This window comes from Arthrobacter sp. LAR12-1-1.1 (assembly GCF_040676555.1).
Taxonomy (GTDB): Bacteria; Actinomycetota; Actinomycetes; order Actinomycetales; family Micrococcaceae; genus Arthrobacter.
The window spans coordinates 169,638-226,896 of sequence record NZ_JBEGIG010000045.1 but is presented as its reverse complement, the minus strand read 5'-3'; the positions used below and the strand labels follow the sequence as shown (position 1 = coordinate 226,896).

At 64.7% G+C, this 57,259-nt stretch carries 49 protein-coding genes (1 of these 49 running past the window's edge); 29 read left to right on the top strand and 20 right to left on the bottom strand.

What is annotated here, in order from left to right:
* From MRBLAR12_RS19620 to MRBLAR12_RS19600, 5 genes are all read left to right on the top strand, one after another.
* Positions 1–66: the 3' portion of a sigma-70 family RNA polymerase sigma factor gene (locus tag MRBLAR12_RS19620; protein WP_364747795.1), read on the top strand. 2,469 nt of this gene lie to the left of the window's left edge; only the last 66 of its 2,535 coding nucleotides appear in the window; the start codon falls outside the window, past its left edge; it ends in the stop codon at positions 64–66.
* Between the two features lie 234 nt (positions 67–300).
* Entirely contained in the window at positions 301–1,302 is a 1,002-nt protein-coding gene (locus tag MRBLAR12_RS19615; protein WP_364747793.1) for a sigma factor-like helix-turn-helix DNA-binding protein, read from the top strand.
* Positions 1,303–1,320: 18 nt separating this feature from the next.
* The gene (locus tag MRBLAR12_RS19610; RefSeq protein WP_364747792.1) at positions 1,321–2,862 is read left to right on the top strand and encodes a TY-Chap domain-containing protein; all 1,542 of its coding nucleotides are present in this window, start codon (positions 1,321–1,323) and stop codon (positions 2,860–2,862) included.
* A 66-nt stretch (positions 2,863–2,928) separates the two neighbouring features.
* The gene (locus MRBLAR12_RS19605; RefSeq protein WP_364747790.1) at positions 2,929–4,458 is read left to right on the top strand and encodes a TY-Chap domain-containing protein; all 1,530 of its coding nucleotides are present in this window, start codon (positions 2,929–2,931) and stop codon (positions 4,456–4,458) included.
* Between the two features lie 26 nt (positions 4,459–4,484).
* Entirely contained in the window at positions 4,485–6,164 is a 1,680-nt protein-coding gene (locus MRBLAR12_RS19600) for a nuclease-related domain-containing DEAD/DEAH box helicase (protein ID WP_364747788.1), read from the top strand.
* A 135-nt stretch (positions 6,165–6,299) separates the two neighbouring features.
* Here MRBLAR12_RS19600 and MRBLAR12_RS19595 read toward each other — a convergent pair whose 3' ends face one another.
* Positions 6,300–7,466, bottom strand: a complete 1,167-nt coding sequence (locus MRBLAR12_RS19595; RefSeq protein ID WP_364747786.1) for a hypothetical protein — start codon at positions 7,464–7,466, stop codon at positions 6,300–6,302.
* A gap of 393 nt (positions 7,467–7,859) precedes the next feature.
* On the opposite strand from MRBLAR12_RS19595, the gene MRBLAR12_RS19590 reads away from it, so the two are divergent.
* Both MRBLAR12_RS19590 and MRBLAR12_RS19585 read left to right on the top strand, forming a co-directional pair.
* On the top strand, positions 7,860–10,526 hold the full coding sequence (locus MRBLAR12_RS19590) for a PD-(D/E)XK nuclease family protein (protein ID WP_364747784.1): 2,667 nt from the start codon (positions 7,860–7,862) through the stop codon (positions 10,524–10,526).
* Positions 10,523–13,678, top strand: coding sequence for a UvrD-helicase domain-containing protein (locus tag MRBLAR12_RS19585; protein WP_364747782.1), 3,156 nt, complete (start codon positions 10,523–10,525; stop codon positions 13,676–13,678). The genes MRBLAR12_RS19590 and MRBLAR12_RS19585 overlap by 4 nt, the downstream gene beginning before the upstream one ends.
* Before the next feature lie 3 nt (positions 13,679–13,681).
* Here MRBLAR12_RS19585 and MRBLAR12_RS19580 read toward each other — a convergent pair whose 3' ends face one another.
* Complete coding sequence (locus tag MRBLAR12_RS19580; RefSeq protein WP_364747780.1) at positions 13,682–13,945, bottom strand: hypothetical protein; 264 nt, start codon at positions 13,943–13,945, stop codon at positions 13,682–13,684.
* A gap of 377 nt (positions 13,946–14,322) precedes the next feature.
* On the opposite strand from MRBLAR12_RS19580, the gene MRBLAR12_RS19575 reads away from it, so the two are divergent.
* Positions 14,323–14,970: a hypothetical protein gene (locus MRBLAR12_RS19575; protein ID WP_364747779.1), complete on the top strand. Its 648-nt coding sequence runs from the start codon at positions 14,323–14,325 to the stop codon at positions 14,968–14,970.
* A gap of 191 nt (positions 14,971–15,161) precedes the next feature.
* On the opposite strand, the gene MRBLAR12_RS19570 is transcribed toward MRBLAR12_RS19575, so the two are convergent.
* On the bottom strand, positions 15,162–16,574 hold the full coding sequence (locus MRBLAR12_RS19570) for an amino acid permease (protein WP_364747777.1): 1,413 nt from the start codon (positions 16,572–16,574) through the stop codon (positions 15,162–15,164).
* Between the two features lie 52 nt (positions 16,575–16,626).
* A complete protein-coding gene (gene hisC, locus MRBLAR12_RS19565; protein ID WP_364747775.1) occupies positions 16,627–17,724 on the bottom strand; it encodes a histidinol-phosphate transaminase in 1,098 nt (365 codons plus the stop codon).
* 93 nt (positions 17,725–17,817) lie between these two features.
* Here hisC and MRBLAR12_RS19560 point away from each other — a divergent pair, with 93 nt between their 5' ends.
* The 4 genes from MRBLAR12_RS19560 to MRBLAR12_RS19545 all read left to right on the top strand — a co-directional run bounded on the left by MRBLAR12_RS19560 (position 17,818) and on the right by MRBLAR12_RS19545 (position 22,624).
* Entirely contained in the window at positions 17,818–18,321 is a 504-nt protein-coding gene (locus tag MRBLAR12_RS19560; RefSeq protein WP_364747773.1) for an Lrp/AsnC family transcriptional regulator, read from the top strand.
* A 120-nt stretch (positions 18,322–18,441) separates the two neighbouring features.
* Positions 18,442–20,115, top strand: coding sequence for a thiamine pyrophosphate-binding protein (locus MRBLAR12_RS19555; RefSeq protein WP_364747772.1), 1,674 nt, complete (start codon positions 18,442–18,444; stop codon positions 20,113–20,115).
* A gap of 136 nt (positions 20,116–20,251) precedes the next feature.
* Positions 20,252–21,007 (top strand): hypothetical protein, encoded by a 756-nt coding sequence (locus tag MRBLAR12_RS19550; RefSeq protein WP_364747770.1) that lies wholly within the window; start codon positions 20,252–20,254, stop codon positions 21,005–21,007.
* A 54-nt stretch (positions 21,008–21,061) separates the two neighbouring features.
* Entirely contained in the window at positions 21,062–22,624 is a 1,563-nt protein-coding gene (locus tag MRBLAR12_RS19545) for an HD domain-containing phosphohydrolase (RefSeq protein ID WP_364747768.1), read from the top strand.
* Positions 22,625–22,669: 45 nt separating this feature from the next.
* On the opposite strand, the gene MRBLAR12_RS19540 is transcribed toward MRBLAR12_RS19545, so the two are convergent.
* The gene (locus MRBLAR12_RS19540) at positions 22,670–23,746 is read right to left on the bottom strand and encodes a methyltransferase (RefSeq protein WP_414645547.1); all 1,077 of its coding nucleotides are present in this window, start codon (positions 23,744–23,746) and stop codon (positions 22,670–22,672) included.
* A 524-nt stretch (positions 23,747–24,270) separates the two neighbouring features.
* On the opposite strand from MRBLAR12_RS19540, the gene MRBLAR12_RS19535 reads away from it, so the two are divergent.
* The 6 genes from MRBLAR12_RS19535 (at position 24,271) to MRBLAR12_RS19510 (ending at position 31,641) form a co-directional block, all read left to right on the top strand.
* Positions 24,271–25,218, top strand: coding sequence for a lipid kinase (locus MRBLAR12_RS19535; protein ID WP_414645541.1), 948 nt, complete (start codon positions 24,271–24,273; stop codon positions 25,216–25,218).
* Between the two features lie 138 nt (positions 25,219–25,356).
* Positions 25,357–26,391, top strand: coding sequence for a LacI family DNA-binding transcriptional regulator (locus tag MRBLAR12_RS19530; protein WP_364747762.1), 1,035 nt, complete (start codon positions 25,357–25,359; stop codon positions 26,389–26,391).
* 140 nt (positions 26,392–26,531) lie between these two features.
* Positions 26,532–27,851 carry an ABC transporter substrate-binding protein gene (locus tag MRBLAR12_RS19525; protein WP_364747760.1) on the top strand — a complete coding sequence of 440 codons (1,320 nt, stop codon included), beginning with the start codon at positions 26,532–26,534 and terminating at the stop codon, positions 27,849–27,851.
* Positions 27,852–27,932: 81 nt separating this feature from the next.
* Positions 27,933–29,015 (top strand): carbohydrate ABC transporter permease, encoded by a 1,083-nt coding sequence (locus tag MRBLAR12_RS19520; RefSeq protein ID WP_364747758.1) that lies wholly within the window; start codon positions 27,933–27,935, stop codon positions 29,013–29,015.
* Positions 29,012–29,947: a carbohydrate ABC transporter permease gene (locus tag MRBLAR12_RS19515; protein ID WP_364747756.1), complete on the top strand. Its 936-nt coding sequence runs from the start codon at positions 29,012–29,014 to the stop codon at positions 29,945–29,947. Before MRBLAR12_RS19520 ends, MRBLAR12_RS19515 begins: the two co-directional genes overlap by 4 nt.
* On the top strand, positions 29,944–31,641 hold the full coding sequence (locus MRBLAR12_RS19510; protein WP_364747754.1) for an alpha-amylase family glycosyl hydrolase: 1,698 nt from the start codon (positions 29,944–29,946) through the stop codon (positions 31,639–31,641). The genes MRBLAR12_RS19515 and MRBLAR12_RS19510 overlap by 4 nt, the downstream gene beginning before the upstream one ends.
* Before the next feature lie 230 nt (positions 31,642–31,871).
* Here the strand turns inward: MRBLAR12_RS19510 and MRBLAR12_RS19505 are convergent, their stop codons facing one another.
* Entirely contained in the window at positions 31,872–32,771 is a 900-nt protein-coding gene (locus MRBLAR12_RS19505) for a hypothetical protein (RefSeq protein ID WP_364747752.1), read from the bottom strand.
* A gap of 550 nt (positions 32,772–33,321) precedes the next feature.
* Between MRBLAR12_RS19505 and MRBLAR12_RS19500 the strand changes: the two genes are divergently transcribed.
* On the top strand, positions 33,322–33,945 hold the full coding sequence (locus tag MRBLAR12_RS19500) for an alpha-amylase family glycosyl hydrolase (protein WP_364747751.1): 624 nt from the start codon (positions 33,322–33,324) through the stop codon (positions 33,943–33,945).
* 137 nt (positions 33,946–34,082) lie between these two features.
* Entirely contained in the window at positions 34,083–34,823 is a 741-nt protein-coding gene (locus MRBLAR12_RS19495) for an alpha/beta fold hydrolase (RefSeq protein ID WP_229993908.1), read from the top strand.
* Positions 34,824–34,844: 21 nt separating this feature from the next.
* Here the strand turns inward: MRBLAR12_RS19495 and MRBLAR12_RS19490 are convergent, their stop codons facing one another.
* The 5 genes from MRBLAR12_RS19490 to MRBLAR12_RS19470 all read right to left on the bottom strand — a co-directional run bounded on the left by MRBLAR12_RS19490 (position 34,845) and on the right by MRBLAR12_RS19470 (position 38,462).
* Positions 34,845–35,135 carry a hypothetical protein gene (locus MRBLAR12_RS19490; RefSeq protein ID WP_229993907.1) on the bottom strand — a complete coding sequence of 97 codons (291 nt, stop codon included), beginning with the start codon at positions 35,133–35,135 and terminating at the stop codon, positions 34,845–34,847.
* Positions 35,136–35,298: 163 nt separating this feature from the next.
* Positions 35,299–35,562 carry a hypothetical protein gene (locus MRBLAR12_RS19485; protein ID WP_229993906.1) on the bottom strand — a complete coding sequence of 88 codons (264 nt, stop codon included), beginning with the start codon at positions 35,560–35,562 and terminating at the stop codon, positions 35,299–35,301.
* Positions 35,563–35,817: 255 nt separating this feature from the next.
* Complete coding sequence (locus MRBLAR12_RS19480) at positions 35,818–36,744, bottom strand: endonuclease NucS domain-containing protein (RefSeq protein WP_364747748.1); 927 nt, start codon at positions 36,742–36,744, stop codon at positions 35,818–35,820.
* A 367-nt stretch (positions 36,745–37,111) separates the two neighbouring features.
* The gene (locus tag MRBLAR12_RS19475; RefSeq protein ID WP_229993916.1) at positions 37,112–37,492 is read right to left on the bottom strand and encodes a VOC family protein; all 381 of its coding nucleotides are present in this window, start codon (positions 37,490–37,492) and stop codon (positions 37,112–37,114) included.
* Between the two features lie 553 nt (positions 37,493–38,045).
* Entirely contained in the window at positions 38,046–38,462 is a 417-nt protein-coding gene (locus MRBLAR12_RS19470) for a hypothetical protein (protein ID WP_229993904.1), read from the bottom strand.
* A gap of 347 nt (positions 38,463–38,809) precedes the next feature.
* Here MRBLAR12_RS19470 and MRBLAR12_RS19465 point away from each other — a divergent pair, with 347 nt between their 5' ends.
* The 3 genes from MRBLAR12_RS19465 (at position 38,810) to MRBLAR12_RS19455 (ending at position 42,088) form a co-directional block, all read left to right on the top strand.
* Positions 38,810–40,498, top strand: coding sequence for a helix-turn-helix transcriptional regulator (locus tag MRBLAR12_RS19465; protein WP_364747746.1), 1,689 nt, complete (start codon positions 38,810–38,812; stop codon positions 40,496–40,498).
* Between the two features lie 91 nt (positions 40,499–40,589).
* On the top strand, positions 40,590–40,889 hold the full coding sequence (locus MRBLAR12_RS19460; protein ID WP_229993902.1) for a hypothetical protein: 300 nt from the start codon (positions 40,590–40,592) through the stop codon (positions 40,887–40,889).
* Positions 40,890–40,927: 38 nt separating this feature from the next.
* Entirely contained in the window at positions 40,928–42,088 is a 1,161-nt protein-coding gene (locus tag MRBLAR12_RS19455) for a flavin-containing monooxygenase (protein WP_364747745.1), read from the top strand.
* 55 nt (positions 42,089–42,143) lie between these two features.
* Here MRBLAR12_RS19455 and MRBLAR12_RS19450 read toward each other — a convergent pair whose 3' ends face one another.
* The 4 genes from MRBLAR12_RS19450 to MRBLAR12_RS19435 form a co-directional block, all read right to left on the bottom strand.
* The gene (locus tag MRBLAR12_RS19450; RefSeq protein ID WP_364747743.1) at positions 42,144–42,767 is read right to left on the bottom strand and encodes a cupin domain-containing protein; all 624 of its coding nucleotides are present in this window, start codon (positions 42,765–42,767) and stop codon (positions 42,144–42,146) included.
* A 95-nt stretch (positions 42,768–42,862) separates the two neighbouring features.
* A complete protein-coding gene (locus tag MRBLAR12_RS19445; protein WP_364747742.1) occupies positions 42,863–43,228 on the bottom strand; it encodes a hypothetical protein in 366 nt (121 codons plus the stop codon).
* A 294-nt stretch (positions 43,229–43,522) separates the two neighbouring features.
* Positions 43,523–43,729, bottom strand: coding sequence for a helix-turn-helix domain-containing protein (locus MRBLAR12_RS19440; RefSeq protein ID WP_090955828.1), 207 nt, complete (start codon positions 43,727–43,729; stop codon positions 43,523–43,525).
* Positions 43,729–44,208 (bottom strand): DUF2975 domain-containing protein, encoded by a 480-nt coding sequence (locus MRBLAR12_RS19435; RefSeq protein ID WP_364747740.1) that lies wholly within the window; start codon positions 44,206–44,208, stop codon positions 43,729–43,731. The genes MRBLAR12_RS19440 and MRBLAR12_RS19435 overlap by 1 nt, the downstream gene beginning before the upstream one ends.
* Before the next feature lie 131 nt (positions 44,209–44,339).
* On the opposite strand from MRBLAR12_RS19435, the gene MRBLAR12_RS19430 reads away from it, so the two are divergent.
* Positions 44,340–44,822, top strand: coding sequence for an SRPBCC family protein (locus tag MRBLAR12_RS19430; protein ID WP_364747738.1), 483 nt, complete (start codon positions 44,340–44,342; stop codon positions 44,820–44,822).
* Positions 44,823–44,876: 54 nt separating this feature from the next.
* Here the strand turns inward: MRBLAR12_RS19430 and MRBLAR12_RS19425 are convergent, their stop codons facing one another.
* A complete protein-coding gene (locus tag MRBLAR12_RS19425) occupies positions 44,877–46,373 on the bottom strand; it encodes an APC family permease (protein WP_364747736.1) in 1,497 nt (498 codons plus the stop codon).
* 254 nt (positions 46,374–46,627) lie between these two features.
* Here MRBLAR12_RS19425 and MRBLAR12_RS19420 point away from each other — a divergent pair, with 254 nt between their 5' ends.
* Positions 46,628–47,707, top strand: coding sequence for a glycerophosphodiester phosphodiesterase family protein (locus MRBLAR12_RS19420; protein ID WP_364747734.1), 1,080 nt, complete (start codon positions 46,628–46,630; stop codon positions 47,705–47,707).
* 183 nt (positions 47,708–47,890) lie between these two features.
* Here MRBLAR12_RS19420 and MRBLAR12_RS19415 read toward each other — a convergent pair whose 3' ends face one another.
* The 3 genes from MRBLAR12_RS19415 to MRBLAR12_RS19405 all read right to left on the bottom strand — a co-directional run bounded on the left by MRBLAR12_RS19415 (position 47,891) and on the right by MRBLAR12_RS19405 (position 50,504).
* Positions 47,891–48,310, bottom strand: coding sequence for an ester cyclase (locus MRBLAR12_RS19415; RefSeq protein ID WP_364747732.1), 420 nt, complete (start codon positions 48,308–48,310; stop codon positions 47,891–47,893).
* Between the two features lie 306 nt (positions 48,311–48,616).
* Entirely contained in the window at positions 48,617–49,030 is a 414-nt protein-coding gene (locus tag MRBLAR12_RS19410; protein ID WP_364747730.1) for an ester cyclase, read from the bottom strand.
* A 112-nt stretch (positions 49,031–49,142) separates the two neighbouring features.
* Positions 49,143–50,504 carry an MFS transporter gene (locus tag MRBLAR12_RS19405; RefSeq protein ID WP_364747728.1) on the bottom strand — a complete coding sequence of 454 codons (1,362 nt, stop codon included), beginning with the start codon at positions 50,502–50,504 and terminating at the stop codon, positions 49,143–49,145.
* 490 nt (positions 50,505–50,994) lie between these two features.
* On the opposite strand from MRBLAR12_RS19405, the gene MRBLAR12_RS19400 reads away from it, so the two are divergent.
* The 4 genes from MRBLAR12_RS19400 to MRBLAR12_RS19385 all read left to right on the top strand — a co-directional run bounded on the left by MRBLAR12_RS19400 (position 50,995) and on the right by MRBLAR12_RS19385 (position 56,051).
* Complete coding sequence (locus MRBLAR12_RS19400; RefSeq protein WP_229993891.1) at positions 50,995–52,023, top strand: UDP-glucuronic acid decarboxylase family protein; 1,029 nt, start codon at positions 50,995–50,997, stop codon at positions 52,021–52,023.
* Positions 52,024–52,091: 68 nt separating this feature from the next.
* The gene (locus MRBLAR12_RS19395) at positions 52,092–53,411 is read left to right on the top strand and encodes a UDP-glucose dehydrogenase family protein (protein ID WP_364747726.1); all 1,320 of its coding nucleotides are present in this window, start codon (positions 52,092–52,094) and stop codon (positions 53,409–53,411) included.
* A gap of 55 nt (positions 53,412–53,466) precedes the next feature.
* Complete coding sequence (locus MRBLAR12_RS19390; protein WP_364747725.1) at positions 53,467–54,582, top strand: NAD-dependent epimerase/dehydratase family protein; 1,116 nt, start codon at positions 53,467–53,469, stop codon at positions 54,580–54,582.
* An 11-nt stretch (positions 54,583–54,593) separates the two neighbouring features.
* Positions 54,594–56,051 carry a glycosyltransferase family 2 protein gene (locus MRBLAR12_RS19385; protein WP_364747921.1) on the top strand — a complete coding sequence of 486 codons (1,458 nt, stop codon included), beginning with the start codon at positions 54,594–54,596 and terminating at the stop codon, positions 56,049–56,051.
* On the opposite strand, the gene MRBLAR12_RS19380 is transcribed toward MRBLAR12_RS19385, so the two are convergent.
* Positions 55,973–57,103 carry a hypothetical protein gene (locus tag MRBLAR12_RS19380; RefSeq protein ID WP_364747723.1) on the bottom strand — a complete coding sequence of 377 codons (1,131 nt, stop codon included), beginning with the start codon at positions 57,101–57,103 and terminating at the stop codon, positions 55,973–55,975. The genes MRBLAR12_RS19385 and MRBLAR12_RS19380 overlap by 79 nt on opposite strands.
* Positions 57,104–57,259: the final 156 nt, after the last annotated feature.

Here is a 57,259-nt window from a genome sequence, read left to right as displayed (position 1 = left end):
GGCCACGACCCCCATTTTCAGCCAGCGCCGTTCGGTCCAGACGCAACAGCCGAAGAAAGTAGCTAAGTCAACGCTGGTACCGCGACAAACAGTCGTGGTTAACCGTAGGTTGCCGTTCGGACGGCAAAGGTCTGCCGCAGCTCAGGGTTCTCCTCTACCGACAAACTCACTTGAGTGCGCACTCCGACCGGGCTTTCCCCCGCGCTATTCAAGGCCAGACAGCGCCCGTCGAAGCGGTGGCCGCTGGGCCCCGGTGTTACCTACCCATCTATGTCGGATGCTGCTGGTATGAATGTGAACATGACTACAACTCCTGAACTCAGTCGGGACCAGCGCGACGCCGCCATGGTGGAGCGCTACTCGGACGGCGAGACCCTTGATGCCATCGGCCAGAGCTTTGGCATCACCCGCGAGCGGGTCCGTCAGATCATCGTGAAGGTCGGCGGCACGAACGCCGAGGAATCCCGAATGAGCCGTATGTTGGCTCGGGAAGCGGCCCGCAAGGCCGCCCACGACGCGTTGCTCGCCGACTTCGGCGCTCTTGCCCGGGAGATGGCAAAGCGTGGCGTGAGCCGTCCTGATGTCGTTCGCAAGCTGCAGGCACTATACCCAGCGATCGACGTCGATCTTGCCGAGGACGCTTTGAGGGAGTCGGATATCGTCTTCGACAAGCGCCAGATCGACGACATCTTCTCCAGGGAAGCTGTCGCCGCGGGCGTCTGGTATCTCTTGGGTTCCGATCTGGGCTTAGCCCCGAATCCAGGGTGGGCCGCAGTGAATCTTGAGTTGTCGTTGATGAGCGAACTGCGGGCAGTTCTTGAGGAGGCCACCGCCACGCCGGCCGACGTTGCCACCATTCTCGGTGTGATCGCCGCCGCTCAGAAACACGTTTTGGAGAACCCTGCTGCAAGCATCACCACAAAGCGCTACCACCAACTGCGGGACGAGCTCATCAAAGCACTCGGGCTGGTTTCAAGGCAGGGCTCCTCGCTTTGGCCGCCCACCGGTCAGACGCTGATGAAGAGATTTGGCGGCTGGAACGAGTGTCTCGATGCCATGGGAATCGGTACTGCATCCAGAGGGCGTCCGAAAGGCCTCGTGAAGTTTACTCGTAATGACTACGACGACGCCGTGCGGGACTACTACGCTTACGCAACGGCAGCAAAAACGAAGGCAACCAACTCCGGCTACGATTCCTGGGCAAGAGCAGAGCGTGCCGGCGGCCGCGAGAGGCCCTCTATTGCGTCGGTGAGGGGAATCTACGGCACTTGGTCGGACGCAGTCCGTTCAGTGCAGGAGTAGAAGGGAAAGTTGGGGGAAATGGACAGCGGACAGGTCAGCCAAGGCACGCCCCTCCCGTTCGAACTGCTGGCCGGTCCGATCACTCGTGCATACCGCAGCGGTGATCCACTCCGGGTGATCGCGGCCAAGCATGGAGCGGAGGTGGGAACCCTTCGCTCGCGGCTATCCAATGCACTCAACGGCGATGAAGACGAACTGGCCAGGATGCGCAGCATCCGCGCGAGGACTGCGGCAACGATGTCAGTTCTCGATGAACAGGCGCACCTTATCTGGGGACTGGCCGAGTCCGGCTTTGCCTTGGTGGACATTCCGAAGGTGCTCTCCGTCATAGGAGCAGGGGCTGAAATCGATTCGGAAATTATGGTCGAGTTGCTTCAGTATCCAGGGCCTAAGGATCCACGCGTTTGCGTAAACATGCCGGCGCCCGAGAGACCCTCCCTGAGTGACAAGCTGAGCCTGCTGTACGTCGTCGGAAAGCACCACAGGATCGAACCCGATTATCAGCTGACGTTGGGTCAGATGCCAACGGCAGAAGTCGCCGAACTGCGGCAGCTGAGTAAGGCGAACTTTCCTCCAAGGCGTTTCGCTGAGGTCCTGGCAGTCGCTGAGACCACCAAGTTGGCCATCCGTGCGCGGGTTACCACGTCGTTCTCCGTTGCGGAATACGCGGCCACGGCGGAACCTCTTGCAAGGCTATTCAGAGGTTATCTCTTCGATGATGCCGCCCCGTGGCCCGTCCCTGTCTCAGCACTAGTGCTGCGTCTCGGTGATGGGTGCTGGGAGCAGGCGCTGCGCACAGTGGGATTGAAGCTGTGCAGGGCGGCCGACCGCTTTGGTGAAGACGACTTTATCCGAGCGCCCTGCGACTACGTCGAAGAATGTGCCAGGTTTGGTTTCCCGTTGAGTCTCGAGACTTATGACCGCTGGGTAACGGCAGAGGTGGCACAGGGAGTTGACAGACCCTCAGCCATGGAGCTGATGGGCCACTACGGCGGCTGGCAGGAAGCTCTCGGCGTTCCACCGAATTCAGACGCGAACAAACAGCTCCGCGCTTTTGATTCTGATTCTTACGACAGCTCCCTGTTTGACTGGACCGATTCCGCTCTGGAGGCTGCATGGGTGCGCGCAGGAGAGTTCATCTCCGAACTTCTGGCGAACATGCCCCGGAATCGATCCCTCCAGATTCAGTACGGTGACGCCGTAGATGGTTCCATCCAGCCATATGCGCAGGGCACGCGCGGTGCTGACGGAGTTTGGTGCGAAATAGTCTCCGAGCGCGTCTTGCCGGGCGAGCAGTGGCCGATCGACACCGAGTATCTGGAAGCCCGAGCCTGGCTAGTCCCTGACGACGAGGTTCCGCAATGGTGCAAGGAAAAGGTGGCCTTCCACGACGCCGGACATCAGCTTCTCAAAGGACTGAGATTTGGCCGGCAGTGCCCAGATCCCTGGCAACTGCGCTGGAGTACCAAACAGCCGATAAGCGGACCGGTTCCGGATCACGGTGTGACGTTGGAGCAAGCTCTAGCCGGCGAAGTCCAGACTCTGCGAAATGCGGGCTGACGGCGCTTGCAGAAGGCGCGCGAATACTTCACTCGAAAACACACCACACTCTATGGGGATTACATCATGACGACACCAATCGAAGATTCGCTGCCTGAGGCTAACCCGCGGCACGCGATTGGGCCAGCAATGGCATCATTTCTCGCGGGCGATCCCCTGCGTTCAATCGCGGCTGCCGCGAACATGAGTAGCTACGGGATGCTGCGTCTTCTCGGTTCCCGCGTAGCCGATCGGGCCGAGAAGACGCGGTCCAAGGCTATCCGGGATCGATGCATTGCGACGGGCGCCGCTCTCTATCAGGAGCGCGAGCGCTTCGAGCAGCTTATGAGAGCCGGCATTGATCTCCCAGACATACCGAGGGTTCTGACCGCCCTCGGCGCTCCCGTCGACGTCGACATCGCCGTGGAGATGCTCCGGAGTACGCGCATGTTCAAGGAAATTCTGCATCGCGTTCTACAACAAAACGGGGTCATCGAAGTGGCGCGGAGCGAGCCGACCGTCGACTTGCTCAGTCTGCTGTACGTCACGGGCCTTCACCGAGGCGTGGATCCAGATTATGAACTGGCTTTGGGGATGATGCCTGTCTCCTCCTTCTCTTCGCTGAGGGAGCTTCTGGGAACCCGTCGTCCGTACCAAGAAACAGCCGAAATCCTGGCGGTAATTGAAGCAACATCACAGGCCATCCGCGCCGGAGACGTCGCGGGAATTTCAATTTCCGAGTACGACGAGATAGCCGAGGCAATCTCGCGTGAACTTAAAATCGCGGAGATCCATCCCGGAGTTAGCTGGCCGGCTCCGGGAGATGAGCTCCGGCGACACATGGGCCAAGGATCCTGGGATGCTGCGCTGGACGCCGCAGGGCTGAACCTCTTTTCTGGCAGAGGTCGTTTTAGCAATGTTGATTTCGTTGAGGCGGCCAGAGGATTCAGGAACGATTACGACGATTTCGGCTCTCCGAAGGAAGTATCGAGCTACGACAGCTGGGTGATTGCAGAAACAGCTGCCGGGCGGGAGCGTCCCTCCGCTATCGCTATTCGCCGGCACTTCGGCACCTGGGAATCTGTGATTGGCGCGGTCATGCCCGCTGAAATCGAGGATGAGTACGACGGCATTGTCAATCACATTAGAGCCGAGAACGACGTCCAAACAGCTTGGGCGAAAGCAGGCGAACTGATCAGCGAAGTCCTCGCCAACATGCCGTGGAACTCGTTCCTCAGCATTCAGTACGCTGACGTCGACGCCGAAGAACTGACGCCCTACGCCCAGGCAGTTCCCAGCGCCGACGGGGTCTGGTTCGAAATTGTGTCCGCGCAGTTTCTCCCCGCCGAGAATTGGCCTATAAGTGCCAGCTATCTAACCGGGCATGGCTGGTCTGCTCCCGATAACGATTTTCCGAACTGGTACAAGGACCGTATTCCGCACATCGAAGCGGGGCACCAGATACTCGAAGGTTTGAGATATGGCCGGGGTTGCCACGACGCCAACCAGCTTCGATGGCATACCGGCGAATTTCCGACCGGACCCGGTCCAGACGGCGGCGTCACACTTGATGACGCGCTGAACGGTATTGTGCAGACACTTAGTAACGCTGCCTAGCCAAAGTCCGAGTTGATGGAGCACCGATGAAATGCATTCCGGAAGAACCCGAATTCGGCGATGGCCTGGTGGCGGAGAAGGCAGTCTGGGACGCGTTGAAAACCAGCCTCCCCGACGACGTTGTACTAGCCCACTCAGTCCAGTTGCGGGACGGCAGGGCAGAACACGAGATCGACATCCTCGTCCTGTGGCCCGGCGTCGGCATGGCTGCCATTGAGGTGAAGAGCGGGCGCGTCTCTGTCGAAAACGGACAGTGGCTGCAGTCCGACAGGTCCGGAGCGCACAAGATTCAGAGTCCCGTTGCGCAGTCGCAAGGTTCGCTCCACGCTTTCAAGAACTGGATCGGCCGCCAACTGGGCACGCCACTGACGAGCCGCTTCGCCTACATGGTCAGCGTCCCCTACACCGATGTGCCCCGTAATTGGGAGATGGCTGGCTGCCCGCGATCGCTGGTCCTCGACAAGGAAGACACCGCGTCTGCGGCCGAACTAATCCGGACCGCCATCGAGCGGGAAGGCGGCGGAGCTTCGTCGCTGGCGGCGCCGTTCATGGAACGCATCGTCCGCGTGCTCAACGGAACACTGGGACACGATGCCACCAAGCCACTGGACCCGAAAGAGCTGGAAGATGTCCAGGACCATCTCACCGAGCGGCAGTCGGTGCTCTTGAAGGCCACGCGGTCTCTCCCAAAGATCCGGTTCATCGGCGGCGCGGGAAGCGGAAAGACGTGGCTGGCCGTGGAGAAAGCCCGGCTGCTCTGCAAACAGGGCAAACGGGTCGGCTTGTTTAGCTACAACAAGGGCCTCAGCCAGTACCTCCAGGACCGCGTTTCGATCTGGCGTCACGCCCAGCCGGTATTCACCGGAGAGTTCCATGACTATGCCCGGCGCCTCGGGGTGCCGGACGGCACGGGACCCGCCTATTTCGAAGAGGAATTGCCACAGCTACTCAAGGATCTCGCGGTCAGTCTCCAGCCCGAGCAGCGGCTGGATGCCATCATTGTTGATGAGGCTCAGGACTTCGCCCCGCTGTGGTGGGAAGCGTTGCTTGCCACCACCACGGATAACGCCGAGATCTACGCCTTCCTGGACGATCACCAGGACGTCTACCGGCGTTGGAGCAATCCCTCGACGGATGGCGAAAGCCCGCTGGAAGACCTGGTGACCATCCACATCGACGAGAACCTGCGAAACACGAGGAAGATCGCCGAAACATTCAGATCCTTTGCGGGCGATCACTTCACTCCCCGCGGCAGCACGGGACTGCCCGTCCGGCGGGTTCAGTGCGCCACCGGGGACGCCCTCGACGTCGCTGGTGACTGCATCGATGCGCTGATCGAGGAGGGATGGGTGAACAACCAGATCGCCATGCTGACGACGAAGGAACGCCACCCAATCCATAAGGAATTCTTCGAGAACGGCACCACGGCTGACTACTGGCGCGAGTTCCACGCAAACGAAACCGAGTTCTACGGTCACGTTCTGGGCTTCAAAGGCCTGGAACGGTCAGTGATAGTCCTGTGTGTCAACGGCTTCAAAGACCTGAGCCGAGCTGCTGAACAGCTCTACGTTGGCCTGTCCCGGGCGCGCAGTCTCCTCGTGGTTGTCGGCGACTCTGATTTGCTGGAGAAGGCCGGCGGCCGGGATCTCCAAACGGCTCTGTCGCGCGCCCAGGTTTGGGCGCCAGCAACACCCGTCGATCGCTGAAGTTGAGGGCGTGGTCTCCTTAACCCGCCGACCACCGCGCCAATTGATCGCCAAAAAACTGCCCCGGATGTAGTTGTTGGTGGGGCAGGTCGGCTTCTTGACTTGGAGACTCTTTATGGCTGACGTCAGTTGCTCCTACTTCTCGGCCGGCGCGATGACGGCCAATCCTTCTGCTGTAGGAGCGAGCTCGAGGACAGTCTGATCAGACTCTGTCAGAAGGGGCAAGCTGTCCGGAGCCGCGTGAAGTGCTCGCGCGAGGCGGCCGAAGCTGGTCCGAGCCCCGATAGTGCCCTTACCTGCGAACGCAATTGGCACCTTGCTCGAATCGATCTGCAGAACATTGAGGTCATCCAGGAGACCCACAAGCTGGGACTGTCGGTCCGCGAGTACTGAAAGCTCGTTACGAAGGACGTTCTCGACATGAGGAAGCGAGCGATCCCCATTCGAGAACTCAGCTGCGATTTTCTCAAGTACGACCACTCGTGCCCTGAGCGCAAGTGCTTGATAAGTCTTGGCCACCATCTGCTCAAATTCCTGTGCCGGGTTGTCCCGTTTGTCGACGAGCGCCTTCATAAGATCCGGTGCGTACACGCGGTCCGAGCCCTTGTGTTTTTCGGCGATTTCCAGCCAACGATCGAGGCGACTAATGAATGTATTCGTCAGGGCGTCGAGAGCGCCAAATGCATGAGCAGCAGGCGAAATAGATGGTATGTGCGCCTGATCCAACAAATACCCGGCAACCTTTCGAGCTTGTTGCTCTGCAGTTATCAAGACCGAACGCTCTTGCTCATCCATGCGGACCTGAATCCCGGTCACTGCTTTCTTGATCGCGTCTAGCTTCTTGTGCATCTGATGTTGCGCCAACATCTCTCCCGCCACGGCAAGGCCCACGGTCGCGATGAGCGGCCCAGCTGCAACGGCGGCACCAGTACCTGCCGCCGCCGGCATGAGGCGTACGTGCCCGGCGATCTTTGTTGACCCGGCCGCGCGAGCGATTCCCCGAAACCCACCGCCAACGGCAGGGACGAGATCTCGTGCCACCGATCCGGTCGGCAGGATAACTCGGTATAGACCTTCAGTCGAGGCGGCGAGGCCAGCTTGTCCAAACGATTGACTGATCGCCTTCGCGAACGCTCCCGAGGTTTGCGCGACCATCCCCGTCGTCGTGCTTTCTGCGGGCTTTGCGACGCGGCTAATGAGGAGCGCCTCTCGATTCATCAACATTCGGAGCATCGTCTCGGTGCTTGGCTCCGCTTCCAGCGGGACGAGTGGAACAACGACGGCGTTTTCTTCAAGTTCCACAGGATCCCCCGGATGATGACTTAATAACTATCGTCAGTAAGTATCGCCTACGTAGGTGATCGACCTCCACTTTGCCTAGGAAGACATAGAACAAATCCATACGAGGAGCCGGGCACGAGTTGTTGCGCGACCTACTACCCCCGTGTTCGAACGGGGCTCGAACTAGAGTCCGAACCGAACGGCTGAGTGCCGAGGCCGAACTACTCGAGTCATAGTCACCGTCGCCCCGTCTGCCTAAGGATCCGCAAGTTTGGACCGACTGCCTCGTGCCTCGCCTCCGACAGACACGTCACACTCCGCCAATCGGTCGCCCCCAACGCGCCGAACCGTCTGTTGTCCGACCCCGCCCATATGATCTAGGAACTGTCGGGCCTATACGTCTAGGGGGACGAAGTGAACGTTTTGTTTGGCTTGTATCTGGACCGCGCTCCGTGGGCCTACCGGGACTCGGCACTTGGCGAGGTGCGCCTCGGCCCGCTGGGGTTGACCCAGTTGCTTCAGACCCGGCTCGGGCTCACCGGACCTGATGCCCGCCACTCGACGCGGATTCGGCAGTACATGGCCCGACTCGCGGAACAGGACGCCCCGACCGCGTGGTTCCACGGATCCTTCTCGGTCGACGCGTGGTCCACCGCCATTGACCTGCTGAACCAGCGCGACGAACTCGTGGTCAATGGCTGGACCGGAGTGGCCCCGCCCTGGTCCACGGCTAAGCTGCGTGCCCTCGCCGCCCTCGAGCAGAGCCCGCTCCCCCTCGACCGGGCGTTCGCCGACTTTCCGCTGGAGCTCGTTCACGAACTCGAGAGCGATGCCACGGCGAACTGGCCGCTCGGGATCTCCCGGCTGGAACTCCAGCACCCCCGCATCTCGTTCCCCGCCATCTGGGGCCGGCTCATCCATGCCCTCGAACGGCGCGGGGTGAACGTCACAGACCCGGCTCCGCGCACGGGGCCGGTGGGCGACGTGACCGTCCTCGTCGCGAAGACCGAATGGGAAGCGGCCGAGCACACGGCCCGCTGGCTCGCGTCCGCGGCAAACCCCGGCACGGCCCGCTCCGCCGTTGTCGCCTCCGCGAGCACGTCCCTGCTGGACCAGGAACTGCAGCTGCGCGGACTGCCCCAGATCGGTGTCAGCAGCCGCTCCCGGTGGCGGGCCGTGGACCAGATCATCCCGCTCTTCTTCAACGTCAGCTGGGGGCCGGTGGACGTCCAGCTGCTGGGCGAGTTCCTGAACCTCCCGGTCAGCCCCGTCCGCCGCGGAGCAGGCCGGCAGCTGCTGCGCGCCCTCGCCGCCCAGCCGGGCACCGGCGGCGAGGCATGGCTCGCTGCGCTGCAGGAGATCAGCAGCGACGAGACCCTTGGCCCCGGCATGGCTGCCGAGCTTGACCTTCTGCTTAGCACCGGTCTGCTTGCCGTCGATGGGACCGTCAGCGGCAGCGCCGTCGTCGAACGCGCGCAGTGGCTGCGCACCCAGCTCAGCCGCCGGGTGCAGATCTACCCCCAGCTGGAGTCTGTGCTCAGCCAGCTCAACGAATTCACGGCCCTGATCGACGGGCCGGAGCCGGTGACGCGCAAAACCCTTGCGCGGATCCTGGAATCCGTCATTCCGGCCAGTGGCAGTCCAATAACCAGCGGCGAGGCCGCGCCCTGGGTCACACTGCGCAGCCTCGCGGAACTCTGCGACGACGTCGACACCCTGGTCTGGTGGGGGTGCCAGGATGACGGCCAGGCCCGGGCCCGCAACTGGGACGCCGCGGAACTCCGGGCGCTGCAGACCGTCGGCGTCGAACTGCCGGATCCCGCGGCACTTGCCGAACTGGAACTCTCCGTAGCCGTGGAATCCGCCAAGCACTGCCAGCGGCTGCTGCTCGTGCGCGCCGCCGAGATCAGCGGGGAGCCGACCAAGGCGCACCCTGTCCTGTCCTCGCTCGCCTTCAGTGTCCTTCCTGTGCCCCTCCCCGGAACTGCGGACGAGAACAAAAAGGCCGTGGAGGAGGCCATCAAGGCCTTCACCGTTACTCCCGCTGAACTGGTGCACGACGGCGTCTGGCACCTCGCCGGCCGGACCGCGGCGCTAAAGCCGGTGCACCCCTCCCCCGCCCAGCCTGTCCCGGCCTCCCACGAGCTGGGCCCCCGCCCAGCCTTCATGCCCGACAAGCTCTCCTACTCGCAGCTCAGCACCCTGATCGGCTGTTCGCTGAAGTGGGTGCTGGAAAAGAAGGGCCGGCTGAAGGTGGGCGCCGCGCAATCCGTCCCCTCCGGCAACACCATGATCGGCACCCTGGTCCACCGGGTCGTCGAGGAACTGTTCGGCGAGCTCCACGCCGCGAACCGGGCCGTGCCCGAGCCGGCGGAAGTCCAGGCGAAACTCGACCAGCTCGTCCCGCACTATGCCTCCGAGCTGCTGCTGCCCGGCCGAGGAAGCAAGCTTGCCGGCCTCCGGCCCGTCGTCGAGCACTCCGTCATCAAACTGTTCCAGACCCTGCAGACCCAGGGTGTGTACATCCGCGCCACCGAGCACAAGTTCGACAAGCCGGCCACGTTCAACGTCAACGGAGCCCGGACCGAAGTGCAGGTATCCGGCTCCATCGATGTCCTCGCCGCGGACCAACAGGCTGAGTCCGTGGTGATCGACCTCAAGTGGACCAACCACTCGAAGTACCGGCGGGAAGAAATCACCGAGGGAAACGCGATGCAGCTCGCGCTGTACCACTGGGCTCTCGACGACGGGCCGGACCCCATGTCCACCGTCGCCGAGGACGCCGCGATGTCCTACTACATGCTCAAACAGGGCGAGTTCGCCTCAGCCAGCAGGCTCTTCGGACCCGCCCTGGCCAGCCCGGCCTCCAGCCGGGGCACCTGGCAGCGGTCCGTCCGCGCCGCCGAATTCTCCATCTCGCAGGTCGTCGGCGGACGGGTCCTGGCCGCCGGCCGGCACGAGCTCGGATCCTCCGACGAGCAACGCGACACGGCCACTGCGGATGGCAGGCTGTACCAGAAGCCGCCTTGCAACTTCTGCGACTTCTCCGCACTCTGCGGCCTCAAGGGGGACCTGTCATGAACCACGCCCTGAGCAACGTCACTATGATCACGGCCAGCGCCGGAACCGGAAAAACCTACAGCCTGATGGGCGAAATCGCCCGCGCCATAAACGCCGGCACCCGCCCCAGCCAGATCTTGGCCACCACCTTCACGAAAAAGGCCGCGGCCGAACTCATTGACCGGGTGCAGGCCGAACTCTTCGGACAGGAACGTCCCGATGCCGCCCGGCAGATGTCCGTCAGCATGGTGGGCACAGTCAACAGCGTGTGCAGCCGCCTGCTGCAGGAATACGCGGTCGACGCCGGGCTCTCACCCGCGCTTCAGGTCATCGCCGAAGACGAACAACTCCGGATCTTCCAGCTGGCCACCGACGACGTGTTCGCAGAGTTCACTCCGAGAATCCAGCCGCTGGCACGGCGCCTAGGGTACGACGGCGAATCCGACATCAGGGGCACCGACCCCGACTGGCGAAAGATCGTCCGAGACGTCGCGGATGCGGCGCGCGGCAACAGGATTGAACCCGCGGAGCTGGCGCACTCGGCCTCCTCGTCCTGGCAGGGACTGCAACAGGTGCTCGGACCGGTGGCTCTCGACGACCGCGCGTCCTGGTCCAACCAGCTCCTCCAGGGCCTGATGAGCATGCGCGCGATGGCCGCTGACCTCATCGAAGGCGGCAAGACCCCGCCCAAGAACCTGATCGCCTCGATCGCCCTGCTGGAGCCTGTCCTGTCCCATGCCTCGCCGGAGGATGTGCCGTGGCGCTTCTGGATCGATGCGGCCGGGGTGGGGAATGCGGGGGCCAAACGGCTGCTGGAAAGTTATATTTCCGCGGTCGAAATGGATCTGGTGGCAAACCCGGCCTTCCAGACGGAGCTGAGGGAGTTCACCGAGCTGGTGTTCGCCTGCGCGGCCTCCTGCCTGGACAGGTTCGCCGAATTCAAGCGGGAGTACGGCCTCATCGACTTTGCCGACCAGGAAACCCTGGTCTTGGACCTGCTGGAGACCAACCAGGAGTTCCGGGCCTCCATCACGGGCCGGATCAATTTCATGGTGGTGGACGAGTTTCAGGACACGAGTCCCTTGCAGCTGCAGCTGTTTACCAAGTTCGCCGAACTCGTGGACAAGGTTGTCTGGGTCGGCGACTCCAAGCAGGCCATCTACGAATTCCGCGGCACGGACCCGGAGCTGATGAAAGCCGTCGCCGCCCACGTCCAGCAGAAGACCCAGCTCACCGAGTCCTGGCGGTCCCAGGAAGCGGTCATAGACCTCTCCAACGCGATCAGCCTCGCCATGTTCCCGGAGCTGAGCGAGGATGAAGTCGAGCTGGCGGTCCCGCACGCCCGAATGGATGCCGCCCATGCCAAGAGCGCCCTGGGCGGTTCCCGGGAGGCATGGACCCTGGCGGCGAAAACGGTTCCGGAACAGCGCCGGGCCATCGCCACCGGCGTCGTGGACCTGGTCCAACGACGCGGGTTCAAGGCATCCGACGTCGCCGTCTTGGCTCGGTCCAACGCTGCAGTGGAGGCCATCGCCTCCGAACTGACCGCGCTCGGGCTCAAGGCGACCACGAACACCTCCTCACTGTTCGCCGCAAGGGAAGTCCAGCTGGTGCGCGCCGGGATGGCCTTCGTGGCCTCCGACGACGACACGGTGGCGTTGGCCGAGCTGGCCCATCTTCACCCCGAACACGCCGCATTCGGCCGCTGGGTGCCCGCCTTGTTCGACGCCGCTGAGCCCCAGGAAGAACTCAAGCGCTGGGCTGCAGACCCCTCGGTGGCCGGGCTGTTGGAGCTGCGCGGCCTGGCCAAGCTCTGCACTCCCACGGAAATCATGGAGGAAGTCACGGCCCGGCTCGGCGTTGCCCGCCTCATCAAATCGTGGAGCAACCCCGGAACGCGGCTGAAGAATCTCGATGCGCTCCGCGCCCTCCTGGAGCGCTACTACGAATCATGTGCTGCGCTTTCCAAGCCGGTCACGTTGAGCGGCTCGCTCAAATTCCTGGCCGACGCCGACAGCGCCGGCAGTGAGAACTTCGGCGACGACGTCGTCAACGTACTGACGTATCACAAGGCCAAGGGTCTGGAATGGCCTGCCGTGGTCCTGGCCAGCCTGGACACAGCCCTTGCGGCAGCGCCGTGGGGTATGGCTGTCGAAGGCGTCGCCGAGATCGACGTCCGGAACCCCCTCGCGGGCCGGTGGGTACGCTTCTGGCCCTGGCCGTTTGGCGGCAAGGGCTTCAAACCGCTGTCCGCAGCGGCGGACGAGTCGGTAGTCGCCCGCCGTGTGCTGGCGCGGCGACAGGCGGACTCGGCCCGGGTGCTCTACGTGGGTCTGACCCGCGCCATCAGTGTCACCTGCCTTGCGGCCGCTAAGCCTGCCCCGGCCTCGCTGAACACCCTCGCGTCGGGACCGATCGTGGAGTGGACCGCGGATGACGGCAACGACGGCAAGTTGGTCGTCCAAGGCCGACCCGGCGACAACGAACGCCGGCTTTCCGTGGAAGCATTCAGCTACGAGGCTGCCGATGCGCCCGCAACGGACGAGATAAGCACCGCCCGGGAATACACCGACGGTCTGGCCGTTTCCAACCCGGTGGACCAGAAGCCTGCCCGGGTGACAGCCAGCTCGATGGAGAGTTTTGGCTTCGTCGCCGATGTCACGGAGGCCGCAGCCCTGGGGGCGCAGCTGATACCGCACGGAGCAGCCAACTGGGACCGCGTTGGCTCCTCCATCCATGGTTACTTCGCCCTGCCGCTTGCCGAGATGGACAGCGGGGTCAGGCTCTTGGCGGCGCAACGACTCCTGGACCGCTGGGGTGCCGCGTCCGCCGTCGACGCCGCCGTGGTGATGGAGGCGGGCGACCGGATGCTCGCCTTTTTCGCCGAGCAGTACCCGGGCGCCACAGTGATCACGGAACAGTCCGTGGCTTGGCGGAACGCGGATAACCAGTTAATGGAAGGCTGGATCGACCTTCTGCTGGAGACGCCTGCCGGATACGTGTTGGTGGACCACAAGTCCTATCCGGGCAAGGACCCTGTCGGTCACATCAAGGACAAGTACGTGGGCCAGATGCGAGGCTACGCCGAGGCGATTGAGTCGATCACCGGGCGGCCCGTCGTCGAGACCCTGATCCACATGCCCGCGTTGGGGAAGATGTTCCGGATCAGGTGAGCCTCACCACCAGCGGTGCCGGCATTCCGGGTTCTGGCACGCCCATTTGGGTATGCCGATTTCGACCTTGCCGGTCGCGGGATAGATGCGCTCTTCTTGCACGATCATGCAGCCCGCGAACTCAGTCTTGGGCATCTCTTCGCGGGCAGACGGCATGATCATTCCGTAGCCAATACGCCAGGCCTCGCTGCCGCAAACAGGGCACTTCCGCGAGACGACGCGCTTCGTCTTCGATTTCGGTTCGGGGATGGTTTCATCGTTAGCCATGGAAGCACCGTAGTCCGCCGCTCTGACATCCCGTGGCATTCTGGGATTTACAAAAAGTTTCTTAGGTGCCAAGAAATTTTTGTAACTTCGGCGCGAGATGTCGCCTACCCGTGCGAGAGCCAGGCTCTACGGAACGATCTTAAAAACGGGAGACCGTAAGAGTTGCGTTTCGGTGGACATCGCCTGTCCTGCGGTTTAGTGCGCATCGGCTCGTGGCCGCATATCCAGGATCGGTAGGGCGCGCCATAATCGGCCAGTCTCCTAGTTGCGTATATGGTTCGAGGGGACTTGGCGCAACGCTCTGATTGTGGTGTGGTTCCAAATCGCTGAATTCCGGGGGCGTTTCGACGTCGCACCAAACTGGAGACTTACCCGTCATGAACTTTTTCAAGGCAGTCGTGAACTTTTTCAAAACGCGTGTTCTGCTTTGGCCTGTCCTGCTGCTCAATGTACTGCTTGTCGTAGGAACGGGCGCCGTTTTCGCATTCGGTGGACTCAACGCTCTGGGTCTCAGTTCGCTGTTCTCCAGCAGTTCGAACGAACGCGATTCGCAGGTGGTTCAGGCCGTCACGCGCGTGCAGGAAGTCGCCTTGCTTAGCCTTCACATCGAGGGTGTCACGAGGAACGAAAGCAATGGCGAGATATTCGGCGTCGAGGTACCCGAGAGCAAGAAAACGACGCTGATCCAATACAAGTTCGACGCCAAACTAGGCATCGATGGAACACAGGTGAAGATTGAACCCACCGGCGCAGATACGTTTCGGGTGTCCATCCCCAGATTCATCGGCATCGGTTTCGACAATCCCAAGTTCGAGGACCCCCTCGAGAGCAGCGACGCGCTTAGCTGGCTGACACCGTCAGCCGTTCAAACTCGCATGATGAACAACGTTCTCAGTGACGAGAACAAGCAGAAGTACATCACCCAAAACGAAGCAGCGCTGATGGAGCAGGCCAAGGCGTTCTACTCCGGAATCATCGCAAGCGTCGCTCCCGATATCACCCTCGACTTTGAGTTCGCAGGGTAGATGCCCACAGCGATCCGTCTTCCCCGCATGATCCCGAGGTGACTCCCGTCCACGCCACCGGCGGCCTCTTCGAGGACAGCTGAGCTCCAGGTGCTCGGCGTGAACGGACAATGCCGGAGGGCGCGCCCGGCCAAAGCCAGACGCGCCCTCCGCGTGCACCGGACCCGCCACGTGGGTCCGGAGCACGTGACTTAGTCGATCAGCACCGGCTCCTTAGCACGCTCCGAGGATTCCTCAAGCGGCGCAACCTTACGGTTCCGGTGATGCATCCAGTTCGCCACCGCCAGAAGCGCGACGAGTGCGAAAGTGCTCAAGAGCTGCGGACGGGAATCCTCGCCCATGAATCCCACCGTGAAGATCGCGGCGAGGATGACCAGGCCAAACACCGTGAGCCAGGGGAAGCCCGGCATCCGCAGGGGAAGCTCCGTTCCGTCGCGGTCGGCGCGGAGGCGCAGCGCGAGCTGGGCCAGGAGCGCGGACGTCCACACCAGCAGGCACGTCGAGCCCACGATGTTGAGCAGGACCGGTAGGACCATCTCGGGGAAAGCCAGCTCCAGCACAACCGTGACCACACCGAAAGCGACGCTGGCCAGGACGGCGACAACCGGGACCCGCGACTTGGACACCGAGGCAAGCAGGCGTGGTGCTTCACCCCGCTCCGCGAGGGAGTACGCCATCCGTGACGCACCGTAGAGGTTGGCGTTGAGGGCCGAGAGCAGCGCCGCGACGGCCACCAGGGTGATGGCGGTGGCTGCGCCGGGCATGCCGGCGGCGTCCAGCACGGCGGCGAACGGGCTCTTTAGCCCCGCCGACCCCACGGGAACCACCGCCGCGATCACGAAGATCGCACCGATGTAGAACACCAGGATGCGCCACAGAACCGTCCGGACTGCCTTCTTCACACTGCGGGCCGGCTCCGCGGTCTCGGCTGCAGCCACGGACACGATCTCGGTGCCGCCGAACGCGAATGCCACCACGAAGAGTGCCGTGGCAATACCGGCGAAACCGCTAGGTGCGAATCCGGCACCCGTGAAGTTGGCCAGGCCCGGCGACTGGACGCCCGGCAGCCAGCCGAAGAGCAGGGCAGCGCCCACCAGGAGGAACCCGACGATTGCCGCCACCTTGAGCAAGGCGAACCAGAACTCGAATTCGCCGAAGTTCTTCACACTGGTGAGGTTCACAGCGGTGAGCACCACGATGAACACGAAGGCCATCAGCCACACCGGCAAGGCCGGGAAGATCGTGGCAAGCAGGCCAGCCGCACCGAGCGCCTCCGCCGCGATGACCACCACCAGCTGCAGCCACCACAGCCAGCCCACCGTGGCACCGGCCACCGGACCGTAGGCCTTGGCGGTATAGACGGAGAAGGCACCGCTGTCCGGATTGGCGGCGGCCATCTCGCCGAGGGCCCACATCACCAGGATGATGAGGGTGCCGGCCACGAGGTAGGAGATCAGCACGGCCGGGCCGGCAGCCTGGATGCCGGCACCGGAGCCGATGAACAGGCCCGCGCCGATGGCGCTTCCGAGCCCCATCATCGTGAGCTGGCGGGGTTTGAGTGCCGCGCCCAGTGCGCGGCCAGACGTCATTGTCTGTTGTTCCATGGGGAGTCCTCTGGTTGTAGGTGGAACGGATTGAATTTCAGGTCAGTGGTTGCTAGGCAGCGTGGGCTTCCAAAAGCCGGAGCACGCGATCGTTGGAGGCGGGGCCGGCAACGGTGATCCTCACGCCGTCTCCCTGGTATGCCCGGACCAGGATGCCCGCGCGGTCGAACGCGTCCACCAGCCTCGCCTGGAGCAGCTCATCCGCACGGATCCACAGGAAGTTGCCCTGGCTCGCCTGCAGTTTCCAGCCCTGCGCTTCCAGCTGCGCGGCCATCCGGGCACGCTCCTGCTTGACGGCTGTCACCCGCGCTTCCATCTCCTCCCCGGCGTCCAGCGACGCGATGGCGGCCTTCTGGGCCAGCGCGCTCACCGAAAAGGGAAGGGCGGTCCGGCGCAGTCCCTCAGCAATATCGGGCGCCGCCACGGCGTATCCGACCCGCAGCCCGGCGAGTCCGTACGCCTTCGAAAAGGTGCGCAGAATGCAGACGTTCGGGTACTGGCGGTAGAGCGCCAGGGAATCGGGGCCGCTGCCCGCTTCGGCGTATTCCACGTAGGCCTCGTCGATCACCACAAGGATGTCGGAGCGGACGGACCGCAGGAAGGCCTCGATCCGTTCATGGCTGATCGGTACGCCGGTGGGATTGTTGGGGGTGCAGAGCAGGATGACCTTCGTGCGGGCAGTGACGGCCGCGGCCATGGCGTCAAGGTCGTGCCCCTCAGCGCCGTCCAGCGGGATGCGGACCGGCTTGGCGCCTGCCAGCTCAACCAGGATGGGGTAGGCCTCGAAGGAGCGCCAGGCGAAGATCACTGCATCCCCGGCGTCGCACAGTCCGGTGATGATCTGCTGGAGGACGCCGACGCTGCCGGGTCCCACCGCCACCTCTCCGGCCGTGACGCCGAGGTGGCGGGCAATCCGTTCACGGAGTTCGACGGCGGCACTGTCAGGGTAGCGGTTCATAGTACCGGCCGCCGTGGCCACCGCAGCGGCGGCAGCGGGCAGTGGCTCGTAGTGGCTTTCGTTGCTGGCGAGGGCCGCAATGTCCGTGCCGGCGCTGCGCCGACCCGGGACGTAGGGTGGAAGTCCGGCCACAGCGCCACGAAGGGCGGGATGCGCGGTGTCCGATGCGGTTAGGAGCTGATCACGGGTCATGAGCAACGATCATGATTGTGACCCGGCACACAATGCAAGATACGCTCAACCCATTGGGACTTCTGCTCAACTTCTAGTGTCTATGGTGAAAATATGACCATCCCGAACCCTCGCACCCTGGATTCCCTCGACGGCAGGATCATCCTGGCCCTCGACAAGGACCCGGAAGCCAGCGCCTTGGCACTCTCGCGGACACTCGGCGTCGCACGGAACACGGTCCACGCCCGGCTGGCACGGCTCGAGCGCAGCGGCGCGCTCCGCTCCTTCAGCCGGAGGCTGGATCCCGCCGCGCTTGGCTATGACCTGATGGCCTTCCTTTCACTGTCCATCAGCCAGACGCGGACAGGTGCGGTGGAGGACGGGCTCGCCGCGATCCCGGAGGTCATCGAGGTGCACGCCACCACCGGGGATGCGGACCTCATGGCCAAGGTGGTGGCCCGCAGTACAGCCGATCTCTATCGCATCACCAACCAGATCCTGGAAATCGAGGGGATCCAACGGACCAGCACCGCCATTTCCGTGCTGGAACTCATGCCGCCCCGCTACGACGGCCTCCTGAGCCGGCTCTCCGGGCAGGAATCCCGCCCTTCGCACTAAGCGCGGGTGATGCACGCCACAAGTGGGCAAATTTTCAGTTAGCACTGCCACTTCCTGCCAAGAATCCCAATCAAATCCGTCTCTCTTGCCTATCTGTGAACCAGCCCACATGATTCCTGCATGACTTCACTTACCGTCTCCGGCCGCGTGGCGCAGGTTCTCAGCAGCTACCTCAGCGATGTCTTCGGCGTGATGGGCAACGGAAACGTCTACTTCCTGGACGCCGCGGAAAAGCTGGGCCTCCGTTTCTCCGCCGTCCGCCATGAAGGCGCCGCCATCGCCGCGGCCGACGCCTACTACCGGACGTCAGGACGCCTCGCAGCGGGCACCACCACCTACGGCCCCGGCTACACCAATGCACTCACCGCCCTCGCAGAGGCGGTCCAGGCGCAGATCCCGGTCGTGCTGGTCACCGGGGACGCCCCGAGCAGCGGTGCCCGGCCTCAGGACGTGGACCAGGCGGCCATCGCCGCGGGCCTCGGCGCGGCGACCTTCACCGTCACCCGCGACGCCGCGGGCTCCATCACGCAGCAGGCGGTGCAGTACGCGCTCACCAAGCGCACCGCCGTCGTGATTGCCATTCCCTACGACCTCGCTGCCCTCGAGGCGGCCGACGAAGAGCTTCCCGCGCCGCTGGCACCGAAGGTGAGTGACGACGTCGACGGCGGCCTTGGGCAGGTAGCCCGCCTGCTCGCCGGGGCGAAGCGGCCGCTGATCCTCGCCGGCCGCGGTGCGCACCTCGCCGGCGCAGGCCCGGAGCTCCGGGAACTCGCCGACCGCCTCGGCGCGCTGACCGCTGGAACCGCCCTGGCGCTCAACCTCCTCCAGGGCGACGGGTATCTCGGCGTCGCGGGCGGGTTCGGCACGGACACCGCGGCCGGGCTCATGGGTGAGGCCGATGTGGTCCTCGTGGCCGGGGCAAGCCTGAGCCCCTTCACCATGCGCTTCGGGCACCTGCTCGGCCCGGACAGCACGGTCATCCAGATCGACGCGGCCCTGCAGCCGACGCACCCCCGGGTGGACACGTTCGTCAGCGCGGACGTGAAGTCTGCTGCGGGACGCATCCTGAAGATGCTGGATGGCCCGGCCTCGCCGGACGCCAGCCCCGCAGAAGCCTGGCGCGCGGAAGCCCGCAAACGCCTGACCGAGGGACCGGCCCACCATCCAGGCTCAGCGGAGACGCCGGACGGTCGGCTGGACCCGCGCTCCCTTGCCACGGCATTGGATGCGGTGCTGCCGGAGCGCCGCACGGTGGTCCAGGACGGAGGGCACTTCGTCGGCTGGGCACCCATGTACTGGCGCATCCCGAGGCCCCAGGACCTGGTCATGGTGGGGACCGCCTACCAGGCCATCGGGCTGGGCCTCGCCAGCGCCGCCGGGGCAGCCCGCGCAGTGGAGGACGGCCGCACCTTGGTGCTGGCCTCCGGCGACGGCGGTTTCCTGATGGGCCTGTCTGACCTCGAATCGCTGATTGGTGCGGCCAGCAGCGCCGTCGTGGTGATCTACAACGATGCCGCCTACGGAGCCGAAATCCACCAGTACGGCTCCCAGGGCCTGACCGAAAAGCCCATGCTGATCCCCGAGGTGGACTTCAGCGGCATCGCCCGCGCGCTCGGTGCTGAGTCAGCGATCATCCGCTCATTGTCGGACCTTTCCACGCTCCAGGACTGGATCGACGCCGGCGCCAGGGGAACCTTCGTGGCCGACTGCCGGATCACGTCGAGCGTGCGGGCCCCGTGGCTGAGCGAGTGGATGCAGGCCTCGCAGGCCGCGAAAGCGGCGGTGGCGGGCTAACCCTGGCGGCGGCGGGACCTCGCAGACTACGCCGTTGGTTCACTGTTCCGGGCGGCTGACACAAAATGGGGCAGTTGCCCCATGCCCTTGCTGCGGCCCGGTCATAGGCTCGGGTCATAGAGAAAAGGAGGCGGCAATGACCATCTACCAGCCGCAGTCATCAGCAGAGGCAACGCCGAAACTTGCCGAACTTCCCGAAGACGCTGCCGAGCATTTCGCCGGCTACGCCGTCCTGGGGCTACCTTTTACCAGCGGCCACTACCTGGCCTTCCGGGATTTTCCTGTGAGCTCCGTTGGCCCCGGCTACCGCTCCGTCTGGCACCGCACGCCCGGCGGCCGGTGGACCATCTACGCCAACGCCGCGCCCGAGCTCAGCTGCGCCCGGTACTTCGGGACGGCCGTCCACCATACGGTGGAGACCGACGTCGACATCCAGTGGAGCGGGCCGTTCACCGCCGTGATCACGGTTCCAGGCGTTGTTGACTGGCGCCTGCAGCTGGGCACATCCGCGGCCACCACGATGCTGACCGCCATGGCCGTACGCATGCCGGAAAGCCTGTGGCGAAATGAGCTGGTGCTCCGGGCCATGGGAGCATTCGCCGGTCCGCTGCTCGGCGCGGGCAGAATGAAAGTCTCGGGTGTGGTGCCCAACGGCCAGACGTTCCAGGCCCAGCCGCGGCAGTTGTGGCTTGTGACGGATTCCCAGGCCACCATCCGGGGAGAGGACGCGGGAGTTCCGGGCGCACTGCCTGTACAGGAGCACCTGGCGGACTTCTGGCTTCCGCAACGTGGACTGTTCGGAGCCCAGGTGGGCGTTAGGTTCCCGTCCACGGCCCATCCCGCCGGACCAGGTCTTGCCCAGGCCCGGACCGGGAAGAACCAGGCGGCATAACGGCCGCCGCGTGATCCCTACTGCCTTGGCTGACGGCTTCCTAGAATGGCAGGTGTGAAGCAGTCATCGGCTGACCCCCGCCGCAGCGAAGTCCTGGCCGCACTGTCGCTCGCCATTGACCTGGGGCTGGGGCAACCGATGGAGCACATGCTGCGGGCGTCCCTGCTGGCGTTACGGATCGCGGGGGCGGCCGGCGTTGACGCCGCCGGCCAGGGCAGGATCTACTACGCCAACCAGCTGGCCTGGATCGGCTGCCACGCGGATTCCTTTGAACTCGCCGCACTGTTCACGGACGATATCGCCTTCCGCGCCGACTACTACAACCGCGACCAGCATGGCCTGCCCATGTATGCCGGCATGTTCAGCCACGCCGGCGCCGGCCTCCCGCCGCTCGCCCGCGTTGCCTACTGGACGCGTTTCGCGGCGACGGGCAGCGGGGCGGTGCGGACCATGATTGCCTCGCACTGCGTCTCCGCCGGGGTGTTGGCCAGCAGTGTAGGGCTCGACGACGGCGTGGCAGGACTGCTCACCCACACCTTCGAGCGGTGGGACGGCAAGGGCCTGCCGGAGGGTGTGGCGGGGCCGGAAATTCCGCTGGAGATGCGGATCATGCATCTCGCGGATACGGCCGAGGTCTTCCTGCGGAGGGAGGGCGTGGCCGGTGCGGTGGCCATGGTGCGGGCGCGCCGCGGCAGCCAGTTCGATCCAGCATTGGCCGGGCTGTTCATCGATCAGGCCGAGGCACTCACCGAAGGGCTCCTCGACGTCGACTGCTGGCAGGCCGCCCTAGACCTGGCTCCCAATGACGCTCCCCTGTCCGACCACGAGCTGGATGCGGTGCTGCGAGCGATCGGCGACTTCGCGGACCTCAAGTCTCCCTACACGGCAGGTCACTCCCGTGCAGTAGCGGCCCTCGCCGCCGCCGCGGGCGAGGAGCATGGGCTACCGGCCGACGACGTCACGGAGCTCCGCCGTGCAGGATGGGTACACGACCTGGGCCGGCTGGGGGTGTCCAACCAGGTGTGGGATAAGAAGGAGCCCCTCTCCGGGCTGGACCTGGAACGTATCCGAATGCATCCGTATCTGGGAGAGCGGATCCTCAGCCGCGTTCCCGGACTGAAGGGCGAGGCGGCCCTCACCGGCTCACACCACGAGCGGCTCGACGGGTCCGGCTATCCGCGAGGGATTGGCGGAACGGAGCTGGGGATAAAGCAGCGGATCTTGGCGGCTGCGGACTCCTACCAAGCCTCCCTGGAGCCACGCCCGCACCGGCCCGTGCTCGCGCCGGCTGATGCGGCTGCCAGGCTCCGGCAGGAGGTTTCAGCCGGCAGGCTCGCCGCGGAAGCTGTGGAGGCAGTGCTCGTGGCGGCCGGCCAGCAGCCCCGCCGTCCGCATGCCCCAGCGGGTGGACTCACACCGCGGGAAGTGGAGATCCTCAGCATGCTGTGCCGCGGAATGACACCGGCCGAGATCGCCGGCGCTCTGTTTCTCGCCCGGAAGACCGTCCGCAACCATGTGGAGCACATCTACACCAAGATCGGTGCAACCAACCGGGTGGGTGCCACCTTGTTCGCGATCAGGAACGGCCTGACCGAGTACGGGAGCGCGGCCAGGTAGCGGTCCCGTCCCTGACCGCGCAGCCGCGTCGTCAGGAATTTGGGACTATCGGCGAACAAGCCGCCACAGCGACGTGACCTCGGCCGTGCGCGCCTCGAACAGAGGATCATCGCGGTCCGATGCCTTCGGATGCGTTGGCTTGGTGTCTAGCCGTTCCACCACCTTCAGCCCAGCCGCCGTGATGGCGGTCAGCAGATCGTCACGCGTCCGCAGGCCAAGGTGTTCGGCCAGGTCGGAGAGGACAAGCCAGCCCTCACCGCCCGGTTCCAGATGGTCGGAGAGTCCGTTCAGGAAGCGGAACAGCATCCTGCTCCCGGGGTCGTAGACGGCGTTGTCCAGGGTGGAATGCGGCGTGGCCGGAATCCATGGAGGGTTGCACACGACAAGCGGTGCCCGCCCGGGCGGGAACATGTCGGTCAGGACGGCCTCGGCACGGTCCTGGACGCCGAGGTTCCGGAAATTCTCAGCGGCGCAGGCGATTGCACGCGGTTCGTTGTCCGTCGCCACCACGCGGTGGACGCCACGGCGCGCGAGGACGGCAGCGAGCACCCCAGTGCCGGTTCCGACGTCGAACGCCAGCGTGTCAGAGGGAAGCGCAGCGGCGGCCACGAGATCCACATACTCGCTCCGGGTGGGGAAGAACGTGCCATAGTGCGGGTGGATGCGGCCCTGCAGGGCATCGACGTAGACACCATTACGTCGCCACTCGTGGGCGCCAATGGCCCCGACAAGCTCATGCAGGGACACAACGGAAGGTTCGCCGATATCACCGTACGCTTCAGCGGCGGCCTGCCGAATGTCCGGTGCGCGGCGCAGCGGCACCACCAGGCCCGGATCAAGAGGTATCAGCAGCAGGCCGAGAACGCGTGCGCGATGCGAGCGGGACTGGCGGTGCCGATAGAACTTATCGGCCGGAATTGCTGCGGTCTCTTTCTTTCCGGCGCCTATCCGCCGGTCCAGAGCGTTGAGGATCTGCCGTGCGTTGTGGAAGTCACCGTGCCAGAGCATCGCGATCCCCTGTGACGCCATCCGATTCGCATCATCGGCCGTGAGAGAGTCGGAGACCGCTTCGACGCGCGTCGGCGCCGGTCTGCCGTTCGCCGAACGCCATCGCGCGGTCATGCTCTCACCAGCCTCGACCCAGGTCACGACGGCGGGATCATCCACCGCAACTCCGCGTGAGGGCTTGAGGACCGACGTCGGGATTCCCACGGGAGCTGGCGTGTCGGTAGTGATAAAGATCCATTCCAAGAGTCCGGGGGCCGATCGCAGACTGACGATTGCGGCGGTGATTCGACAACGTGGATGGCTACGGCCCAGGATTCCGGACCGTCATCCGGCCGCGAACCGAGCTTGGTTGATGGCCGCTGGAACCATTCAACCTGCATTGTCAGGATACAGGTGTGCCGTGGCCGCCACCCGCCGCCCGCCGCCCGCCTACTATTTGGCTTTTCCGGGCAGATTTGCACGCTCGTTACAGGACTCAGTCTGACTACAGCCGACGCTGCCGGAACATCGGGAACGAATCCCATTCCCGATTGGATGCAGGCCGAGGCAGAAAGGGTGCCGCTCGGATCGTGCGTGCCTTTGAAGGCTGGCGGAGCTCACCCAGTCCCCCGCGGGAATTCACAGGTCCGCGGCCTACCATGTCCCACATGAAGGCTGCCCGGGATGCCCACTCTGCCGCCGTCGTAATCAACGCCGGATCACGACGAGGGGCGGCACCCGATCTTGCCGTGGACACGATGCGCAACGCAGGCATACCCATCTCCTCCGTGCACCACGTGTTGTCCGGGGCAGACCTGGCCGGGACGCTTGACCGGGTGCTTGCGGACGGGCACGACCTGGTGGTTGTCGGCGGCGGCGACGGGACGGTGTCCTACGCCGCCGGCCGGGTTGCCGGCACCAACGTGGTGCTCGGCGTTCTTCCTCTGGGCACCGCCAACGACTTCGCACGCACGCTGGAGATACCCAACAATCTTGCCGAGGCGTGCGCCACCATCGCCGAAGGGAAGGTGGTGGACATCGACCTCGGCCGGGCCAATGGTGAGCCCTTCCTCAACGTCGCGTCCGTGGGTCTGTCGGTGGCTGTTACCGAAGCACTCAGCCCGCGCCTGAAGCGGCATATCGGGCCGCTGGCCTACGGCGTTGCCACCCTGACTGCTTATGCCCGGCACAAGGCGTTCCGGGCCCGCCTCGAGTTCCCCGAGGGAGACCACGAGCCAATGGAGCTCGACAACCTGCTTCAGGTGGCCGTCGGCAATGGCCGGCACTACGGCGGCGGCAACACGGTCTCCCCCACGGCGGGGATCGACGATCACACCCTTGACATCTACGCCATCCTGGCCGGGCCCGTCCGGGAGCACGTGAGTATCGCGCGGCTGCTCAAAGACGGAAGCTTCATCAAACACGACCGCGTGCACCACCTGACCACCAGACGGGTCCGGCTGGTCACCGACCAGCCGCTGCCGGTGAACCTCGACGGCGAGATCGCCACCACCACGCCGGCCGACTTCACCATCCAGCGCAACGCCGTCCACGTGGTGGTGCCGCAGAGCAGCACCAGCGCGCTGTTCGACGGACCGGGAGCCTAGGCCCCTCCTGAGGGCGTTGTTTCCTAAACAGTCACGCCTCCGGCACATCTCCCCTTAGTGTTGGTGCAGCAGATCACGAAACCGATTACGTAAACCGTTTGCGTAACACGGTCCGGCCAGCACAAGGGAGGAGGAACAGTGGTCACCATTCGCGATGTCGCCAAGCACGCCGGCGTTTCTCCGGCCACCGTCTCCCGGGTTGTCAACGGCCTGGTCGGCTACTCCGACGAGACCCGGGAACGCGTCGAAACCGCGGTCAAGAGCCTCAGCTACGAAACGGACTACCTCGCCCGCGGACTCAAAACCCGGCAGACCTCCGTGATCGGGCTCCTCGCCCCCATGGTCTCGGATGCCCTGGCCTCCCAGGTCATGCAGGGCGTGGAGGAGGAAGCGCAGGAGCGCGGCTACGCCGTGATGCTCGGCCGCACCGGCGCCAAGTCCGCTTACATCGCCGGCTACCTGCGGACCCTGCGCACTTACCGGGCAGCCGGCGTCATCCTCATCTCCGCGGTGATCACGCCGGAGACCAGGCAGCTGCTGGGGCCCAACGTTCCCATCATCTCCGTCGCCATCAGCGACAAGTCGGGCTCACCCAGCGTGGCCATCGACGACGAGCAGGCAGCCTATGACGCGATCCGTCACCTGCTGCGGCTCGGCCACCGGCGCATCGGCCTCCTGACCGGCGATCCGGCGTCGATCTACGTCGCCCAGCCCCGGAAGCGCGGGTACCTCCGCGCCATGACCGAAGCAGGCTGCACCCCGGTGACCGCGACCGGCAGCTTCTTCTACGAAAGCGGAGCTCCTGGCGTCGACGAACTGCTGCAGCAGGAACCCGGGCTCACGGCGATCTTCGCGATGAGCGACGAGATGGGGGCCGCCGTCGTCAATGAACTGCAGCGGCGCGGGCTCCGGGTGCCGGAGGACGTCTCCGTTCTGGGCTTCGACAACACCTCCACCTCGCTGCACGTGAACCCGCCGCTGAGCACCATGGCCCAGCCGCTCGAGGAGATGGGACGGATGGCCGTGAAAAAGCTGCTCCGCTCCCGCGACCTGGGGCCGAAGATCATGCCGCACCGACTGATCGAGCGCGGCTCCACCGCGCCGCCGAACTCAACACCGGCGAACCCGGCGCCGCCCGGCGAACAAGTCGGCGGACAAGTCCTAGTCAGCTAGCCAAGAACCCAAACACACCACCCACCCACGGCGACCGCCGGCACTCCCCTGTGCCATCAAGCGACCCGCCGCGATTCCGCATGCACCAAACCACCCGCACCACCCCAAAACGCACCACCCCACTCAACAAGGAGCAACACATGAGGCAGCGCCGCCGCACCTGGCAGACTCTTCTGGCCACCACCGCATCCCTGACCGTCGCCGCCGTCGCCCTCACCGGCTGCGGCGGGACCGCCACGGAAGCGAAGAGCGCCCCGAAGGCCGCCGCGTCCTTCGAGGGCAAGGGCCCCATCAACTACGTCTCCAACCGCGACGCCTCCGGGGCCGCGAACAAGAGCATCGAGGAATGGAACGCCGCCCACCCGGAGGAGAAGGTCACGTTCATCGAACTGCCGGACTCCGCAGACCAGCAGCGCCAGCAGCTCATCCAGAACGCCCAGATCAAGTCGGACACCTTCAGCGTGCTGAACCTGGACGTCGTCTGGACCTCCGAGTTCGCCGCCAACAAGTGGATCATGCCGCTGCCCGCGGACGCCGTCCCCACGGACAAGATGATCCCCGCCACGGTCAACGCCGCGACGTACCGGGACTCCCTGGTGGGCGCCCCGTATTACACCGACGGCGCGCTGTTCTACTTCCGCTCAGACCTGCTCAAGGCCGCCGGCATCGCCGCCCCGCCCAAGACCTGGGACGAGATGAAGACCGCCTGCAAGGCCATCCTGACGCTCCCGGAAGCCGCGGGCATGTCCTGCTACGCCGGCCAGTTCGACAAGAACGAGGCCCTCACCGTGAACTTCTCCGAGGCCGTGGCCTCCGCCGGCGGCACGGTGGTGGACGCCGAGGGCAAGCCCACAGTCAACACCGCCGAGGCCAAGAAGGGCCTGAACCTGCTGGTGGACGGCTTCAAGGACGGGCTCTTCCCCTCCGACGCCATCACCTACCTCGAGGAGCAGGGCCGCCGCGCGTTCCAGGACGGCAAGCTGGTCTTCCTGCGCAACTGGCCCTTCCTGCACGCCTCCCTGAGCGCCACGGACGGCTCCAGCAAGGTGGCCGGCAAGTTCGGCATCACCTCCATCCCGGGCACCGACGGCCCCGGCGTCTCCACCCTCGGCGGCCGCAGCCTCGCCATCTCGCCCTTCACCGCCAACAAGGCCACCGCCCTGGAGTTCATCAAGTTCTTCACCAGCGAAGAGCAGGCCAAGAAGCGCCTGGCCCTGTCCTCCCGCGCCCCGGCGTACGCCTCCCTCTACGCGGACCCCGCCGTCGTCGCCAAGCGCCCGTTCTTCCCCACCCTGCTGACCTCTCTGAACAACGCCCAGCCACGCCCCAAAGTGGTCCAGTACGGCGCCACCACCAAGGCGATCCAGGAAGAGGCGTACGCGGCCATCACCGGCAAGAAGGACACGGACACGGCCCTGAACGACATGCAGGCCAAGCTCACCGAGCTCTCCGCCAAGTAATTCCGAACTATTCAAGCAACAGCCGGGCCGGCCGGTTCACCCGGCCGGCCCGGCAGCTGCAACCCCAGTGAGGTTCCCAGTATGACGACGACGACCGCCCCGCCCGCCGGCGCGCAGCCCGGCACGCCGCAAACAGCCAGCCCAGCCAGCCCGCGCAAACGCGGCCACCGCGGCACCCGCACTCCCGGCGAAGGCCGCATGGCAGCGCTGCTGCTATCCCCCACCATCCTGGTCCTGGCCCTGGTGATCGTGTACCCGCTGCTCAGCGCGGTACACCAGTCCCTGTTCCGCGCCGAATCCGGCCTGGACGCGGACGGCTTCGTGTCCGAGGTGGACGCCTTCGTGGGCCTGGCCAACTACACCGACCTCTTCGTGGGCGAAACCGGGCGGCGCTTCCTCAACGCGCTCGGCAACACCACCTTCTTCACCGTCACCACCGTGGTCCTCGAGACCGTCCTAGGCCTCTGCCTGGCCCTGGCCATGAACCGCGCCTTCCGCGGCCGGTCCTTCCTCCGCGCCAGCGTCCTGGTCCCCTGGGCCGTGCCCACCGCCGTCTCCGGCCTGCTGTGGCGCTGGATCTTCCAGTCCGACGGCATCGCCAACACCCTGCTCGGCAGCGAAATCCTCTGGACCGCCGAGGGCAACGCCTCCCGCGCGGCCATCATCATCGCCGAAGTCTGGAAGACCGCCCCGTTCATCGGCCTGCTGGTCCTCGCCGGCATGCAGGTCATCCCCGGCGAAGTCTACGAGGCCGCCAAAATCGACGGCGCCGGCTGGTGGCGCCAGCTCGGCTCCATCACCCTCCCGCTGGTCAAGCCCACCCTCCTGGTGGCCGTGCTGTTCCGCATGCTCGACGCGCTGCGCATGTTCGATCTGCCCTTCGTGCTGATCGGCCCCGGCAAGGAATCCGTGGAAACCCTCTCGATGCTCGCGTGGGATGAATCCAACCAGCTCCGCTACGGCACGGCCTCCGCGTTCGCGATCATGCTCTTCCTGTACGTCGCCGTCGTCGCGATCGTGTTCGTCAAGGTGCTCGGCGCCGACGTCACGGGCGCCAAGGAACTGAAGCTGATCTCAAAGAGGAACCGCACCAAGGCAACCCGCACGCAGGCGAACACTGACCAGGCAATCGCTGAACAGAAGAAGGCCGAGGCCACCCGATGACCATCTCCGACCTCCGCAACGCCGCCGCATCCTCCGGCGCCGTCGCGCCCGACACAAGCACCGCCGTCGGCCGCTCTGGCAAATCGAACACAGGCAAGCCGAAAGCGCAGCGCACCTGGCGCTCCTACTCGGTGTACCTGGGCCTGGCGCTGATCTTCGCCTACTGCCTGGCGCCGTTCTACTGGATGCTGGTCTCTAGCCTCCGCCGCACCGCCGACATTTTCGACAACACCCTGCTGCCGGCCCCGTTCTCGCTGGAGAACTACGCCAAGGTCTTCGACGGCTCCACCATGTTCGGCCAGGCCCTGCTGAACTCCCTGATCGTCGCCGGCACCACCACGGTGTTCGCCCTGCTCCTCGGCGTCTTCGCGGCCTACGCGATCTCCCGGCTGAACTTCCGCTTCAAGTCGGTGATCCTGGGCGTGATCATCGCGACGTCGATGTTCCCCGGCATCTCCGTGGTGGTGCCGCTGCTGCGCCTCTTCACGGACCTCGGCTGGATCAACACGTACCAGGCGATGATCGTGCCGAGCCTGTCCTTCGCGATCCCGCTGGCGGTCTGGAACCTCACCACGTTCATGAAGGCCCTGCCGTTCGACCTCGAGGAAGCCGCGATGATTGACGGCTGCACCAAGTGGCAGGCGTTCCGCCGGGTCCTGCTGCCGCTCGCCGCGCCGGGCGTCTTCACCACCGCGATCCTGACCTTCATCCACAGCTGGAACGAGTTCATCATCGCGCTGTCCATGATCAACGACCCCAAGATCCAGACCGCCACGGTGGCGATTTCCAAGTTCACCGGCGCCACCGAATTCCAGGCGCCCTTCGGCGAGCAGATGGCTGCCGGCGTGATCGTCACCGTACCGTTGGTCATTATGGTGCTGATCTTCCAGCGGCGAATCGTCGAAGGCCTCACCGCGGGCGCGAGCAAATGAGCCCTGTCTCGCCGGTGGGCCCTGTCGAGGAGACTGCCCTCGCATCTGCCCCGGACTGGTGGCAGTCCGCCGTCATCTACGAGGTCTATCCGCGCTCCTTCGCCGACGGCGACGGCGACGGCGTGGGCGACCTCGCCGGGCTCATCGCCCGGCTGCCGTACATCGCCGCCCTCGGGGTCGACGGCATCTGGATGACCCCGTTCCAGCCTTCCCCGCAGGTGGACCAGGGCTACGACGTCACCGACTACTGCGGCGTGGACCCGCTGTTCGGCACCATGGGACAGTTCGAGTCGCTCCTTTCCAAGGCGCACGGGCTGGGCCTTCGGGTCCTGCTCGACGTCGTCCCCAACCACTGCTCCTCCGAGCACCCGCTGTTCCAGGCGGCCCTTGCGGCCGGCCCGGGCTCGCCGGAGCGGGACATGTTCCACTTTGTGCCCGGTCCAGTGGGCATGCCCGACGGCAGCGGCGGCGCGGGTGCCGGCGCTGCTGACTCCCCCGATGTCTGGACTGCTGGCGGCGACGTCCCGCCGAACAACTGGCAGAGCGTCTTCGGCGGCCGCGCCTGGAGCCGCGCCAACCCCGGTTCGGCGACGGACACGGACTGGTACCTGCACCTCTTCTCGGCCGGGCAGCCGGACTGGAACTGGCGCAACCCCGCCGTCGGCGATTACTTCGACGGTGTGCTGCGCTTCTGGTTCGACAAGGGCGTGGACGGGCTGCGCATCGACGTCGCGCACGCGCTGTTCAAGGCCGACGGCCTGCCGGACTCGCCCTCCACGGGCGGCGTGGTGGACGGGCTGCGGTCCAACCCGCAGGTCTCGGACCAGGAGGACGTCCACGAGGTCTACCGCCGCTGGCGCACACTGGCGGAGAAGTATGAGCCGCACCGCCTCTTGGTGGGCGAGGTCAATCTGGAACCCGCCCGCGCCGCCCGCTACACCCGGCCCGACGAGATGCAGCAGGCCTTCGCCTTCGCGTTCGTGAAGCTCGGCTGGGATGCGGAGGCGTGGGCCGCCGTCGGCAACGAGCTCGAAGCCGCCCGGCAGCTCCATGGCGCAGCCCCCACGTGGGCGCTGGAAAACCACGACATCGTCCGCTCGGTCAGCCGGTTCGGCGGCGGCGAGCTGGGCAGCGTCCGTGCCCGCGCCGCGCTCGTGGCTTTGCTCGGTCTGCCCGGTGCCGCGTACCTCTACCAGGGCCAAGAGCTCGGGCTGCCCGAGGTCGACATCCCAGTGGAGGCCCGGGTGGATCCGATGTGGGCCCGCGGCGGCGTGTGCCGCGACGGCGCCCGCGTGCCGCTGCCCTGGACGGAGGACGCGGCGCAGAATTACGGGTTCACGCTTGCCGGCACCGCGGGCGAACCATGGCTCCCGCTCCCCACAGGTTGGGGCAGCCACGCCATCGAGCTACAGCAGCCGGACCGGCAGTCCGCCCTGAACCTCGCCAGGACCGCCATTGAGTTGCGCCGGCAGTTGTGGAAGACCGAGGTGTTCACCGCGGACGACGGCGGCAGCTGGCGGGTCGAGGCCGGAGACCTCCTCATCTGCGAACGCAACGAGCACTTCCTCGTCGCCGTCGCGATGGGCACTGAACCGGTCAAACTCCCGGCCGGCACCGTGCTGCTCAGCGCCGCACCCCTGGCCGAGGACGGCTGGCTGCAGCCGAACAACGCGGCGTGGGTGCTGCGCGACTGAGGCCATCGCCTCCGCGCCGCCCGCGAGATGCATGGACTTAGAGGCACGCTCTGGACTGTCTTGGCTCTGGTGTTCAACTCCATCACCCAGGACTTTGCCTCGGGCGGCAGGTCAGCGTCCCATGGGCTCTTCGGGGTTGGTGATCGCAAACAGGGCGGTCATGGCTCCCGGCGCGGCACGGCAAAGCCCCCGGCTGCTTTGCCGGGGGCTTTGCGTTTTTCCTGTGAGTGTTACTTAACGGCTACGAAAGTCTTGTCGGCGAGCATGCCGGGCCTGACCGCAAGGACGCCTTGGGCGGCCGTGGCGGTCGGAACTTCAATGGCCTTGTTGCCCGTTGCGGTGGCGTTCTTGTAAAGCGTGCTCGTGGTGTCGATAGGCTTCGGTGCGACGACGAGCTTGTCGAGGCCATTGATAGTCTTGCCGTCCGCTGTGACGTACTCAATTGACACGAAGGCAGGCATTTGCCCGTTAGCGTCATCGCCGATGTAGGTAGTGGAGTAGTTCACGATAATGTACTCCGACCCGGCAGTCGGCGGCTTATTGATGGGGCTGGCAGCGACAACGGAATCCGTGGCGGCGAGGGAGACCGAATTGATCACGAGGCGCCAGTCGTCAGACTCGATAACCGAGCCGATCGGGTGTGGGTTCTCGCGGGTTCCGGCATTGGCGGCAGGCTTTGCCTCTGCCGCTCCACTAGTGCCACCTGCTGCGTTGGACGGTTCGACGACTTTGGTGTCCCCGCTGCCGATAGCGTTGTCGACCGACGTCGCAAGGACGGAGAAGAACACGGCAAACCCGACGATCGTCCCCACGATGGACACGATCAGGGCGGTGATGCCCATCCACTTGGGCTTGTCCTTGAGGAACAGAGAAACGAGAGCCAGAACGAATGCGATCGGCAGCAGTATCCAGCCAACGATGAGAGCGCCGGGAATACACGCGAAAATGAACCCGAGCGCTGCTGTGATGAGAGCGATGAGCCCGAGGACGTTCAACGGCTTTTTCGCCTTCGGCGGCTGGGGCGGCGTCTGAGTTGGCGCCCCATGATCCTGCTGCGCGAGAGATGATTGCTGTGGCTGGTGGGGCGCGGTCTGCTGTGAGCCCACCCCAGGGAGCTCTGGTGTTGTCATGGCCCAACTATGGCAGACACGGGTGGTTTGTCATGTTTCACGACACGACGCAAGCTCAACTATGACAGACATGAGGGTTCTCATTGTCTCTCGTCACGACGCAACAGGTGGTTGATGAAGCTTGCGCCCGCAGACCAGGGCGGAGCACTGACAGAGCCGCGTCCTGGGATCACTCCTTGAGTACGCCGCAGGTCGCGCCGAGCTCGATGCGTGTAGCGGCCGCCCTGTTCAAGGCCGACGGGCTGCCGGACTCGCCCTCCACGGGCGGGGTGGTGGACGGGCTGCGGTCCAACCCGCAGGTCTCGGACCAGGAGGACGTGCACGAGGTCTACCGCCGCTGGCGCACCCTGGCCGAGAAGTATGAGCCGCACCGGCTGCTGGTGGGCGAGGTCAACCTGGAACCGGCCCGCGCCGCCCGCTACACCCGCGCCGACGAGATGCAGCAGGCCTTCGCGTTCGCGTTCGTGAAGCTCGGCTGGGACGCATACGCGTGGGCAACCGTTGGGACCGAGCTCGAGGCCGCCCGGCAGTTGCACGGTGCCGCCCCGACGTGGGCGCTGGAAACCACGACATTGTCCGCTCCACCCGGTTCGGCGGCGGCGAGCTCGGCAGCGTCCGGGCCCGCGCGGCCCTCGTGGCTCTGCTCGGGTTGCCCGGCGCGGCGTACCTCTACCAGGGCCAGGAGCTCGGGCTGCCCGAGGTCGACGTCCCGGTGGAGGCACGGGCGGATCCGATGTGGGCCCGCGGCGGCGTCTGCCGCGACGGCGCCCGCGTGCCGCTGCCCTGGACCGCGGATGCGGCGATGAGCCATGGCTTCTCGCTCGCTGAACCCGCCGCGGATCCGTGGCTCTCGATCCCGGCTGGCTGGGGAACCCATGCCATCGAGCAACAGGAACAGGTTCCGGGCTCCTCCCTGAACATCACCAAGACGGCGCTGGAGCTGCGCCGGCAGTTGTGGAAAAACGAAGTCTTCACCGCGGACGACGGCGGCAGCTGGCGTGTCGAGGCCGGAAACCTCCTCATCTGCGAACGCAACGCGCACTTCCTCGTCGCCGTCGCGATGGGAACCGAACCGGTCAAACTCCCGGCCGGCACCGTGCTGCTCAGCGCCGCGCCCCTGGCGGAGGACGGCTGGCTGCAACCGAACAACGCTGCCTGGGTGCTGAAGGACTAAAGGTCCGGCGGCCTGAATCTGGGTTAGGACGGTCAGGTTCTGAGGAAGTCGATTAGGGCGCACAGTGTTACTGGAGTGGTGGCCAATTCGTATTCTCAGAGACGTAGCAGGCGCTGGGAACGTGAAAGCATAAGCCGGTGCACACGAACCAGTACGGACCAGAGAGCGCACCTCCTGTCTTGCTCCTGCACGGTGGTGGCGTCGCCGGTTGGATGTGGCAATCCCTGAGCCGTAGCCTGGAAGACCGGCACCGTGTGATCGTCCCCGACCTCCCGGGGCACGGAGAGAGCTCCAGCGAGGAGTACATCTCGCATTCCGCGACCGTAAATGCCCTGGCCGACTTGGTGTTGCAACGGGTTGGTTCGCCAGTAGCAGTGATCGGCTTCTCGCTCGGGGCCCAGCTATCCATCGGTCTGGCGGCTCAACATACGCCTCTGGTGAGCCGAGTTATGGTCGTCAGTGCCCAAGCGAAGCCGATGGCGTACGGTGGCCTCACCCTGGGCATTCTCGGTTTGAGCGCGCCACTTGCCCGGAGGAGATGGTTTGCCCGCCTGCAGGCCCGGCAGCTGTTCATACCCCCAGAGCTGATGGAGCAGTACATCGACACCAGTGCAGGCATAACGAAGGCGACCTTGACGGCCGCCGTCGGGGAGAACCTGCGCTTCGCATTGCCTGAGAATTGGTCCCGCTTCCCTGGGGAAGCCCTCGTGATGGTGGGTCAGCGTGAACGGAGGCTGATGCGTGACTCTGCCGCTGCGATCCATGCCGCCCTACCTGGAAGCGACTTGGAGGTTGTGGATGGGTGTGGCCACGGAATCCCCCTTCAACGCCCGGAGTGGTTCAACGCCACGGTATCGGCTTGGCTCTCTCAGGAGTAATGAGGAGGACCGACCGGACCGTCAGCAGCTGCCCGGAAGTTTGAAGAAGCCTGCAACGTCGGCTGCGCCCAGGAGATCGTGACGGAAGGCGATGGCGTCCACGGGCCGTGTCTCGACGAACAGGACCGCCACCGTCCGGGAGTGGACCACGGTGTACCGGGTCGGTCCGTCCAGCCAGGAGTGGATCCCTGTGTACTCATCGACCAACAATCCGTCGCCGAGCAGGCCCTGCTCCTCGAGCAGGTGATAGACAACATTCCAGGCGAGATCCATCAGTTCATGGATCGCCGCCTCCACTGTTGGAGCGGTCATGAGTCCATGGTCCTCCTGGGCACCGACAGCTTTGCGGAGACAGAGCGGCGTGTCTTCGAGGACACGTCTGCACCGCCAGCTCCGGATCGAACCCACGGCGCGGCGTCCTGGGGCAACGGGTTCGTTCCATAACCAAGGTGCGTCCGACCGGCGGTCGACGACGTTAGCAGCCGGCGTACAGTTCAGGCAGGTCCCCGGTGAAGGCTTCCCGTGGATCGACTCCTGCCGCCTCCAGGATGGCGCGGGCCAGAGCCCGGGCATCATCCGTCCGGTAGCTGACCGAGGCCGTCACGCCGTCGGCCTGATTGATCTGGACGCTCGGCTGATCGTCAAAACCACCGGTCGGAATTGCACGCCAGATGTCGAGGTGGTCTTCGGGGATTTCGGTGTCGTGGTGGCGGTGGACGAAGTAGTCTGCGGCGGCCATGGTGGTCCTCATCTCGAATCGGGCAAGAGAAGAGTGTAAGCACGCGAGGACAGTTCAGAAAAGTGCCCGGAAGCGAGTACCGGCCACTCGTATGCCGTGCACGGTCTTCGTCCTAATGTGGAGCGTACCGGCGGCATCCCCGGTGCTGGGGGTTTCGGATTGAAACGTGGTTTGGATACCGGGGCCGGCGGCGAGGGCGCTCACCTGTTTGTGCGCCCACTCCAGCCGTCGCCGGCCCCCTTTACGCCTGCCGGGCTACGCCTCCAGGTGGAACTCCACCCGGTACTTCATGAACCGGATGTTCCGGGCGATGGACAGTGCACGGCGGATCCGCAGATCATCTTCCTGCGCGATGATGACGCCTTCAACGGACTGCCCAGGTTCGAGCAATGCTTCCTGGACGTAGCCCATGTAGCGCTGGATCTGGCCGACGACGGCGTCACTGGCGCGACCGCGCTTGAGTTCAATCACGAGCAGCCGGGTCCGGTCCTTGCTGATCGCGAGGATGTCCATGGGCCCGGTGTCGGTGAGGTACTGCTGGCCTTTGAGTTGGCCGTCCTCTTCGTAGATGTCATAGTCCTGGCCGAGCGTTGTGCTGCGCCAGTTGTGGACCAGGAAGTCTTCGAGCTGCTTCTCCATCTGGAACGCGAGCTGGTCCTCGACCTGGGAGGAGATCGCCTGGGCTATAGGCTGGGCGGCATCGGTGAGCTGAGTGAGCGCCGCCAGCTCTACGGTGTGGGCGGCCAGCTGGAACACCGTCATGATCGACCTGGCAGATGATGCCAAGGCGGGGCTCATGTCGTCCTTGCTGAACGAGCCCTTCCAGTCGACCCGGCGCCGGTGTGGCAGATCCGTGCCCGGGTGGTATTCGTACCCGCCGGTCACGACGCCGTACTGGTAGGTGCGGTCAGGTTTGGGTGCCAGCACGAGGTTGCCTTCGACGATCCCTTCGCAGGCCCACCACAGATTGCCGGCGGCGAGACCGGCCGCGACCTTGCCCTTGTCCGGTTCCTGCCCCAGGAACACCTGGACCGCGGCGGAGCGGAAAGAGTCCGGCCCTTCGCCCAGATGCGGGGTGAGGTCATAGTCGCCGACAAAGTCGACTCCCATGTATCCGGCCTCGATCATGTCTTCGGCGAACAGGCCACCTCTGCCCTGCCGGACCATCCATGCTGTCGTCATTGTTCTCCATGTCCTGATGCCCCCTGGACGGGGCCGCGTGCGGTTCCACCTGAACTTATCGCATGCGGCGGCCTCTGGCCTGAGGCTTCCCCTCGTCTGTAAGCAGCGGTTGGAGCAGTTGCCCACAGCGGAGCGGAGTTTTCAGGGGGACCAAGGCCCAGGAGCAGGCTCACCGTCGCTCCGCTGGCCGAAGACGGCTGGCTGCAGCCGAACAACGCGGTCTGGGTGCTGCGCGACTGAGGCCATTCTGTTCGTGACCGCCCACGTTTCCACGGGGAACACCCGTTGCGCTATCACTTGTAGCTGCTAAACAGCTGGTCTCAGCTATCAGAACGACCGTAGGTGATAGCGCATCGGGGCATCCGGCCTACGCGCGCTGGGAGATGTTGATGATGTTGCCCTCGCTGTCCAGGAACCAGGCTGCCTTCCCCCAGTCAGCGGTGGCAATGCCGTTCTCCGTCTTCAGGCCGGGAAAATCGTAATCTTCAAAGACGACGCCGCGGCCTCGCAGTTCCTCCATCTCGCGTTCGAGATTGTCCGTTTCCCAGCCCATCTGGGTGTTCTTGGCTGACCCGGCATTGTCTGTCTGGTAAACGAGGAAGCGCGTTCCTTGGCCGCAGCTGTACATGACGCTGCCTTCCTCCATGGATTCGGAGGGTTCCATTCCCAGCTTGTCCCGGTAGTACTCCTTCGCCCTGTTGATGTCCTTCGCGGGGAGGACAGCGATGATGTTTGAATCCTTGAGCATGATGATTCCCTTCAGTGCGTCGATGACCGCAGTGATGGCGATGCTCCCCCCGGTTTCGGTCCCCGGAATCCTTGTCCGGAGCCCGTGACCGCCCCTTGCGCCGAGCCGGGGCAGCCACTTGGGACTCTTCAACGCCGCGCCACCTATCACCAGCGTGAGGGGTTCCCGAAGTTATGTGGACATTATGGACCGATTTGGGTCTGCTGAAACAGGGTGCACGGCATCCGGTTGAAAGGTCATATGCCGGCCCCCAACGAGGTCCTCGCGCTCAGCCCGGAGTGGCGTCTCGCTGATGCCGGCACTTGCACTTGCTAACCTGTGGCCGGTTCCCGCGAACAGTGTGGCTGCTCCTTGGAGATGCGGGAGCACGCTGCCCGTCGAATTGATCATCAGTGAAAGGGCATCGACGTTAGCCTGTTCCGTGATGTCCATCGCGGTTTCGAAGCAGTGCCGCCCATAAGATGAGGCAAAGACTTTGGGGCCCGCCCTGGACGATTTTTGGGTGTGGAGTGCACCGAGAGAACCTTGGAAATGAGATTCCTGAAATGTCCGGTCAGGAACCGGCATACGGCAAAGAAAGCTGGCCGCGGGTAAAACGGGCGAAGCCGGCGTGAACGTCACGGACAATGACGGATCCGGTGCCGAGGAGCTGTGCCTTCTCTCGAAGTTGCGCCACGAGGTCCTCGCTTGGGCGGCCGAAGATTTCGATCGACTTCATCTTGATAAGCGGCGCAACTGGCGGGAACTTAGGCCCCGCCACTTTCATGTGGAACTCCAACGAGGCCAGATCAGGATGGAAATGGAGGACACTCATGGTGGAGCCGTCCTCTGAGAAACAGACGCTGTAGGAGATGATCCGAGGCTCATTCTGTTCAACGAACGCGGCGAGTTCTGCCATGGCTGTCTTGAGTTCCTCAAGTTTGCCGGAGCGGACCTCCGAAGTATCAAGGTAAGCGACGAAATCATCCATGTCAGCTCTCCCGTTGAAGGCCCTGGCTGAACGCCTGGACCTGGTTCACTACGCACAATTGTCCTCCCGATCCTCTATGGAAGCGCGGCGGATTTATGGCTCCAGGATCACGGCCAGCAGTATGCCCTGAGAATTCGCCACCGGGCCCATGGCCGCGATGACCTCACCGGGCTTGGAGCCCGAGGGCAACTGCATCACCCGACGGGTCCCCGCACCTTGCCGCCCCTTAACCCCGGCGGTAGCCTGAAAAGCAGATGACGGGCCGCGCCGCCCACCACCGGTTCCGCGAGTGCCGGGCCGGGCAGCGCCCACCGGCTCAGACCCGCCACCGGGAACGTGGAGGCGCGATGTCTACACTCGCACACGGCCGGGAGGCCTATGCCGAACGGCGCTGGCCGGACGCCGTAGGGCAGTACACCGCTGCCGACCACGACGCCGAACTGCCGCCCAGCGATCTGGAACAGCTGGCCACCTCCGTCATCCTCACCGGCCGGGGCTCCGAGGGAGTGGACATCCTGGCCCGGGCGCACCTGAAGTACCTCGCCGAAGGCGACTACGACGCCGCCGCCCGCTGCGCCGCCTGGTCCGGGTTGAACCTCATGCTGCTGGGCGAGGCGGCCCGCAGCGCCGGCTGGCTCGCCCGTGCCCACCGGATCGTCGAGGACCTGCCCGAGCCCTGCCCCTTCGAGGGCATGCTGTTCGTCCCTGCCGGGCTGGGCGCCCTCTACCGAGGCGACGGCGCCGCCGCCGCGGAGGCCTTCACCCGGGCCGCTGACCTCGGACGGGAACGTGGCGACGCTGACGCGGCGGCCCTCGGTTTGCTGGGTCTCGGGCAGGCAAGGATCATGCTGGGCCGGCTCGAGGACGGCCTGGCCCTGCTCGACGAAGCCATGGTCGCCGTCACCGTGGGGGAGATCTCGCCGGTCCCGGCCGGGATCATCTACTGCGCAGTGATCGGAACCTGCCTTCTGGCCTTCGACCTGCGCCGTGCCCACGAGTGGACACGGGCGCTGGACCGGTGGTGCGACGCGCAGCAGAACCTGGTGGCCTTCAGCGGCCAATGCCAGATGCACCGGGCCGAGCTGTACCGGCTGCACGGCGCCTGGACCGAGGCGATCGACGCGGCCCAGATGGCGCAGGACCTCGCCTTCCGCGGCGACCTGCTGGCCACCTACGGCGGCTTCTACGAACAGGGCGAAATCCAACGGCTCCGGGGCGACTTCGACGCCGCCGAGGCCTCCTACCTGCACGCTCAGGAGACCGGTTTCCCCCCGCAGCCCGGGCTGGCGCTCCTGCGTCTGGCCCAGGGCAAGCCGGACCAGGCCCAGTCCCTGCTCCGGCAGGCTATGGACGGCGCCGACCCCACGTACCGGCGCCAGATGCTCGCCGCCCGGGTGGAAATCGAACTGGCAGCACGCGACGCACGGGCAGCACGGGCTGCCGCGGAGGAACTGGCTTCGCTCTGCGCCTCGATCGACATGCCCCTGCTGCACGCCCTCGCCGAGCAGTCCGAGGCCTCTGTCCTGTTCCACGAAGGCGACCTTCAGGCTGCCCTGGTCCCGCTTCGCCGCGCGTGGTCCCGCTGGCTCAGCCTCGACGCACCGTTCGAAGCGGCCCGCTGCCGCGCCCTCCTGGCCAGGCTGTGCGCCGCGCTCGGCGATGAGGAATCCGCCCGGCTGGAACTTGAGGCGGCCCGGGCAGTATTTTCCGAGCTGCGCGCCGCGCCGGCGCTCTCGGAGCTTGAGCAATCGGTGCCCGTCGCGCCGGACGCCCGGACAGCCCCGGCGCCAACCACCGGGAACGACGTTCATCACGCCGCCGCCGCCGGGCCGCTCACCGCACGCGAAACCGAGGTGGTCCAGCTCGTCTCCACCGGTCTGAGCAACCGAAACATTGCTTCCGAGCTGTTCATCAGCGAAAAAACGGTGGCCCGGCACCTGAGCAATATCTTCACCAAGTTGGGCCTGACCTCCCGAGCCGCGGTCACGGCCTACGCCTACCAGCACGGACTCGCCCTGACCTCCCGCCCTGCATAAAACTACCCATTCCCCGCCCGCCGGATTTCTCCCCGGGAAATGGGTGATTCGCCCGATTCGCCGCGATGCGGCGAAAAATAGCGTTAATGGCATGAACGTTTCAGTGCTCGCAGGAATGGTTTCCACCGGCCTCTTCGCGGTGAGCTACTTGCCCATGCTGCTCAAGGCACTACGCACGAGGGATCTTGACTCCTACAGCCTCGGCTACCTCGCGCTGAGCAACGTCGCCAACGCAGTGCACTCCGTGTACGTCTTCAGCCTCCCTCCGGGGCCGATCTGGCTATTGCACTCCTTCTACGTCGTCGCCTCCGCGCTGCTGCTCATCTGGTACCTGAGCTTCCGGTCCGGACCCGCCGGCCACCCGGCGCCACAGCAGTCACAACGTTCATAACCACCCCACTGCACATGCAGCACCAAGGAGGCACCACCATGAACACCACCCCAGCAACTGACACCCGCGGCGCCGTCGGCACTGGCATAGTCGGCACTCCCGCCGTCGACACCGTCATCATCGGTGCCGGACAGTCCGGCCTGGCGCTGGGCTATTACCTGGCGCAGCAGCACCGGAACTTTGTCATTCTCGACGCCGGCACACGGGTTGGCGACGCGTGGCGGAGCCGCTGGGACTCGCTGCGCCTGTTCACCCCCGCCAAGTACAACGGTCTGCCCGGCCGGCCCTTCCCCGGCGACCGCCTCGCCTTCCCCACCAAGGACGAGCAGGCGGACTATCTGGAGGACTACGCCGCCCGGTTCCACCTGCCGGTCCGGCCCAACACGGCCGTCACCCGGCTGAGCCACGACGGGCAGCGGTTCCACGTCATGGCCGGCGCGCAGCGCTGGACGGCGGCGAACGTCGTCCTCGCCACCGGCGCCTGCCAGCTGCCCAAGACGCCGGGCTTTGCGGCGGACCTGCCGTCCGGCGTCGTGCAGCTCCACTCCCGCAGCTACAAGAACCCGGCCCAGCTCAAGCCCGGACCCGTCCTGGTGGTGGGGGTGGGCAACTCCGGAGCGGAGATCGCCCTGGAGACCAGCCGCACGCATGAAACCTGGCTGGCCGGCAAGCCGAGTGCCGAGATCCCGTTCCGGCACGGCCGGACCGCGGCCCGCTTCTTCATCCCTGTGGTCCGCTTCGCCGGGATGCACGTGCTGAACACCAACACGCCGGTCGGGCGCAAGGTGCTGCCTAAGATTGCTGGCATGGCTTCGCCGCTGATCCGCACCAAGCTCGCGGACCTCGGCGCCGCCGGCGTCCACCTGGTGCCGCGGGTCACCGGAGTCCAGGACGGCGCAGTAATGCTCGACGACGGTCAGCGCCTTCCGGTGGCAAACGTCATCTGGTGCACCGGCTTCGTTGAGGCCTACCCGTGGCTGGACATCCCGGCGCTGCCCGCGAACTGGCGGGAGCAGCAGCACCGCGGGATCGTAGATGCCCTGCCGGGCCTGTACCTGCTGGGGAAAGATCTCATCTTCGCGGCAGCATCGGAAACCCTCCCCGGCGTGTGCCTGGACGCCAAGTACCTCGCGAAGCGGCTGGCCGCCACCCGGGCTCCGCAGCACGCAGCGGAGGTCCCGAGCCGGCTGGCGGCATAACGCAGTTGTCAGCAAGTCGCTGTCGAATTCAAGGTCGGGGACAATCTCGCCATTGTCAGGTAGTGAGCGGAGGCCCGATGATCTCGATGTTGTGGCGTGCAGCGATCGCGGTTAGTGCCTGGCCGTCGACGGGTTCAGGTTCCGGCAGTCCCCTGCGCGCTGCCGGCGCTCCTGCCTCGGCGGCGAAGGTTTCAAAGCCGGCCGGCACGGTGATCACGAGGCTGCGGAAGGCCTCTTCCGGTCCGGCAAGAAATGTGTGGGTGGAGCCTTGGGGAAGAAAGACGAAATCGCCCTTTTGCACGGTGAAGCGCTGCCCGTCGCTCTCAAACAGAGCCGTGCCCGAAATAACGTAGAAGGATTCATCCTCAACCAGATGCCGGTGCATCGGTGGCGCGTAGCCAGCCGGATGCAGAATCTCCGTAATGGTCAGCCGCTGCTTCGTCTCCGGGCCGCCTGCCTTGACCAAGACCAATGCATTCGTGAACCACAGGGCGGTCCCCTCGTCGGCTGCAAGTTTGTACGCCCTGCCCCGTACGCCGGTGGCCGGCGCGTTCGTATCATCGGACCTGTCCATGACGCTCCTCAGCTTGAAAGTGCCTGCAATGCTACTCAGGATCCCGATCCGATCAATGCCGTGCAGCTTACTGGCGTCCGCACCCACCCCAGCACGGAACGACATAACACCGCCGGGACCCATCTTTACGATGGGTCCCGATCTCTCAACTGGGCTGCCAGCCCCGCCCTTCCGCGGTCAGCGGGGCGTTCACGCTGTTCTTAGCGTTGCTTGCCCGTTTCGGTGCCCGTGACGTTGAACGAGGCGTCCAATTTCACTGTCGCTGATGTCCCGTCGGCCTTCCGGATATGGGCCTCGTAGGCAGCCCCCTCCGCATCGGTTTCGACGCGGACCACGGTCGCCCCGGGGTTGGCGTCCGTCACTGCCGCTTCCACACGTGCGGCAGTGTCACCTGTTAGCAGCTGCTCGGTGATGCCGTTGGCTTGATGGCTGCCCTTGTGCTGGGAAGCGGACGGCGTGGTGGAGGTCGCCGCGCCGTCCGGAGCGGCCATTGCGAGATACATGCCGCCGCCGGCGAGAGCGGCCGTTAATGCTGCGCCCGCTGCGACGTTTCGAAGTGTTTTCATCACGTGCTCCTGATTTCTGCGATCAGGCCCATCGGTGTTTGACTGACCGCTTTCTCGTCCTGGGCATCGTGTCCCCGCAACGCCCAGCGCGGGTGAATCCGAGTAGGGACATTGTGGATTCTACGCATGTGTGAGGGTGACGACTAGGAGCATTTAGGACCATGGTTTTCCTGGCGCACAAGACCTTCCCAGTGCCTTTGACTACCCGGAAGCGACGCAGTTCCACGAGCCTGCCGGGCAGAGGTCGGTTTCACTGGCCCCCTGTAAGGACGTCCGCCGTCACAGGTCACCCGATCATTCCTCGACGAACTCCAGCAGGTCACCCGGCTGGCACTTGAGAACCCGGCACATTGCTTCCAGGGTGCTGAAGCGGACAGCCTTTGCCCGGCCGTTTTTCAGCACCGCCACGTTCGCCGGGGTGAGTCCCACGCGCTCGGCGAACTCCCCCACGCTCATCTTTTGTTTGGCCAGTTCGACGTCGATGCGCACCACGATGGGCATCAGATCACCGCTTCCATGTCGCTGCGCAGGTCCGTGGCCTGCCGGAGCAGCGCGCGCAGCACCACCACCACAAGGCCCAGGGCGGCGCCGGCCACCAGCAGCAGGAACAGCAGGAGCGGCAGGCCCGGATCATCCGCGTTAAGGACCACGGAGGCGGACAGTGCCGCCAGCATGGTCCATCCGGCGGCGATGGCCCAGACGATCGCGTCCACCCGCCGCAGTGCCTCGTTACTGAAGATGCTGCCGAGCTTGACCATGGTCAGCAACTTCCAGGTGCTCACGATCATCACCTGGACGCAAGCAACTTCCAGGATCGAGAAGATGGTGAGCGGCCATTGCAGGGAGGCGCGCTCTGGATTCTCCTGCGCCATGTGGGCGAACTGCCCGGGGAGGGACATGACTTGGAACAGGACCAACAGGAGGAACGCCACAACCAGGACGATCCGAAGGGCGATGACTGCCAAGCGAGTAAATTGCATGCATCGAGTTTCGGTCATTAACTATCGAAAGTCAATCGATGAACATTTGTTCTGCGTACGCTCCCGACGTGACAGCCCGCTGCCAGCCCAATCCGCTTCCGCCACCGTCCGCAGGATGCCAGAGTTGAACAATGAACGAGTCATCGGGGAATGAGGCAACCGGGAACGCGGAATCTGGCGCGCTGGTCCTGAATCTGGAGTGCACGCTCGCTGCTCCCCCGGAGGAAGTCTTCAGGATGCTGACGGAATCGGCCGAACTGGTGAAGTGGTGGGGCCCGCACGGATTCACCATCCCTGCAGCCGAACTGAACCTCACGCCAGGCGGCCGCTACCGATTCCGCATGACGCCACCGGACGGGGAACCCTTCCACCTCTCCGGCGAGTTCCTGGAAATCGACCCGCCTTGGCATCTGGTGTACACATTCCACTGGGAGGAACCGACGCCAGACGACCGGGAAACCGTCGTCGATCTCTCGCTCGGGAGTACTGGCAAAGGCACGCGGCTGGTGCTCTCGCAGGGACCGTTCCTGACGGACGAACGCCTTGAACTGCACCGCGGCGGCTGGACGGAGTCGTTTGAGAAGCTGCGCTTGGTTACGGACGCCCTCGCCTAGAAATGGATGCCGCACCTGGCTCGCACGCAGGCCGCCACGCAGTCCGCCACGTGGTCAGTGGCCGGGTGGCGGCGGCGGGACCTGACCGTCCTTGCCGATGTTCTGCACGCCAACCGGCTCGCCCGCCCTGGTGTTGGTCCTCCTGTTGATCAGCCAGGTGATGAACCACAGCACCACGCCGATCGCCATCAGTCCCCCGGCGATCTGGTACTGGATAACGGGCCGACCCACCCATGGTCCGGCGAGGAAGCCGCACAGCAGGGCCGCGACGATGGGCATCGGCCCCGGCGAGGTGAAGAAGACCTCGCGGTTGGGGTCCCTCTTGCCGCGGAGGACAACGCAGGCCACGTTCACCAGGGTGAACACGCACAGCAGCAGGAACGCGGTAGTGCCGGAGAGGTTCGCCACGACGTTGCTCTCCGGGTCGCTGGTGACGTACCAGATCAGCCCTAGCGCAAGGACGGTGGAAAACAGGATCCCGGCCCATGGCGTGCGGCGTCCGGGGAGCACCCGTCCCAGCGGCCGCGGCAGGACGTCCTGGCGGGCCATGCCGTAGATCAGACGGCTGGCCATCAGCATGTTGATCAAGGCGGTGTTGGCCACGGCGAAGACCGCGAGGAACGGGAACACCTTGTCGATGGGGAAGTCCGGTGACCCCTTGTGCACCACCTCAAGGAGCGCGGCGCCTTCGGCCTCCCTGATCCCTTCGAGTTCGGTGGGCGTGAGCACGCTGACCACGGACACTGCCACCAGCATGTAGAGGATCACGGCGATGCCGAGACCGGTCAGCATGGTCCGCGGGAAGATCCGCTCGGGGTTCTGAGTTTCCTCGACCATGTTCACGGAGTCCTCAAAGCCGACCATCGCAAAGAACGCGATGGACGTGGCCGCCGTGACTGCCAGGAACAGGCCCTTGTCCTGGTGGTCGGTGAAGACGGTGATCTCTGCGGGATTCCCTGTTCCCTGGGCCATCACATAGAAGCCGACCCCGATCACGATGCACAGGGCGATCACCTCGACCAGGGTGAGCACAACGTTGAACTTCACGCTCTCCCCCACGCCGCGCAGGTTGATGGCCGCCAGCAGCAGCATAAAGCCCAACGCAACCGCGGTGATCACCTCCCGACCGGGCATGTCCATCCAGCCGTTGATCGCCAGGCCTCCAAAGAAGTTCTGGGCAAGGACGTTCGCAGACGTGGAGGCGCTGGTGATGCCGGAGCAGACGACGGCGAACGCGACCAGGAAAGTGACGAAGTGGATCCCGAACGCCTTGTGAGTGTAGAGCGCCGCGCCGGCTGCCTGGGGGTATTGGGTGACCAGCTCCAGGTAGGAGAATGCGGTCAGGGTCGCGACGACGAAAGCGAGCAGGAACGGCAGCCAGACGATGCCCCCCACCGTGCCGGCCATGGTTCCGGTGACGGCGTAGACGCCGGCGCCGAGGATGTCACCGACGATGAACAGGAGCAGGAGCTTGGGTCCAAGGACCCGCTTGAGCGTGGGTTCGTCACCCTCGGGAGTGGCATCGAAGACTTTGTCGGACGTGGTGCTCATGGTTGACCTCCACCGCGGATACACGGCCCTGAGAGCCGCGGCCGGCCTCCCGGCCTCGATGTGACGTACTTCACTGTGATCTTCTCGGGTCTGTTTGGCAACACCATGGTGCGGCCCCACCCACGCATCTCCCGCATCATTGTGTGTTCACCCGCGGTCCAGCTCCCCGCACACCCCAGTCCATCTCGCCTCCCTACGGTGGTCGGGTCGCCGGCACAACGCCGGTAACCGTCACCCAGGAGGAAACCATCACCATGCGCACACCCCTGATTGCAGCGGCCACCGCCGCGCTCATCGCCTCGCTAGCGGGCCCCGCCGTCGCCGCTTCCAACCCCGAAGCCGGCTCGCCGTCGTCGAACTCTGCCGGAACGGCTGCCGCAGAGGCAACAGCCGGCATCAAGACCAACGAGAGCAACGGCTCCTTTGACCTGCAGTCCCACCGCGGGGGCCGCGGCGAGTGGACCGAGGAATCCCTGGCCGCATTCGCCAACTCGCTGAAACTCGGCGTGACCACGCTGGAACTGGACACCCACCTGACCTCCGACGGCAGGGTCATCGTCTGGCATGACGACACCATCCAGGCGGACAAGTGCCGCGACACCGCGCCGGCGGCTCCCGGCGACGCGGCTTTCCCGTATGTCGGCGACCGCGTGGCAGAGCTGTCGCTCGCGCAGATCAAGACCCTGGACTGCGGGTTCACCGAGCTAAAGGGGTACCCGGAGCAGGACGTGGTCGAGGGCAACCGGATCGCAGAGCTCAAAGACGTCTTCCAGCTGGTCCACGACGCCGACGCCGAGAAGGTCCGCTTCAACATCGAGACCAAGGTGGAGGACGGCCGGTCCGGCGGCGAGGGCATGGTGGCCCTGACCAAGGCCGTGGTCACGGAGATCTACACCGCCGGCATGGCCGAGCGCAGCACCGTGCAGTCGTTCGACTGGTCCTCGCTGAACCTGACCAAGAAGATCGCCCCGCAGTTGCCGCTCGTCGCCTTGTCCAGCGGCGACGCCTGGCTCGAGGTCGGCCAGCCCGGCGCCAGCCCCAACCTCGGCGGCATCGACATCGACACCTATGGCGGCTCGCTCGCCAAGGCAGCGGCAGCCCAGGGGTACGACGTCGTCTCCCCCACCTTCCGCTCCGTCACCCCCGGAATGATCGCCGAGGCCCACGAGCTTGGCCTTCCCGTCATCCCCTGGACCGTCAACACCACGGCGGACATGACACGGCTGATGGACCTCGGCGTGGACGGCATCATCACCGACTACCCCACCCGCCTGCGCACCGTCATGGAAGAGCGCGGCCTGAAGCTCCCCAAGGCATACTCGACCGCGAGCTAAACGACGACGGCTGGCTGCCGCCGAACAACGCCGTGGGGGCTGCGCGATTAATTCTCCGCAGACCAACTCCGCGGACGGAGGGCTGTCCTCGTTTCCATGAAACGTGGGCAGCCCTGTTTTCTGTGCCCGCCGGCGGTCTTTCCGGCCGCGAGCGCGCGTCGGCCCTGCGTGCGTAGGCCCTGTTCAGGCAACGGCCACGGCGCCAATCTGCCGCATGAGGCTCAGGTTGTCCGTGGTGCCCCAGTGCTCGGCAACCTTGCCTTCCTCGACACGGATGATGTCCGTGCAATCGAATTCGACGCTCTTGCCCGTTGCCGGGATGCCGGCCAGTTCGCCACGATGCGTTCCCGTGAGAATCACATGGCACGCCTCCAGGTTTCCGGCAGCCACCTTGGGCTCGATCTCCTTAACCTTGATGTCCGGGAAAGCCGTCCGCATTGTGTTCACGAAGTACTTGACGCCGTCCTTGCCGGGCGGCTGCCCGGGGAGGCCCTCTTCGTGATCCACATAGCTGTCCGCAGCCAGCTCATCAATGAGGGCGAGGTTTCCGCTCTCAATGACGTCCTTGTAAAACCGCTCAATCAATCCAACACCTTCAGACATTTCCGACTCCTTGTAGGCGAGAGACCGAATCCAGATCCCCCCAGACCATTCCCCAGGAGGCTCTCCTTTTCTGGCGCCTCGGCAGGCAGAAACCGCCCGCGCGGAGCGCCGAGAGTTGCTGTGGAGATTCCAGTGGAGATTGGGCGAAACGCCTCGTTAAGGCAGAAGATATTCCGGGGTTTCGAGGGTGTCAAGATGCGCTGAGTCCCGCCAGTCCCGGCCCAGCAGCGACACGACAAACACCATGACGGCTAGGGGCCCTTCCGCGCGGAAAGGCCCCTAGCTGCCGCTTAATGAGGTGCTGCCTTACTCCGGTACGGCGCCGATCTGCTGCATGAGGGTCATGGTGTCCGTGGCTCCCCAGTGCTCGACGACTTTGCCGTCTTCAATGCGGATGATGTCAACGCCGCTGAATTCGACGCTGCGACCGCTGGCCGCGACGCCCATCAGTTCTCCCTGATGCGTTCCGGTCAGGACCACGTATTGCGCCTCCAGATTGCCATCGACCAGCACGGGCTCGGTGGTCTTGGCCCTGAGATCAGGGAATGCCGCCCGCATCGTATTGACGAAGAACGCGACCCCGTCCTTGGCGGGCGATTGTCCTGGCATGGGATCGTGATCGACAAAGTCATCACTCACCAGTTCATCGATGAGGGACAGGTTTCCGTCCCCAATCACCTCTGTGTAAAACCGTTTGATCAATCCAGTCCCGTCAGCCATTTCCGACTCCTTAAAAGTGGATGAGACGCAGCCCAAGTTTCCCACTCCGGCCATGGCACATCAACGGCTCGCGCATCCGCGGCCAGCTCCGCCGCCGGCTGCCGCCCGACGCCTAGGCCCGCCGCTCCCGCCACGCCAGCGACACCATGAACACCACCGCACCCAGCCCCAGCATCACGAACACCATGAGCCCCCAGTTCGCCTGGGTCACCCCGCTGCCGTAGAAGATGCCGATCAGCACGGTCGCCGTGATCGCGCCCAAGTAGCGGCAGGTCTGGAAGATCCCCGCGGCCACCCCGCGCTCCTCCGGTCGGGTGGACACGTACATGCCCTGGCTTGAGGAAATGGCGACCACGCAATACGGCACACCCAGCAATGCGGTCAGCGCGAGCACCAGCGGGACGGCGAGGGACACCGTCAGCAGCCACATTGCCGCCGACGCGACGAGGAGAAGCACGACGCCGGCGATCAGCACCCGCCGCACGCCGAACCTGTCGATCGCGCGGACCGCGAACGGCGTCCCGACCACGGAAATCGCGGCGAGCGGCAGCATGAGGATGCCCACGACGCCGGGATCGTATCCGCCGGCGGTCTGCAGCAGCTGGGGCAGGCCGAAGAAGGCGAAGTAGTAGACGCCGTTGAACAGCGCGAAGCCCAGGTAGACCAGCAGCAGCGGCCGGTTGCGGCCCAGCAGCCGCAGGTCCAGGAAGGGTGGGCTGAACCGCAGCTCCCGCCACGCGAACAGCGCCGCGAGGACAAGCCCTCCGCCAAGCAGCCACCACCGGTAGGCGGGCAGGACATTCAGCAGCGCCATCATCACCAGCACCAGGGCCCCGATGAAGGCCCCGATGCCGGGCAGGTCCGAATCCCGCACCAGTTCCGACACCCGGCCGCGCTCCCGGGCACCGTCCGCCGGGGCAAAGCGCCGGACCACGAGGATTGCCAGCAGCGAGAGCGGAACGTTGACCAGGAACAGCGCCTGCCACCCCACCAGGGACACCAGCAGGCCGCCCACCACGGGCCCGACGGCAGCCGCCGAGGTATTCGCCATCTGGATCCGGCCCAGCGGCCGCGTGGACTTCACGTTCGCCTCCCGGGCCAGCGCCGCGACCATGACGACGGCGCTCGGGTAGGCGGTCGCAGTGCCGAGGGCCATGAAGGCCCGCGCCACGCACAGCAGCGCGAAGTTCGGGGCAAAGGGAGCGAGCGCGCAGGTCACGGCCACCAGGGCCATGCCCAGCAGGAACAGCCGCCGCGGGCCGAAGCGGTCCGCGAGCCGGCCCATGAGCGGCTGGCCAGCCGCGGAGGTGAGGTAGAACGCGGTGATCACCCAGGTGACCGTGGCGACGTCGAGCCCGAAGTCCTCGCGCAGCACCACGAGGGCGACGGCGATCATCGAGGAATTCAGCGGGTTCAGCGACGTGCCGAGACTGAGTCCGGCGACGGCGAGGCCCGCCCGGGGAGAGTTGCTCACGGCAACAGTCTGTCCTACGGCGGACCATAGCCGCCAACTGCAGGACGCTGGTGGCGGGACGGCGATGGGCGCCGTGAGGTCCCTCCAAGGACGTCAGGCCGGCGGTTGCGGGCCGTCGAAAGTACGCGAAATACAGAACCTAGTTACCTGCTCCAAGTACTGCCTCCGCGGACATGTGAGTACTCGGTGCAGGTGTGCCCACGTAGTTCCTCGTATTGCCTTACCTGAATTTGGGTACTGCCTACTCGTGTTGGGGAGTGATCCCGTTCATAGGCTCGCAGTTGTCAGGTTATTGGAAAATATCGCGGGGAATAACGGGCCCCGCGGTGCATTGGGGATGATCGGTCTCATTTCTCGATGACGTTCAGCTTCGTTGTCATAAGGGTTTCACTCCACGCGGCACAAGAAATAGTTCAACCGCGTCCAGGGAAACTCCTGCCGATATCAAATGAAGCTCACCAATTCGAACCGTTTGCGGTAAGGAACTAACATGCGAGTTATCGTCACTGGGGGTGCCGGTTTCCTAGGGTCCCATTTGTGTGAAGCGCTACTGAAATCTGGAACCACGGTTGTTTGCGTCGATGATCTTTCGACCGGAAGACTCAGTAACGTCGACCAGTTCCAGGACAATCCCCTGTTCACCTTTATCAATGCGGACGTCAGCACGGGAATAGACATTGACGGTCCCGTGGACGCCGTCGCCCACCTGGCCAGCCCGGCCTCACCGCCCGATTACCACCGGCTACCGCTGGAGACACTCGCAGTGGGAAGCCGTGGAACGGAACATGCCTTGCGGCTGGCCCTGAAAAAAGACGCGCGCTTTGTGCTGGCGTCAACTTCCGAAGTGTACGGCGATCCGGCCGTGCACCCGCAAACGGAAGAATACTGGGGGAACGTCAACTCCATCGGCCCGCGCAGCGTATACGACGAAGCAAAACGCTTCGCTGAGGCCATCTCCATGGCATATGCGCGCAGCTGCGGCGTAAACGTTGGCATTGTTCGGATCTTCAACACCTTCGGACCGCGCATGCGCCCCGGCGACGGCCGGGTGGTGTCCAGCTTCATCACACAGGCGCTCAACGGTGCACCGTTGACTATCTACGGAGACGGCACCCAAACGCGCAGTTTCTGCTACGTGGATGACCTGGTCCGCGGAATCGTGGCCATGCTCCAGAGCGACGAACCCGGCCCCATTAATCTTGGAAATCCCGCGGAACATACTGTTCTGGAACTGGCGGAAATGATCCTGGAGATTACCGGATCCAAGTCTTTCATCGAATTTCACCGGCTGCCCGTTGACGATCCCACCCGCCGTCAGCCGGACATCAGCCGCGCGGGAACACGGCTTGGCTGGACGCCGCAGGTGCCCACCAGCGTCGGCTTGCGCCGCACGGTCTCTTTCTTCCAATCGCAGCCGCTCGAGGTGCGTGCCGCCGCCGAGACAGTGGCCGGCGCCCAGTTTGAAGGCGCCCGATCCACATCCGTCATCCATTCCGAGGCGCTGGCCAAAACAGCCTGAGCTAGCCGTTCGCGGGCCTCCCCTTTCTATTCACAAGCTGAGTACCCCCTGCCACAAGGAGCTTCACTATGCGCATTACCGTCATTGGAACGGGATACCTGGGTGCGGTACACGCCGCCGGAATGGCTTCGTTCGGTCACGATGTGATGGGCGTGGACGTTGACGCCGCCAAGATCGACCAACTCTCCCGCGGCCTCACGCCCTTCTTTGAACCGGGTCTGCAGGACTTGCTGCGGGAGAACATCGCCGCGGGAAGACTGAAGTTTTCGACGTCCCTGGAGGAGGCCGCCGGCTTTGGCGACGTTCACTTCATCTGCGTCGGAACCCCGCAGTCCCCCAACTCCACAGCCGCAGACATGAGGTTCGTCGACGCCGTCGTGCAAGGGCTTGCTCCCCATCTGAAAAAGCCGTGTCTGCTCGTCGGAAAGTCCACGGTGCCGGTGGGAACGGCAGCCAGATTGTCCGAGATGGCCGCTCGGTTGGCGCCCTCAGGGACTCAGGTAAACGTTGCCTGGAACCCGGAGTTCCTCCGGGAGGGGTTCGCCGTCGAAGACACCTTGCACCCGGATCGGCTGGTCATCGGCGTGACCTCCGCCGACGACGAATCAATCCTTCGCGAAGTGTACGCACCCGTGCTGGCGGCGGGGACGCCCTTCATCAGCACGGATCTGGCCACTGCTGAACTGGTCAAGGTCTCGGCCAACGCCTTCCTCGCAACCAAGATCTCCTTCATCAACGCCATTGCAGACATCTGTGAGGCCGCTGGCGCTGACATCATGCCCCTGGCGGCGGCCTTGGGTCACGATTCCCGGATCGGCAGCCGGTTCCTCGCCCCGGGAGTCGGCTTCGGCGGCGGCTGCCTGCCCAAGGACATCCGTGCCTTCATGGCCCGCGCAGAGGAGTTGGGCGTGGGCGAGAGCCTCGATTTCCTCAAGAACGTAGACCGGATCAACGTCAGCCGTCCGGCGAGCGCCGTCGATCTGGCCCGGGACATGCTCGGCGGATCGCTCATGAACAGGCGCGTCGCGGTACTGGGTGCCGCCTTCAAACCCAACAGCGACGACGTCCGTGATTCCCAGGCGCTGAAGGTCGCCAAAGCCCTGCAAGCCCAAGGGGCCCACGTCCGCGTTCACGACCCGGAAGCGGTGGACAACGCCCGTGCCGTCTATCCGACGCTGAACTACACCCACGAAGCTGACAAAGCCTTCGAAGGAGCCGAACTCACGGTCCACCTCACTGAGTGGTCCCAGTACCGGCAGCTGGACCCAACCCACCTCTTGGGCCTGGTCACCTCACCCCGCATCCTCGACGCCAGAAACACCCTGGACATCGACCATTGGCGTTCGGCCGGATGGACAGTCCGGGCCATGGGCCGGCCGTCCCGCTGACGCGCACCGGACGCCCCCACGACAATCCCCACTTCACCGAACAAGGAGAATCATCATGCGAATACTCGTAACAGGCGGAGCCGGTTTCATCGGCTCGCACGTTGTGGAACTGCTCGTCTCGCAGGGACACGACGTGGTCGTGTTCGACAAACTCGTCAAGCAAGTGCACGGAGACAAGGGGCCGCAGTTCGTTCCGGCGAACGTCCGGTTCATTCAGGCGGATATGTTTGACCGCCCGCGCCTCATCGAGGCACTTCAAGGCGTGGATCAGATCGTGCATCTGGCGGCGGAAGTCGGCGTCGGGCAGTCCATGTACGAAATTTCGCGCTATGTGCAGGCAAATACCGGCGGTACAGCTGTCCTGCTGGACGTCCTGGCCAACGAACCCCATCAGGTTTCGAAAATTGTTGTCGCTTCCTCGATGTCTATCTACGGCGAGGGATCGTACATGTGCAGCGAACATGGTCTGCAGGCCCCGCGGTTGCGGACCGAAGAGCAGTTGCGCGCCCACGACTGGGAGCTCAGGTGCACCGGCTGCAACCGTGAACTGACGCCCGTCCCGACCGCCGAAACCAAGCCCCTGTTTCCGACGTCGGTCTACGCAATTTCCAAGATGGACCAGGAGTTGCTGTGCCTGGCGGTCGGCCCGGCGTACGGCATCGATGTCACGGCCGTACGGTATTTCAACGCCTACGGCCCCAGGCAGGCGCTCTCGAACCCCTACACCGGCGTAGCCGCCATCTTCAGTGGCCGCCTCCTCAACGGGCAACGGCCGCTGGTAAATGAAGACGGCCTGCAGATGAGGGATTTCATCCATGTGGCCGACGTCGCCCGGGCAACCGTCGCGGCGTTGACCGCCCCACGTGCCAGCGGCAAGGCCATCAATATCGGTATCGGTGATCCGATCAGCATCCTGGAAGTGGCGGAGCTTCTGGCCGAGGCTCTGGGAGTCGACATAAAACCCGAGCTGACCGGACAGTTCCGTTCCGGCGACATCCGGCACTGCTGGGCCGATCCGTCGGCGGCCAGGGAACTGCTGGAATTTGAGCCCCTGTACCGTTTCCGCACCCAGGGCGTGAAGGAACTCGTCGACTGGGTGCGGGACCAGACGGCCGTCGACAAGCAGGATGAAGCAGTCGCTGAACTGCGACGTCGCGGATTGAGCGTCTGATGCACGGGGTGATGCTCACGATTTTCGCCGTCGTGCAGGTTCTGTTCCTGTTCAGCCTGCTGGTCACGCTCTGGTTCCTTGCCCAGAAGGTCAACCTGATTCCGCCGCGCCGCAAGGCCGGCGGCACGGGGTCAAAACCGCCCATCATCATGTTCTACCCCGTGCTGAACGAGCTCGAAGAGACGATGCGGACCACCTTCACCGGGATGTCCCGCGCGCCGTATCCGCGGAATCTGTTGAGAGTGGTTGCCATTCCCAATCACGACGACGTCGCCACCGTTGCGTCGCTGCGGCGGCTTCAAAAGGAATTCCCTTTCCTGGAGATCCAGGCCGTCCCGCCGACCAGCGACCACAGTTGGCGGGCGGTCTTCTCCTCCTGGGACAACAACCCCAAGGCCTACTGGTGGCATGCCGGCAAGCGGACCGGGGAAACCGCCCTACCACCCAAGAAAACCAGGCAGCTGATTTGGGCCATGTACAACGTTGCCGGGAACCACCCGGACGCACTGCTGTCCTACATCGACGCCGACAGCATCGTTCCCGTTGACTACTTCGAGACCGCGGCGCAAGGAATCAAAGACTACGACGTCATCCAGTTCACGAATATCACCGGCAACCTGACGAGTTCCTGGGCTTCAGCGTTCTTCGCCATGGATCACATCGCCTGGGATTCAACGCTGTACAAGCACATGACGGCCGATGGACACCATCCCTACTACGTGCTCGGCAAGGGGCTGTTCTTCCGGGTTGCAGATCTGCTGGAAGTGGGTGGCTTCCATCCGTGGCTGACCATCGAGGACCCCGAGATTGGGATGCGGATGTGGACGAACGGCTACCGCCTGGGCGTTGTCGAATCCCCGCTGGTCGAGGAAGTCCCGGCCACGTTCCGGCAAGGCATCACTCAGAGGAAACGGTGGATGGCCGGGTTCTTCCAGTCCCTCGGAGGACCGCTGGTCCAGATGGGCATGCCCCTCAGCAAGCGGATCCGGGCCCGGCTGAACTTCGTCCCCTGCCTTTCGCTGGCGCTGAACCCCATTGGCTTGGTGATCGGAGTTTGGGCAATCGTCGGCGCGTTCACGTCGGCAAATCCCTTCATCGACGGGCCATTGATGGTTCTGTCCCTGACGAACATTGTTTTGGCGGTCTTGGTAATCAGCTACGGACAATTCCGGGCCTGGAAGATGACCGGGCCCGTCCTGCCGGAGAAGCGGGACCGCCTGCGATACCTGCTGCGGGTGAACCCCCTGTTCCTGATGGTGTTCTGGCTGTGGTGGTCCATTCCCCTCGCCATCGGCTTCTCCATGTTCCTCCGCGACACCGGATTGGTTTGGGAGCGCACCGAGAAGACTGACGCCAACCGCGGACTACTCCGAGGTGGCGGCAGCAGCTCTCAGGAGTCCGCGGCCCTGAACGCTGTCGGGTCGGTGCCGTCGATGAGCTCCGCCGGGGTGAGGGGGCCGGCGAAGTAGCTCAGCCCCCAGCTCCGCAAGTCGGTATTCCCGGGCGGCACCGATTGGGTGCCGCCCAGGACCACATTGTCCTCATAGGTGGACACCGCGTCAGTGCTGGAGGGCGTGTTCAACGGGCAGATAACGTTGCCCACGAACCGGACGGAACCGTCCACCGTTCCATTCATCTCGGCACCTCCTGAAATGGCAGGGCTCCTGGTGCGCATGTTTCCGACGGCCGTGTTCCTCACGACCTCCGTGTTGACGGTTCCGAACGCGTGCACAGCCCTCCCGCCGCAGCCACTGATGATGTTGTTTTCGACGAGGATCGGTTTCCGGTATCCATACGTTTTTTCGATCAGGTCCAGGGAAATACCGTTGCCGTCGGTGACATAGTCAAAGCCACCACGCCGGAATTCGACCAGGCATTCAACGTCAAAAATGTAGTTTCCGACCACGCGATAGCCGTGTCCGCCAGGCAGCAGCTCCCCTTGGGTGAGGTCCTGGGCGGCGTAGATGCTGATCCCGGACGTGTTCTCCGGACTGTGCCGTGACGTTCCGTGAATCTTGTTGTAGCTGATATCGACCAGATCGTGGGAGCCGCCGGCGTCGAAGCAATTGATTCCGCCCCCGGGAAAGTCGTGAACGTGGTTGTTCCACAGGACAACATGGTGGCTTCCCCCGTGAACGGAGATCCCAGAGCAGTTGGTATTCGCATTGTTTTGGTCACCAGCGACCTCGAAGCCATAAAGCCCAACATAGGAAGAGCCGGTGATGTTGAGGAAGTTGTCCGTAGGCGGAGGGACGGAGATGACAGCGTGCGCCTGATCATCGCGGGCCATGATGCCTAGCCAGGCGTCTGGCGAGCCATGGAACCCAGATACTTCCGTGTAACCATATACGCCGGAGCCAACCAGGATCAGGTCACCGGGGCTGGCATGGTGCACGGCGGTGTTGATCTCCCGGAACGGGGCCCGATCCGTTCCGGGGTTGCCGTCAGATCCCTGCCCCGACACATGGAGAGTACGGGTGCCGCAGCGGACGAGCTCGAGGAATTTCTCCGCCGTGGCCATCCCAGGTCCGTGCGCGGCACCGACTCGTCCGGCCAACGAGTCCAGACGCGATTGCCGCGACAGCCCATCCAACTGGTTCTTCACCACGATGCCTCCGACGGAAGCCGCGACGGCCCCACCCGCTACGGAAAAGAACGTCCGTCGCGTCACCATGCA

Bases quoted from the DNA above. Each gene is read 5' to 3' on its own strand.
- MRBLAR12_RS19395 (WP_364747726.1), top strand. From the start codon at position 52,092: ATGCGCATTACCGTCATTGGAACGGGATACCTGGGTGCGGTACACGCC.
- MRBLAR12_RS19575 (WP_364747779.1), top strand. From the start codon at position 14,323: ATGAACTTTTTCAAGGCAGTCGTGAACTTTTTCAAAACGCGTGTTCTG.
- MRBLAR12_RS19465 (WP_364747746.1), top strand. From the start codon at position 38,810: ATGTCTACACTCGCACACGGCCGGGAGGCCTATGCCGAACGGCGCTGG.
- MRBLAR12_RS19615 (WP_364747793.1), top strand. From the start codon at position 301: ATGACTACAACTCCTGAACTCAGTCGGGACCAGCGCGACGCCGCCATG.
- MRBLAR12_RS19400 (WP_229993891.1), top strand. From the start codon at position 50,995: ATGCGAGTTATCGTCACTGGGGGTGCCGGTTTCCTAGGGTCCCATTTG.
- MRBLAR12_RS19425 (WP_364747736.1), bottom strand. From the start codon at position 46,373: ATGAGCACCACGTCCGACAAAGTCTTCGATGCCACTCCCGAGGGTGAC.
- MRBLAR12_RS19460 (WP_229993902.1), top strand. From the start codon at position 40,590: ATGAACGTTTCAGTGCTCGCAGGAATGGTTTCCACCGGCCTCTTCGCG.
- MRBLAR12_RS19600 (WP_364747788.1), top strand. From the start codon at position 4,485: ATGAAATGCATTCCGGAAGAACCCGAATTCGGCGATGGCCTGGTGGCG.
- MRBLAR12_RS19605 (WP_364747790.1), top strand. From the start codon at position 2,929: ATGACGACACCAATCGAAGATTCGCTGCCTGAGGCTAACCCGCGGCAC.
- MRBLAR12_RS19410 (WP_364747730.1), bottom strand. From the start codon at position 49,030: ATGGCTGACGGGACTGGATTGATCAAACGGTTTTACACAGAGGTGATT.
- MRBLAR12_RS19445 (WP_364747742.1), bottom strand. From the start codon at position 43,228: ATGAAAACACTTCGAAACGTCGCAGCGGGCGCAGCATTAACGGCCGCT.
- MRBLAR12_RS19520 (WP_364747758.1), top strand. From the start codon at position 27,933: ATGACGACGACGACCGCCCCGCCCGCCGGCGCGCAGCCCGGCACGCCG.
- MRBLAR12_RS19390 (WP_364747725.1), top strand. From the start codon at position 53,467: ATGCGAATACTCGTAACAGGCGGAGCCGGTTTCATCGGCTCGCACGTT.
- MRBLAR12_RS19430 (WP_364747738.1), top strand. From the start codon at position 44,340: ATGAACGAGTCATCGGGGAATGAGGCAACCGGGAACGCGGAATCTGGC.
- MRBLAR12_RS19535 (WP_414645541.1), top strand. From the start codon at position 24,271: ATGTCCCACATGAAGGCTGCCCGGGATGCCCACTCTGCCGCCGTCGTA.
- MRBLAR12_RS19385 (WP_364747921.1), top strand. From the start codon at position 54,594: ATGCTCACGATTTTCGCCGTCGTGCAGGTTCTGTTCCTGTTCAGCCTG.
- MRBLAR12_RS19515 (WP_364747756.1), top strand. From the start codon at position 29,012: ATGACCATCTCCGACCTCCGCAACGCCGCCGCATCCTCCGGCGCCGTC.
- MRBLAR12_RS19455 (WP_364747745.1), top strand. From the start codon at position 40,928: ATGAACACCACCCCAGCAACTGACACCCGCGGCGCCGTCGGCACTGGC.
- MRBLAR12_RS19450 (WP_364747743.1), bottom strand. From the start codon at position 42,767: ATGTCGTTCCGTGCTGGGGTGGGTGCGGACGCCAGTAAGCTGCACGGC.
- MRBLAR12_RS19440 (WP_090955828.1), bottom strand. From the start codon at position 43,729: ATGCCCATCGTGGTGCGCATCGACGTCGAACTGGCCAAACAAAAGATG.
- MRBLAR12_RS19490 (WP_229993907.1), bottom strand. From the start codon at position 35,135: ATGACCGCTCCAACAGTGGAGGCGGCGATCCATGAACTGATGGATCTC.
- MRBLAR12_RS19415 (WP_364747732.1), bottom strand. From the start codon at position 48,310: ATGTCTGAAGGTGTTGGATTGATTGAGCGGTTTTACAAGGACGTCATT.
- MRBLAR12_RS19510 (WP_364747754.1), top strand. From the start codon at position 29,944: ATGAGCCCTGTCTCGCCGGTGGGCCCTGTCGAGGAGACTGCCCTCGCA.
- MRBLAR12_RS19570 (WP_364747777.1), bottom strand. From the start codon at position 16,574: ATGGAACAACAGACAATGACGTCTGGCCGCGCACTGGGCGCGGCACTC.
- MRBLAR12_RS19555 (WP_364747772.1), top strand. From the start codon at position 18,442: ATGACTTCACTTACCGTCTCCGGCCGCGTGGCGCAGGTTCTCAGCAGC.
- hisC (WP_364747775.1), bottom strand. From the start codon at position 17,724: ATGACCCGTGATCAGCTCCTAACCGCATCGGACACCGCGCATCCCGCC.
- MRBLAR12_RS19475 (WP_229993916.1), bottom strand. From the start codon at position 37,492: ATGCTCAAGGATTCAAACATCATCGCTGTCCTCCCCGCGAAGGACATC.
- MRBLAR12_RS19560 (WP_364747773.1), top strand. From the start codon at position 17,818: ATGACCATCCCGAACCCTCGCACCCTGGATTCCCTCGACGGCAGGATC.
- MRBLAR12_RS19505 (WP_364747752.1), bottom strand. From the start codon at position 32,771: ATGACAACACCAGAGCTCCCTGGGGTGGGCTCACAGCAGACCGCGCCC.
- MRBLAR12_RS19540 (WP_414645547.1), bottom strand. From the start codon at position 23,746: ATGACCGCGCGATGGCGTTCGGCGAACGGCAGACCGGCGCCGACGCGC.
- MRBLAR12_RS19380 (WP_364747723.1), bottom strand. From the start codon at position 57,103: ATGGCCACGGCGGAGAAATTCCTCGAGCTCGTCCGCTGCGGCACCCGT.
- MRBLAR12_RS19485 (WP_229993906.1), bottom strand. From the start codon at position 35,562: ATGGCCGCCGCAGACTACTTCGTCCACCGCCACCACGACACCGAAATC.
- MRBLAR12_RS19480 (WP_364747748.1), bottom strand. From the start codon at position 36,744: ATGACGACAGCATGGATGGTCCGGCAGGGCAGAGGTGGCCTGTTCGCC.
- MRBLAR12_RS19585 (WP_364747782.1), top strand. From the start codon at position 10,523: ATGAACCACGCCCTGAGCAACGTCACTATGATCACGGCCAGCGCCGGA.
- MRBLAR12_RS19435 (WP_364747740.1), bottom strand. From the start codon at position 44,208: ATGCAATTTACTCGCTTGGCAGTCATCGCCCTTCGGATCGTCCTGGTT.
- MRBLAR12_RS19525 (WP_364747760.1), top strand. From the start codon at position 26,532: ATGAGGCAGCGCCGCCGCACCTGGCAGACTCTTCTGGCCACCACCGCA.
- MRBLAR12_RS19580 (WP_364747780.1), bottom strand. From the start codon at position 13,945: ATGGCTAACGATGAAACCATCCCCGAACCGAAATCGAAGACGAAGCGC.
- MRBLAR12_RS19470 (WP_229993904.1), bottom strand. From the start codon at position 38,462: ATGGATGATTTCGTCGCTTACCTTGATACTTCGGAGGTCCGCTCCGGC.
- MRBLAR12_RS19610 (WP_364747792.1), top strand. From the start codon at position 1,321: ATGGACAGCGGACAGGTCAGCCAAGGCACGCCCCTCCCGTTCGAACTG.
- MRBLAR12_RS19550 (WP_364747770.1), top strand. From the start codon at position 20,252: ATGACCATCTACCAGCCGCAGTCATCAGCAGAGGCAACGCCGAAACTT.
- MRBLAR12_RS19420 (WP_364747734.1), top strand. From the start codon at position 46,628: ATGCGCACACCCCTGATTGCAGCGGCCACCGCCGCGCTCATCGCCTCG.